General features: G+C 38.2%; 48 protein-coding genes and 1 pseudogene (2 of these 49 running past the window's edge). 21 read left to right on the top strand and 28 right to left on the bottom strand.

Going from position 1 to position 57,671, the window contains the following annotated elements; all coding sequences use genetic code 11:
• Nucleotides 1-531 (top strand): annotated as a pseudogene (locus AC1DG9_RS02595) (DUF6597 domain-containing transcriptional factor); its annotated part reaches 210 nt to the left of the window's first position; the annotation flags it as partial.
• Here AC1DG9_RS02595 and AC1DG9_RS02590 read toward each other — a convergent pair.
• Nucleotides 418-1,407: a LysR family transcriptional regulator gene (locus AC1DG9_RS02590; RefSeq protein ID WP_477634271.1), complete on the bottom strand. Its 990-nt coding sequence runs from the start codon at nucleotides 1,405-1,407 to the stop codon at nucleotides 418-420. The pseudogene AC1DG9_RS02595 and the gene AC1DG9_RS02590 sit on opposite strands and share 114 nt — an antisense overlap.
• Nucleotides 1,408-1,539: 132 nt before the next feature.
• Between AC1DG9_RS02590 and AC1DG9_RS02585 the strand changes: the two genes are divergently transcribed.
• Genes AC1DG9_RS02585 through AC1DG9_RS02575 form a run of 3 tightly spaced genes read left to right on the top strand, consistent with a single transcriptional unit; the run spans nucleotide 1,540 to nucleotide 3,940 of the window.
• Nucleotides 1,540-2,523, top strand: coding sequence for a c-type cytochrome (locus AC1DG9_RS02585; protein WP_337717323.1), 984 nt, complete (start codon nucleotides 1,540-1,542; stop codon nucleotides 2,521-2,523).
• Complete coding sequence (locus tag AC1DG9_RS02580) at nucleotides 2,524-2,985, top strand: DsrE family protein (RefSeq protein ID WP_172661683.1); 462 nt, start codon at nucleotides 2,524-2,526, stop codon at nucleotides 2,983-2,985.
• A 34-nt stretch (nucleotides 2,986-3,019) separates the two neighbouring features.
• Nucleotides 3,020-3,940 (top strand): molybdate ABC transporter substrate-binding protein, encoded by a 921-nt coding sequence (locus AC1DG9_RS02575; RefSeq protein ID WP_337717321.1) that lies wholly within the window; start codon nucleotides 3,020-3,022, stop codon nucleotides 3,938-3,940.
• Nucleotides 3,941-3,958: 18 nt separating this feature from the next.
• Here the strand turns inward: AC1DG9_RS02575 and AC1DG9_RS02570 are convergent, their stop codons facing one another.
• Genes AC1DG9_RS02570 through AC1DG9_RS02560 form a run of 3 tightly spaced genes read right to left on the bottom strand, consistent with a single transcriptional unit; the run spans nucleotide 3,959 to nucleotide 8,715 of the window.
• Nucleotides 3,959-5,440 carry a family 43 glycosylhydrolase gene (locus AC1DG9_RS02570; RefSeq protein WP_337717319.1) on the bottom strand — a complete coding sequence of 494 codons (1,482 nt, stop codon included), beginning with the start codon at nucleotides 5,438-5,440 and terminating at the stop codon, nucleotides 3,959-3,961.
• A 33-nt stretch (nucleotides 5,441-5,473) separates the two neighbouring features.
• Entirely contained in the window at nucleotides 5,474-7,018 is a 1,545-nt protein-coding gene (locus AC1DG9_RS02565; protein WP_172661686.1) for a glycoside hydrolase family 172 protein, read from the bottom strand.
• 14 nt (nucleotides 7,019-7,032) lie between these two features.
• Nucleotides 7,033-8,715 (bottom strand): hypothetical protein, encoded by a 1,683-nt coding sequence (locus AC1DG9_RS02560; RefSeq protein WP_216854413.1) that lies wholly within the window; start codon nucleotides 8,713-8,715, stop codon nucleotides 7,033-7,035.
• 151 nt (nucleotides 8,716-8,866) lie between these two features.
• Here AC1DG9_RS02560 and AC1DG9_RS02555 point away from each other — a divergent pair, with 151 nt between their 5' ends.
• From AC1DG9_RS02555 to AC1DG9_RS02525, 7 genes are all read left to right on the top strand, one after another.
• Complete coding sequence (locus AC1DG9_RS02555; protein WP_477634270.1) at nucleotides 8,867-11,359, top strand: glucosidase family protein; 2,493 nt, start codon at nucleotides 8,867-8,869, stop codon at nucleotides 11,357-11,359.
• Between the two features lie 158 nt (nucleotides 11,360-11,517).
• Nucleotides 11,518-13,461, top strand: coding sequence for a prenyltransferase/squalene oxidase repeat-containing protein (locus AC1DG9_RS02550; RefSeq protein WP_288883898.1), 1,944 nt, complete (start codon nucleotides 11,518-11,520; stop codon nucleotides 13,459-13,461).
• On the top strand, nucleotides 13,451-14,647 hold the full coding sequence (locus tag AC1DG9_RS02545) for a site-2 protease family protein (RefSeq protein WP_288883899.1): 1,197 nt from the start codon (nucleotides 13,451-13,453) through the stop codon (nucleotides 14,645-14,647). The genes AC1DG9_RS02550 and AC1DG9_RS02545 overlap by 11 nt, the downstream gene beginning before the upstream one ends.
• 45 nt (nucleotides 14,648-14,692) lie before the next feature.
• Nucleotides 14,693-14,851 (top strand): hypothetical protein, encoded by a 159-nt coding sequence (locus AC1DG9_RS02540; RefSeq protein WP_172661689.1) that lies wholly within the window; start codon nucleotides 14,693-14,695, stop codon nucleotides 14,849-14,851.
• 76 nt (nucleotides 14,852-14,927) lie between these two features.
• Nucleotides 14,928-16,136 carry a carboxypeptidase-like regulatory domain-containing protein gene (locus AC1DG9_RS02535; protein ID WP_288883900.1) on the top strand — a complete coding sequence of 403 codons (1,209 nt, stop codon included), beginning with the start codon at nucleotides 14,928-14,930 and terminating at the stop codon, nucleotides 16,134-16,136.
• A gap of 59 nt (nucleotides 16,137-16,195) precedes the next feature.
• Nucleotides 16,196-17,341, top strand: coding sequence for a radical SAM family heme chaperone HemW (gene hemW / locus AC1DG9_RS02530; RefSeq protein WP_288883901.1), 1,146 nt, complete (start codon nucleotides 16,196-16,198; stop codon nucleotides 17,339-17,341).
• Between the two features lie 3 nt (nucleotides 17,342-17,344).
• Complete coding sequence (locus AC1DG9_RS02525; protein ID WP_172661692.1) at nucleotides 17,345-18,130, top strand: SDR family oxidoreductase; 786 nt, start codon at nucleotides 17,345-17,347, stop codon at nucleotides 18,128-18,130.
• Between the two features lie 121 nt (nucleotides 18,131-18,251).
• Here the strand turns inward: AC1DG9_RS02525 and lacZ are convergent, their stop codons facing one another.
• Nucleotides 18,252-21,410 (bottom strand): beta-galactosidase, LacZ type, encoded by a 3,159-nt coding sequence (lacZ, locus tag AC1DG9_RS02520; RefSeq protein ID WP_477634269.1) that lies wholly within the window; start codon nucleotides 21,408-21,410, stop codon nucleotides 18,252-18,254.
• 148 nt (nucleotides 21,411-21,558) lie between these two features.
• Between lacZ and AC1DG9_RS02515 the strand changes: the two genes are divergently transcribed.
• A complete protein-coding gene (locus AC1DG9_RS02515; RefSeq protein ID WP_288883604.1) occupies nucleotides 21,559-22,872 on the top strand; it encodes a DUF3472 domain-containing protein in 1,314 nt (437 codons plus the stop codon).
• A 40-nt stretch (nucleotides 22,873-22,912) separates the two neighbouring features.
• On the opposite strand, the gene AC1DG9_RS02510 is transcribed toward AC1DG9_RS02515, so the two are convergent.
• Together AC1DG9_RS02510 and AC1DG9_RS02505 are read right to left on the bottom strand one after the other, a co-directional pair.
• A complete protein-coding gene (locus tag AC1DG9_RS02510) occupies nucleotides 22,913-24,178 on the bottom strand; it encodes a DUF1501 domain-containing protein (protein WP_288883605.1) in 1,266 nt (421 codons plus the stop codon).
• Between the two features lie 19 nt (nucleotides 24,179-24,197).
• Nucleotides 24,198-26,081 (bottom strand): DUF1800 domain-containing protein, encoded by a 1,884-nt coding sequence (locus AC1DG9_RS02505; protein WP_288883606.1) that lies wholly within the window; start codon nucleotides 26,079-26,081, stop codon nucleotides 24,198-24,200.
• Between the two features lie 288 nt (nucleotides 26,082-26,369).
• Between AC1DG9_RS02505 and AC1DG9_RS02500 the strand changes: the two genes are divergently transcribed.
• From AC1DG9_RS02500 to AC1DG9_RS02475, 6 genes are all read left to right on the top strand, one after another.
• Entirely contained in the window at nucleotides 26,370-27,251 is an 882-nt protein-coding gene (locus AC1DG9_RS02500; protein WP_288883608.1) for a cupin-like domain-containing protein, read from the top strand.
• Between the two features lie 152 nt (nucleotides 27,252-27,403).
• Entirely contained in the window at nucleotides 27,404-28,285 is an 882-nt protein-coding gene (locus AC1DG9_RS02495) for a cupin-like domain-containing protein (protein ID WP_172661698.1), read from the top strand.
• Nucleotides 28,286-28,381: 96 nt separating this feature from the next.
• Nucleotides 28,382-29,479 carry a vWA domain-containing protein gene (locus AC1DG9_RS02490; protein ID WP_048907737.1) on the top strand — a complete coding sequence of 366 codons (1,098 nt, stop codon included), beginning with the start codon at nucleotides 28,382-28,384 and terminating at the stop codon, nucleotides 29,477-29,479.
• A gap of 31 nt (nucleotides 29,480-29,510) precedes the next feature.
• Nucleotides 29,511-31,010, top strand: coding sequence for a sigma 54-interacting transcriptional regulator (locus AC1DG9_RS02485; protein ID WP_477634268.1), 1,500 nt, complete (start codon nucleotides 29,511-29,513; stop codon nucleotides 31,008-31,010).
• A 22-nt stretch (nucleotides 31,011-31,032) separates the two neighbouring features.
• Nucleotides 31,033-32,310, top strand: a complete 1,278-nt coding sequence (locus tag AC1DG9_RS02480) for a metallophosphoesterase (protein ID WP_288883610.1) — start codon at nucleotides 31,033-31,035, stop codon at nucleotides 32,308-32,310.
• Nucleotides 32,311-32,333: 23 nt separating this feature from the next.
• Complete coding sequence (locus AC1DG9_RS02475; protein WP_172661701.1) at nucleotides 32,334-33,221, top strand: UbiA prenyltransferase family protein; 888 nt, start codon at nucleotides 32,334-32,336, stop codon at nucleotides 33,219-33,221.
• A gap of 7 nt (nucleotides 33,222-33,228) precedes the next feature.
• On the opposite strand, the gene AC1DG9_RS02470 is transcribed toward AC1DG9_RS02475, so the two are convergent.
• From AC1DG9_RS02470 to AC1DG9_RS02460, 3 genes are read right to left on the bottom strand one after another with little or no spacing between them, the layout of a single operon-like run.
• Nucleotides 33,229-33,918, bottom strand: a complete 690-nt coding sequence (locus AC1DG9_RS02470; RefSeq protein ID WP_172661702.1) for a response regulator transcription factor — start codon at nucleotides 33,916-33,918, stop codon at nucleotides 33,229-33,231.
• A gap of 43 nt (nucleotides 33,919-33,961) precedes the next feature.
• A complete protein-coding gene (locus AC1DG9_RS02465; RefSeq protein ID WP_288883614.1) occupies nucleotides 33,962-35,629 on the bottom strand; it encodes a sensor histidine kinase in 1,668 nt (555 codons plus the stop codon).
• Nucleotides 35,630-35,639: 10 nt separating this feature from the next.
• Nucleotides 35,640-37,532 carry a S9 family peptidase gene (locus AC1DG9_RS02460; protein WP_477634267.1) on the bottom strand — a complete coding sequence of 631 codons (1,893 nt, stop codon included), beginning with the start codon at nucleotides 37,530-37,532 and terminating at the stop codon, nucleotides 35,640-35,642.
• Between the two features lie 315 nt (nucleotides 37,533-37,847).
• On the opposite strand from AC1DG9_RS02460, the gene AC1DG9_RS02455 reads away from it, so the two are divergent.
• The 3 genes from AC1DG9_RS02455 to rfbC are packed head-to-tail and all read left to right on the top strand — an operon-like array spanning nucleotide 37,848 to nucleotide 40,537.
• A complete protein-coding gene (locus AC1DG9_RS02455; protein WP_288883616.1) occupies nucleotides 37,848-39,656 on the top strand; it encodes a tetratricopeptide repeat protein in 1,809 nt (602 codons plus the stop codon).
• A gap of 15 nt (nucleotides 39,657-39,671) precedes the next feature.
• The gene (locus tag AC1DG9_RS02450) at nucleotides 39,672-39,974 is read left to right on the top strand and encodes a DUF4286 family protein (protein ID WP_172661706.1); all 303 of its coding nucleotides are present in this window, start codon (nucleotides 39,672-39,674) and stop codon (nucleotides 39,972-39,974) included.
• Nucleotides 39,975-39,982: 8 nt separating this feature from the next.
• Entirely contained in the window at nucleotides 39,983-40,537 is a 555-nt protein-coding gene (gene rfbC / locus AC1DG9_RS02445) for a dTDP-4-dehydrorhamnose 3,5-epimerase (RefSeq protein ID WP_172661707.1), read from the top strand.
• Between the two features lie 317 nt (nucleotides 40,538-40,854).
• On the opposite strand, the gene AC1DG9_RS02440 is transcribed toward rfbC, so the two are convergent.
• From AC1DG9_RS02440 to AC1DG9_RS02355, 18 genes are all read right to left on the bottom strand, one after another.
• Nucleotides 40,855-41,697 (bottom strand): OmpA/MotB family protein, encoded by an 843-nt coding sequence (locus tag AC1DG9_RS02440; RefSeq protein WP_477634266.1) that lies wholly within the window; start codon nucleotides 41,695-41,697, stop codon nucleotides 40,855-40,857.
• An 85-nt stretch (nucleotides 41,698-41,782) separates the two neighbouring features.
• Nucleotides 41,783-42,445, bottom strand: a complete 663-nt coding sequence (locus AC1DG9_RS02435; RefSeq protein ID WP_288883619.1) for a DUF2461 domain-containing protein — start codon at nucleotides 42,443-42,445, stop codon at nucleotides 41,783-41,785.
• On the bottom strand, nucleotides 42,442-42,840 hold the full coding sequence (locus AC1DG9_RS02430) for a DUF983 domain-containing protein (protein WP_172661710.1): 399 nt from the start codon (nucleotides 42,838-42,840) through the stop codon (nucleotides 42,442-42,444). The genes AC1DG9_RS02435 and AC1DG9_RS02430 overlap by 4 nt, the downstream gene beginning before the upstream one ends.
• Nucleotides 42,824-43,078, bottom strand: a complete 255-nt coding sequence (locus AC1DG9_RS02425) for a hypothetical protein (protein WP_172661711.1) — start codon at nucleotides 43,076-43,078, stop codon at nucleotides 42,824-42,826. Before AC1DG9_RS02425 ends, AC1DG9_RS02430 begins: the two co-directional genes overlap by 17 nt.
• Before the next feature lie 56 nt (nucleotides 43,079-43,134).
• A complete protein-coding gene (locus AC1DG9_RS02420; RefSeq protein ID WP_172661712.1) occupies nucleotides 43,135-43,707 on the bottom strand; it encodes a DUF420 domain-containing protein in 573 nt (190 codons plus the stop codon).
• Nucleotides 43,708-43,728: 21 nt separating this feature from the next.
• On the bottom strand, nucleotides 43,729-44,436 hold the full coding sequence (locus tag AC1DG9_RS02415) for an SCO family protein (RefSeq protein WP_477612050.1): 708 nt from the start codon (nucleotides 44,434-44,436) through the stop codon (nucleotides 43,729-43,731).
• Entirely contained in the window at nucleotides 44,436-44,795 is a 360-nt protein-coding gene (locus AC1DG9_RS02410) for a cytochrome C oxidase subunit IV family protein (protein WP_172661715.1), read from the bottom strand. Before AC1DG9_RS02410 ends, AC1DG9_RS02415 begins: the two co-directional genes overlap by 1 nt.
• A 20-nt stretch (nucleotides 44,796-44,815) precedes the next feature.
• Complete coding sequence (locus tag AC1DG9_RS02405) at nucleotides 44,816-45,523, bottom strand: cytochrome c oxidase subunit 3 (protein ID WP_099440523.1); 708 nt, start codon at nucleotides 45,521-45,523, stop codon at nucleotides 44,816-44,818.
• A 30-nt stretch (nucleotides 45,524-45,553) separates the two neighbouring features.
• On the bottom strand, nucleotides 45,554-46,144 hold the full coding sequence (locus tag AC1DG9_RS02400; protein ID WP_172661716.1) for a cytochrome c oxidase subunit 3: 591 nt from the start codon (nucleotides 46,142-46,144) through the stop codon (nucleotides 45,554-45,556).
• A gap of 6 nt (nucleotides 46,145-46,150) precedes the next feature.
• Nucleotides 46,151-47,029, bottom strand: coding sequence for a heme o synthase (gene cyoE, locus AC1DG9_RS02395; RefSeq protein ID WP_048907755.1), 879 nt, complete (start codon nucleotides 47,027-47,029; stop codon nucleotides 46,151-46,153).
• An 11-nt stretch (nucleotides 47,030-47,040) separates the two neighbouring features.
• Nucleotides 47,041-48,105, bottom strand: coding sequence for a COX15/CtaA family protein (locus AC1DG9_RS02390; protein WP_172661717.1), 1,065 nt, complete (start codon nucleotides 48,103-48,105; stop codon nucleotides 47,041-47,043).
• Between the two features lie 85 nt (nucleotides 48,106-48,190).
• Entirely contained in the window at nucleotides 48,191-50,080 is a 1,890-nt protein-coding gene (locus AC1DG9_RS02385; RefSeq protein ID WP_172661718.1) for a cytochrome c oxidase subunit I, read from the bottom strand.
• A 20-nt stretch (nucleotides 50,081-50,100) separates the two neighbouring features.
• On the bottom strand, nucleotides 50,101-51,342 hold the full coding sequence (locus AC1DG9_RS02380; protein ID WP_172661719.1) for a cytochrome c oxidase subunit II: 1,242 nt from the start codon (nucleotides 51,340-51,342) through the stop codon (nucleotides 50,101-50,103).
• 68 nt (nucleotides 51,343-51,410) lie between these two features.
• A complete protein-coding gene (locus AC1DG9_RS02375) occupies nucleotides 51,411-52,625 on the bottom strand; it encodes a quinol:cytochrome C oxidoreductase (RefSeq protein WP_172661720.1) in 1,215 nt (404 codons plus the stop codon).
• Complete coding sequence (locus tag AC1DG9_RS02370) at nucleotides 52,612-52,953, bottom strand: hypothetical protein (protein WP_477634265.1); 342 nt, start codon at nucleotides 52,951-52,953, stop codon at nucleotides 52,612-52,614. Before AC1DG9_RS02370 ends, AC1DG9_RS02375 begins: the two co-directional genes overlap by 14 nt.
• Nucleotides 52,946-53,482, bottom strand: coding sequence for a DUF3341 domain-containing protein (locus tag AC1DG9_RS02365; RefSeq protein ID WP_477634264.1), 537 nt, complete (start codon nucleotides 53,480-53,482; stop codon nucleotides 52,946-52,948). The genes AC1DG9_RS02370 and AC1DG9_RS02365 overlap by 8 nt, the downstream gene beginning before the upstream one ends.
• 2 nt (nucleotides 53,483-53,484) lie before the next feature.
• Nucleotides 53,485-54,957: an NrfD/PsrC family molybdoenzyme membrane anchor subunit gene (gene nrfD, locus AC1DG9_RS02360; protein WP_048907762.1), complete on the bottom strand. Its 1,473-nt coding sequence runs from the start codon at nucleotides 54,955-54,957 to the stop codon at nucleotides 53,485-53,487.
• Between the two features lie 23 nt (nucleotides 54,958-54,980).
• Nucleotides 54,981-57,671 carry the 3' portion of a TAT-variant-translocated molybdopterin oxidoreductase gene (locus tag AC1DG9_RS02355; protein WP_172661723.1) on the bottom strand. It continues 387 nt past the right edge of the window, so 2,691 of the gene's 3,078 nt are visible here — the last part of the coding sequence; its start codon lies off the right edge, out of view; the stop codon is at nucleotides 54,981-54,983.

The raw sequence follows: 57,671 nt of genomic DNA, 5'->3' as shown, positions 1-57,671 counted from the left end.
GCAAGATGTACCATTCGTGGTCCGCGTACACATAAAAAATATATCATTGCAATTAGTGGTCATTTTGTTTCGTTCACTATCAAATTTAAACCTGCCGGTTTGTACCGATTACTGGGTATTCCGGCAAATCTTTTTTGCAATCAGGCTATTGATGGACAGCTGTTATTTGCCAGTATATTTAAAGAAATAACCGAAAGACTGATGCCTTGTAGTGACATTAATGAGTGCATTGAAATTGTAGAGCCTTACTTGCTACAAATGGCATTAAAACACGCCAAAATTTACCCCTCTAAAGCGGTAAATCAAATGACAAGCCTGATTTTTAACAATAGAGCACCTGTATTTTTGCCTAAGGTATCGCTATCAGACAGGCAGCTGGAAAGGAATTTCGCAAAAGAAATTGGCACTACCCCCAAATTATATAGCAACATGGTTCGTTTTGAAAACCTGCTGCATTATAAAATTAATTTTCCTGATAAAAGCTGGACCGAAATAGCTTATGAGTTTAATTACTATGATCAGATGCATCTTATAAAATCCTTTAAAAAATTTCTTGATGTTACTCCAAGCGACTTTCGTGCTGGAAAACTGGAAAGTGCGAAACATCTCTATTCCTTTGATATCTACAATACTAAGTTCGTTCCTTTTTAGTTCACCAATAATAGTTTGCATGGATAAGAAAGCTGCAGCTTCTGAATGAAGAAGGTATTGTTTAATACTGACATTACTTTCTAGCTGCAGTTCAATTTTGAGGTCTTTTAGGTTTATGCCGACCTCGCTTAGTGCCTTTGATATAACATCCAGTGTACCAGAGCCATGCTCCCTAAGCACCAACGACAAGTCCAGTAGTTGCAGCGGAGTAATTTCGCCCTTGCGGGCTAGTGGGTTGTCAGACTTTGTGACCAAAACCAATTCATCGTCACTAAATTTTTCATAGTTTATCTGTGGATAATGCATCTGCCCTTCTACCATTGCCACATCTATTTTACCATCTATTACCAGTTGTGTAATAGATTCCGTATTCCCTCTGGTAAATGTAAATACGATTTCGGGATAAGCTGTTTTAAATAAAGCAAGGATTTTGGGCATGAAAGTTTGTGCCAATGTTGTGCTTGCCCCTATACGAAGGTTACCCCTTAGGCCATCACTTAACTGAGCCAGGTCGTTTTCGATAAGTAAATAAATTTCAAAGATTTTCGCGGTATGCTTTAATAAAACATTGCCCGCTGCTGTTAAGGAAATATGATTCCCGTTTCGAACAAACAAAGCAGTATTTAGCTGTTTTTCGAGCTCACGAATATGTCTGGTTACGGCAGGTTGCGTAATAAAGAGTTCGGCAGCTGCTTTGGTAAAGCTCAGTTTTAGTGCAACTGTTTGAAATACTTGTAACCTGAAATCGAATATCATAGGCACAATATATAAATATCCATAGAATTATGTAATGACCTTTAATAACTTTTTGTTATGACCTATAACTATAAACATCTTTTGCATTGGCTTCATTAATGCCATCTTTGGATAACACACAAATGAAACCTTATGTTAACTAACCAATTAAAACTCTTCGCTATTATTAGCACCACCGCCTTAATATGCAGTTGTAACGAACCGGGCAAGCACATACAACAGCATAATTTAAGCGAAACAAAACCCACTCCAGTTGTTAAAGATGTATGGCAGGCTCCTGAAGAGCACACTATACCAAAAAATTCCAAGGGCGAAATGATTCGCTATGGTAAAGATTTGATTGTAAATACCTCTGCCTACTTTGGCCCTAAAGGAAGATTGGGTAAATTTACCAATGGATTGAATTGCCAAAATTGTCATTTAGATGCAGGCACCAGGATATTCGGTAATAACTATGCTGCTGTGATGAGTAGTTACCCGAAGATTACTGCTCGCTCAGGGAAAATAATCAGCCCCGCAGCACGAATTAAAGGTTGTTTTGAGCGTAGCCTGAATGGCACAATGCCAGATTCTGCATCCAAAGAAATAAGAGCAATGCTGGCTTATATGGAATGGCTTAATCAGGGTGTTAAAGAACCTGAAGGCATGTATGGAAGGGGTACAGAAAAAATAGCCGTGCTGGATCGCCCTGCCGACCCTAAGAAAGGCGCATTGCTATATTCCTCAAAATGCAGAAGCTGTCATGGCGAAAATGGAGAAGGTATTGCTGCAGCTGGAGGCAAGACCTTTGTTTATCCACCATTGTGGGGTAAACTAAGTTATAATGATGGCGCCGGACTTTATCGCCTCTCTAACTTTGCGGGTTTTATTAAGAACAATATGCCTTTTGGTGCTTCTTACAAAAATCCGATATTAACAGACGAGGAATCATGGGACATAGCGGCTTTTGTTAACTCGCAGGCACGTCCTCACAAAGATCAACACAAAGACTACCCCGATTTAAAGAAGAAACCTGTAGATGCTCCATATGGGCCCTACGGAGATCAATTCTCGGAAAAACAACACAAATATGGCCCATATCAACCAATTAAAAATGCACACAAAACAAAAACATAAATGAAAAATCTAACCAAGTACATCTTTGCAATATTTGCAATCTTATTATTCACTGCCATCAAACCGGCCATGGCTCAAAACAGTCAGGAATTTCAACCGGCAAAAAGCAAGAACAAACAATATTATGCGCTTTATGCATTAAACAGCGGTGATGAGCAAAAGATAGCCGGAACATTAAGAAATATTAAAAACGCGTTGGAAGATCCGCGCTTAAAGGGAAAACTTCATATTGAGCTTATTGCCTTTAGCGGAGGCGTAGCAGTGTTCGATAAAAAAGGTCCCTTTAAAGAAACTTTACTCGATTTAAAATCTCGTGGAGTAGATCTTGTTCAATGTGAAAATACAATTAGGGAGCGCAAAATTGAGAAGAGCTCTTTGTATGATTTCATTAACTATGCGCCGAGTGGTAATGGTGAAATTATTTTGCGCCACTATGAAGGATGGGCAATTGTACATCCATAAATATTCTTTAAAATGAAGGTTTAACCCAACAATAATGAGCAAATTAAAACTAATCATATTTATACTAACAGTAGTATTTTTTAACAACACTACTGTAATGGCTCAGGATCATCGTTTCGATCCGCCATGGAATACACCTCCCGATTCAAAGGTGAAGTTTACAATTCCCGGGATTGATAATGTCCCTGATATTTATGGCGACATAAATGACCCTCAGCTGGTTGTATTTTTTGCCGGCAACCAGTTTATGGTTATTGATGATTTGATGAAATCATTTAAGCTTAAATACCCGCAGTATACCCGGGTGCTTGCAGAAACMCTTCCTCCTGGTATTTTAGCAAAGCAGATTGAAGCAGGTAGCATTGTTATTGGCAACATGCGGATAACATTAAAGCCAGATGTATACACTGCCGGCAAAAGCAGAATTGATGAAAGTAAGGACTGGTTTAGCAGAACTGGGCTTTATGCTAAAAATAAACTGGCTATAATGACCCGAAAAGGAAACCCAAAGCAAGTAAAAAAGCTGGCTGACCTGGGCCGCAGCGATGTGCGTGTGAGCATGCCTAATCCTGAATGGGAAGGAATTGGAAAACGCATTGAGGAAGCTTATAGAAAAGTAGGTGGAGATGCGCTTAGAAACACCATAATGGAAACTAAAGTGAAGGATTCGACAACATACCTTACTCAAATTCATCATAGGCAAACACCCATGCGCATTTTATATGAGCAAAGTGATGCAGGGCCTGTTTGGTATTCTGAAGTACATTATCAGAAAATGATTGGTCACCCGATTGAGTACATTGAGATTCCCGAAAACGAGAACATCAAGGCTCAGTACTATGCCGGTCAGCTTAAAAAAGCGCCGCATCCTAAAGCAGCTAGAGATTTTATGGATTTTCTTGTAAGTAAAGAGGCCCGTGCCATTTACAGCAAGTACGGATTTGAACTCCCTTAACCGGGAGTTCAAATTTTATTAATTTTCTTCTTTAAGCGGGCTCACTTTAATGGATTTGAATTTCACTTCACCATGCTTGGAGTAAAACCATAAAAACCCGCCTCTTTGTTCTGGAGTACGGTTTACAATGCATCTTTTGTTGTCAATTGAAACATCTATAATATCGTCTTTCACTATTATATCAAGCTTAATGGTTTTGTTTAAACCGCTAACAGCTCTGATCATTGTATTACCAAGGCTTACGGTTTGATTATTTGGTGAGAAGTTTAGTCGGTAACCAGCCTCTGCTTTTTCGCGTGATCTTAAGTACAGTCCATACTCATCAACCGAACCAGCTGTTTCTATTTCCATAGTAATCCGGCTATTTAATGGAATAGCCGCTGCATGGGCTGCTCCTACTCCATTAGGTGCTTTAATTGAAATACTGTTTTTGCTGACAATAGAAGCGTGCAGATCGGCAACCAGATCAGGTTGAATCTCTGTTCCAGTTTCAGGGATCATCTCGGTCGGGAACTTTGAACTTAGTGTCCCGTCTGCTTCCTGTATAATTTCGCGAAAGATGGCATTGCCGCCAAACCTTTCTCCACCATCATCCTTGTTTTGATCTCTAGAAGGAATCCATGCGGCTGCAATACGTCTGTTGTCTTTAAACTCAGCAGTCTTAACAACATTTGTCCACGACTCATTGATGGTTTGGTAACGGGGCTCTTCCCAAGGGCCATAAGGACTTTTAGATTTTACGTAATAGGTATCTCCATTGTCGCCATATACCAAATAATACCAGCCATTCCATAAGAAATAATCCGGGCACTCTGGTACTGATGATTGTCCGGTTAATACCGGGTCAAGTACAATCCAGTTCTTTAAATCTTTAGAAGTAAGGTGTACCAAAGCGCCTCCGGCATGCCTCAATACAGAATTCTCTTGCCAGCTGGATACAAATAAATGAAACTCTCCTGTTTTCTCATCAACAAACGCCTTTGGGTCCCGGAAATCTCTTTTGCTATAACCCGGAGCTGAGGTATAAAACGGGTTTGGTTTTTGCTTGTCGAAGTTAACACCATCAGGGCTTATTGCGTAACTCAGCTGTTCGTTTACCTGTCCTTCCTTGTTGACTAGCCGTGTTGCATAAAAAGCATAGTATTTATTTTTATAATACACGATGGAACCTGTACAGATGGATTTTTCCCACTCCTCATCAATTCCAAGCACTACTGGATGTTGCTTCCAGGTTTTTAGATCTGTTGTGGTACTTAAAACCCATTGATGGCCCCCTAATCCTTTAAGGCTTGCATGGTGCGCGGAGTCTAGAAGCCAATAAAACGAGTAAGTGCCGTTTCGCGAAAAAGGCATGCAATCACCAACAAACAAATCACCTTTAGGCCTCCAGTATTGAAGGTTCTTAGTGCTTTGAATTTTAGGATCGTACCGCACACCAAGCTGTGCCATAAGGCTATTGGTCGCAAAAACGATTAGCATTAATAGTAAACATCTTTTCATATGTGTTGTTTAAAGTAAGGTTCTTATTTAGTTTTACCTAAAGCCATACCAATAAGTTGTAGCAGCACAGTCGGCTTCGCCATGTGCCCAGCCCAACATTTCCAGATCATATTTAAAGTCTGTTTTAAAAGTTACGCCATCAAGATTCCTTGTTCTGGTAAAAGTATTGTGACCATAAGAATCTTCGGTATCGGCCCGAGGTGCATTGGCAAAAGGAGATTGATAAAGCACCACTGGAGCCCATGAAGTATTGTAATAATCTTCGGCTCCTGTGCCAAATTCTGAAGGGAAGGTTTCGCCGTCTACATATAGCTTCTGATCACCCTCACCATACCAGGTATGCATGTGATTGAATACTGCAAAACTATCTCCAAGGAAGATGCCTTTGCCTTTAATTTTGCTAAGCTGCCATTCAATAGCTCCGGATGTCTCATCCCATTTCTTTATCGGAACCTTTTCTGAAAACTTCCAATGTGCATGAAAATACATACTGTTACTATTCCATGAATAAGGCTGACTGATTGCTTTTAATGTGATGGAAACCGACTGATCGCTCTGGTTTTCTAATGATACAGTAGCAGATTTCTGATAAGGCATTGTCCACCTGGATATAATTTTTCCATCGCCAGTAACAGTTCTATACCAACTTTGCAAAGGCCTGCCACCTACTCCTGATCCTGAAAAATCACCTATCGGACATTCAACACTTTGCTCGCCATCAAACTTGATCTTAAGTATGGTTGATCTCAACAGCTTCTCTAGACTTTGATTATCCTGCGTTGAAACTTCAATGCTTAAGAATTTAACTGCATTTGTTCCCTTGGGCAGGTTTACAGATGCCGTTTGCTTTGGCAGAATAGTTTGATTTATTAATGACTGTTTTCCTTTACTAACATTAACAGGATTTAAAAGCTGCGTGTTAACTTTATCTAGTAAAGTGGTTAAACTCCTAGCCTCCTTTAAACTAAATGTTCTGACGGTTGTACTTGGGTCATATTTGCGGAAATTGATTTGATAATATCTGGGTTCCTTTATTTCGGGTTGTGCATCTTCCCAGGTAACCTTACAGTGTTTTGCGTAAGGCATGGGTAGATAAAGTGTACTGCCTCCTTTTTCTAATGGTTGATAACTGGAATGAGGGATTAATAAGGCTGGGCCCGGTTTTAGGTCGATCTTCATCAGATCGTAAGATGGTATAACAATTTCCGGTATGGGATTGTTATCAAAATAAATTCTCAGTTTGCCCGCTCTTTTAAAAGTGGTTAGCCAGAAACGCACCAGTGCACCGGGGCCTTCCTGATCGAGCATAACATATTCTTTATGCCCTTCATTCTGCTCTACCCTTATAAATTGTGAGTTATCGCCATTGGCAAACCATCCTGGTTTATCCGGCGAAATGGAATGACGATCGTAACTGCTGGCCTGCCCTGCACTGTAATAAGGCTTGGGCCAATAAGTAACAGCATTAAAATCTGTCATTTCTTTAAGCAGTGAGGCTGTGGATACCGTTTGTGCGTGTCCAATAAATCCGCCAGCTATCAATAATATTATTAAAAAACCTGTTGTAAATTTTTGCATATGATTAAATCGCTCTACTTTTTACCAGAAAAATCAACCTGCACAGTATTCTTAATTGGCTTTATCCTGAAAACTGTTTTATCATCTGGCTTACTAAAGGTACCTTTAATTGCTGTAATAGAATAGTCCATTCCTTCAAACTGGCAATCAATTTTATTGGCATTGATTGCTTTAAACGGAAGCACAGCATTTTCTGCAGCAGTCATATCCAAGAACCAGTTGATAGGCTTGCCACCTTTAACACTTAATGTCATTTGCCTTTCATCAATATCCATAACCAACGATGCACCCTTGTCTTTTAAAGGCCATATGATGTGTAATTTTCCTGTAGCCGGGCTTTCGATGACAGGATTCCCTCCTTCAAGCAATACTTCTTTGCCATTCTCCAGGGCTTTAAAACGCATACCCGCTATAGTGCCGGGCTTACTCCAGATATAACCGTCTACAAAAGGAAGTGTAAAAAAAGAGCACTCATTAGAGGTTGCTTTATCTTTGGTATAAACAGAAGGGAATTCCTCATTAAACAGGTGAATATCACGAAAGTTTAAAGATCCGTTTTCCCACAATAAGTTAACCCTATAGAACCTGCTGTTGAACCACACAGTTTTCCGGTTGCTTCCCGGAAGGTCTGTATTTACTGTAACAGAAGTTGCCGGGGTTACTTTATAATTATCTTTAAACCACTGTCCGGATTCTGCCAATGTTTCTACTTTTACTTTGTTCTCGTCTCTAAGTTTTGCAATTAACGGTAACTGAATCTGAAAACCTTTTGACATTGCATCCCAGGTAAACGAATTCTCCTGACCCGCCTGAGTGTAGGCAAATTCCATAGACTCTCCTTCAACAAATTCTTTAAAGAACCAGTTTACCCAGGTAGAATCTCCTCCGGCATCAGGATAAACAGGCTCAAGTGTAATTACCCCTTGTCTGTCGGTACCTAAACCATTGTCGTATTGACGGATCGGATCGCTTCCAAGCATTCTGAAAATGGGAACAGGTAATTGGTTCTTTTCATTTTGTGCCGGCATGTACGAATTTATTTTGCTTGGGTAATAAGCCTGATTCCAATAGCCACCCCATAAGGTATAGCCATCTGTACCTACCTGATCTTTACAATTGCTGGAGGCTATAATATGATATTTTTCGTACAGGTAATTTAAGGTATGAGAATCAATGAACCAAGAGCCTACGGATTTAGGATAATATCCAAATATGCTTTTAAAATCGGCCATGTACACATCGGCCAGTTTCTCACGCTCTTCTGGAGAATACCCTGTAGAAAAACCAATATCCGCATGCCAGTCCCAAGGATAACGTCCACGCCATTTCAGTCCGGCTTTCTCTACCATTGGTTGTGGAATTTCCCACCATGCACCAATTTCGAAAGCATCCTTAGGTAGGCTTTTTAGCAGCTTTTGATAACGGCTGTCCATCAGTGCATCATACTGTAATAGGAAAGTCCCACCTAAACGGTACTTCTTCATCATTTCTACTTGCTTAACTACCGTTTGATAAAGCACATCCTCAGTAATCTTTGGATCTCTGGGTTCTAGCAAACGGATAAAATTCACAATATTGATGATTTTTGGTTTTGGTTTTTCTTTGGTATGACCAGAAAATGGACTTGCAATACCTGCAAGGAAGCAAAGTAAAAAAAGGAATCTTGTTCTCATTGGAATATAAATGGTTTTCATCATTACCACAAATTTAACGCTATGAAATCCTTAGCCATCCTGTACTGTTCTGGCCTGATAAGCAAGTATCAAAAAGTATAAAGAAAATGTTCTTTACTATAAAAGCGCTATTTTGATTTACGGTTAGCTTTGATAGATATACCCAAAATTTATAATGATGAGATTTATCCTACTACTTTCCTTTTTTCTGTTCCTTTTTCAAGRCACCTGTTTTTCTATTGAAATAGAGAACCGTGATATTAAGCATAATGTTAGTGCCAAAACAATTACAATCACTGTTCCTGATAAAAAAACATCAATTACAATTGATTATTCAAATGGCTGTGTAATTAAACAATTGAGTTTAAATGGGAAAAATACGCTTTCTCCGTCAGGGGTTTATACAGGAATCAGAACAAGTAATGCAACCTTTTCTTCGGCCGATGATAATAAGCATATCACGCTTACTAAAAACGCGAATGGGATAACGTTAAGTGGCATTAGCTATGGAAATGGCACAATTTCAGTGAAAGAAGTGTGGGATTTCAAATTGAATGGCAACAAGATAATTTGGGATATCACACGTGATTACAATAATGCTGCTAGTCTGGAAGATATGGCATTTCCTAAATGGAATTTTACTGACCTATCTGTTTGGAAAGGGGGAATTATGGATAATGGTGGCATGGTTTGGTGTAAATACCTTAAACAGGTAAACGATACGTATGGCGTGCATACAGGCGGAGTAACTTTCTGGAATACCGAATCTGGAGATGCATTGCGTATTACAGCAAAAACTGATAAAGGCAAGGAGATTGCTTCAAAGTATTCGCATAGCGAGAAAAATGAGTTTACCTGTACGCAATTAGTAACAGATACACAACTGAAACAGCGATACGACTTAAGCAGGTTTGTGTCGGGCAAGGCCGATGTATTTGCTCCTTTTGAAGTTAAAAAAGGAAAACTTAAAGTAAGTTTTGAACTGCAATATGTGGATTATAACCGCGAATATTCAAGGGGAACCTTGGCGGGTATTGATGCCGTGGCAGTACGGGAACTGCTAAACACAACCGGGCGATATGGTGTAGTAGATAACAATATAATAGGTGCAAATGGCTGGTTAACGAATTGGAAATGTTTGCATGAGCCTTTCTTTGCACAGATCGGGATGGCGGTAAATGACCCGAACTATACCAACAACATGTCGGCAACACTAGATCAGGAGCGGGACCAGGCCATGCTTRGTGATGGCCGTGTTTTATCGCGCTGGCACAATGCTGCTGGTGATGAGATACCGGGAACATATAATTCTAAGACCGGATATTATGAAGCAATGTGGGGCTATACAATAGACTCTCAAACAGGCTACGTGATTAATACCAGCGAGCAATTTGATTTAAACGGAAATGTTGATTGGTTGCGGTCTCATCAATTGAGTGTAGAAAAAGCCTTGGATTGGCTGATCAAACGCGATTCGAATAATAATGGGATTTTTGAGATGATGAATGATGGCATTGCCGATAAAAAAGCAAGCGACTGGTTAGATATTGTGTGGGCAAGTTTTGAGAATTCTTTTGTAAATGCACAGATGTATGAAGCATTGACCCTATGGTCTAAATGCGAAAGGATATTGGGCAACCAGCAAAAATCAGATCACTATTTGGCCATAGCTTCGCGCCTAAAAACCGCTTTTAACAAGCCGGTTGAGGAAGGTGGATTTTGGTCGGCGGCTAAACAGCAGTATGTATATTGGCGAGACAAAGATGGCTCTGTACATGGCGATAATCTGGTTACACCAGTAAATTTTGCGGCTATAGCGTTTGGTATATGCGATGACCCAAAAAGAATAGCGTTGATCCTTGATCAGATAGAGTACAGATCTAAAGCTGAGAATCTTTTTCACTGGCCATTGTGCTTTGATTCTTTTAAAAGAGAAGAGGTTAGTGAGGGCAACTGGCCTTTCCCAAAATATGAAAATGGTGATATATTTCCAACCTGGGGATACCTTGGTATAAGGGCTTATGCTAAATACGATAAGGCTATTGCACTTAAATACATCAATAACTTGCTGGACCAGTATAAAAAGGATGGGCTCTCTTCTCAGCGGTATAGCAGAACTACTCAACTTGGATTGGGTGATGATATTTTGGCTGGCATAAGTACAAGTATTACAGCTTTATACAGGGATATTTATGGAGTCAGGCCAAAATGGAACAGGATGGGATTGGAACCGAATATGAGTAGCACGCTAAATGGAACCAAATTCTCTTATACAAACCGCAACACAGTTTATAACCTGGAACTGAGCGTTAACAACTATTTAATGCGCACCAATGGTTTTTCAATAAAAAGCAAAGAGAGCTTTGGTGCAAATAAGGCAGGTAATATACTTACTTATTATCCGCACAATGACGATGTGATGTTGCTTCAGATTAATTCCGCAAGCAATCGTAGCATAAACATGGAGATTAATTCATGGGATGCTAATGCATATTCATGGACCGTTACCTCGCCTGACAAATATCTATTTACAATCAAGGGGCTGGCTCCTGGCAAAAAGTATGAATTAGCTATAAATGGAGTTGCTAAGCATTTTACATCAAAAAATGACGGTAGCTTTTCAATAGAGCATACTTGCAAGTCGACCACTAAATTTGCGGTAAAATAACCTTACATATGTAACAGCATTAAAGTAAAAATACTGGTTTTCAGTGATTGACCAGACAGATCTCACTGATTAAATTTAATTTCTAAAACTTTAGAGCGTAAAAATCCAAATAAATATTACTGGTTTTTACAATTTTCGTTTAAGTCAAGAGTTAAATTATGAGTAAAACTACTGACCAGTTTAGTGAATATGTGAACACGCTTTTCCTAGAAAATGCGACGAAAGAAGCGCTTACTTCTCCGGATTTATATCATTCGCATAGCTTTTATCTTAACTTAATTCCCCTTCTTACAGAGAATGGGAAAAATGATATTAATATACCGGCAGCCAAACTTGAAAAATTAGGCATCGCCAGCTACCTTTATTTTAGGGCACTATTGGTTTATGACCATATGACTGATAGCCAGACGGAAACGACAGAGAAGAAAACAAATCTTTATCTTTTTTTTAGTTTTTTCGAGAGATCAGCAGCAGAGCTGGGGAGGCTGTACGAGAATAGCAATCCGTTCTGGCAGTACTTTGAAGCCTGCAAACTAGAGTACTTCAACACCACCTTGTTAGAAAAACAATGGTCACAAAAAAGACCCGCAATTACTGAAGCAGTATTTAAAAAAATTGCTTCCGGTAAGTCTGCAGTATGTAATGCCATTGTTTATGCATTGAATGGATTGATGCCTAAGGATTTTCAGCATACTCCTGATTGGTTAGAATGTCTGCAGCACTTGCATATCGGATTTCAATATCTTGATGATCTCGACGATTTTAAAAAAGACGGAATAGAACAACAATGGACATATACCCACAGCCAGGTTGAGGAAGCAATTAAAGATCAAGGGCATAATCTATCGGCGGTTTCAAGTGACGCTAAATACCGCTATCTCTTTCTTTCAGGCATAGCTGTAAGAAATTTAGAGAATGCCATTGATCATTTTCGGCTTGCAAAAACAATAGCTGCAAAAACACAGCTTCACAGGCTTGTGACATTTATCACAAGCAAAGAAGAAAGATGCCGTAATCAGATACGGGAGATAAGTCTGCTTATTGAGAAAACAAAGGACAAGGCCAAAAAAAGCACCGATCATTTACAGGCCAGAACAATACAGCACTCAACCACTGCAGGAATAGATTTTATGGCGGGCTCCTTACAGGAGGATGGTTACTGGCGCGATTTTCTGACCTCGGCCGGCTTTGGCAGAGATTGGATTACAGCTTATGTTGTTCTGCAGCTTTCGGATATACCCGGGAACGAAGCATTGATAGCAAAAGCATCAGAACAATTACTTTCCCGAACCGGAGCGGCGTATAATGAAAATATCATCGCTGACGCGGACTCTATTAATTTTTTTATATGGATGCAAAATAACAGGGGGGTAAATGTACCGGAGGCGACCGTGGTTAACTGGCGCTCGTTTATGCATAGTAATGGTGGGTGGGCGACTTATAACAATGAATTATCGCTGCGGGAAAAGCTCGGTTTAGACAAAGGTGTAAGCGTTGCAGGTTGGTTAATGCCTCATAACTGTGTGTCGGCTGTAGCTGCCTGTGTATTATCTTTTATGGAAATCAATGAGGCTTATGACGATACAATTGGTTATTTACTCAAACAACAACACGATGAAGGATATATTTCATCGTACTGGTGGACAAGTCCAATCTATGCCACCTCATTTAGCCTAATGGCACTTAGTAAGACAAAGAAATATGCAGATGCTGCGGCAAGGATGGCATGCTGGTTAAGTAATATACAAAACTCAGATGGTTGCTGGTATAATCCTGCCGTAAATGAGCCCAGTGCATTGTATACCGCGCTAGCCATGAAAGCACTACTACAATTCAACGATAAGCACTATACAGAAGAGATACAGAAAGGTGCAGAATGGCTTTTAAGAAACCAAACCGGCGACGGTAGCTGGCCCACCAACCGGGTATTGTTACTTCCGGCAACAAATGTTATCCAGTTAGAAACTGTTGAGCAATGGCGTAAAAGCTCATTTGGCGTGAATGTAATAATAGACGATCATAATCGTGTTTTCACTACGGCTACAGTATTAAATACGTTGCATTTGTACGAACAAAAATATTCCCTGATCCATGCTAGTTAAAGACCTCTCTCTTTCAGAAACAGACAATAGCCGATGGGTATTAAAAACCATGGATGGCCGCCATATGCTGCTTAATCAGGCAAGCGCGACGCTAGTGCAGCTACTTCAGAAACATCATGATTATGAAGCAGCTGTACAGGCCTTTAACCTGCATTTTAATACAGACCTGAGTACCGAAACATTTCGTCAGCTTACAAAGGAAAAGCTGTCCGGCTTTCAAATACTAACAGAAGAAGAAAATGGTAAAGTTCAGAAAAAGGGGAAATACCTGCATCTGCAAGTGCCATTTTTTTCACCTTCGGTAGCAGGAGCTTTGTCGGCCCCCTTTCGTTTCCTGTATTCACCACGTTTATTTTTCGTGTTGATCAGTATACTTGCGGGAGTAGTTGCCTGGATATTGATTAGTTATCCGTCGCAGCAGGCCTTCGAATGGACAAATGTCAACCTGTTACTTCTCGCCTGTTTGGTTTATCCTTCGGTGCTTATACACGAACTTGGGCACATCGCGGCCTCTCGTGCAGCGGGCGTGGAACACGGGGAGGTCGGTTTTGCCTTTTATCTTATTTTTCCTGTGTTGTATTCAGATGTAACCAACATTTGGCAGGTGCCTAAAAAGCGTCGTATTATAGTAAATCTGGCGGGTGCAACCAATGAACTCCTTTATGCTGTTTGTCTGTTTCTGATTTTTTATTTTACAGGCAACAAAACCCTGCTAACCGCCTTTTATCTCATCAATCTGAAAATATTGTTCGAACTGAATCCTTTTGTGCGTATGGATGGTTACTGGGTATTTTCAGATATTACCAATACACCAAATCTGCTGCCAAAGGCAAACAAACTGGTGAAGGACGTTTTCGGAGCAGTTTTCTCACGCAGCAAACATCTGCCGGCTGCGTTTAGCCGAACAGATAAATGGCTAATTATTTACGGTATGGCTAACACTGCTTTTATTCTGATTTATATGGGATTTATGCTTGTAAGCCACTTTGATAGTATAATTCATTTTCCGGCTATCCTGTTAGATCTGTTTATGAAAATGATAAGAATGGAACTTTCATTCAACAACTTGAAAAGTGAATATCTTTTTGTATTTATTTTTTATTGGTTAGTGGGGAGGATGTTATACCATTTTATTTTAAAAAACTCGCGGGTTACGTCAGCAAAGCTAGGCCGGGTGGCTTACTGATGTCTATTTAATTTCATCCGGTTTACCTATTAATTATTTACTATTATGAAAAATTCAACCGAAGAATTACAGAGCTATCAGCCAGAGTTGGTTAAAATGTTCGAAGTAGAAGAGCTTGAAGAGAGAATGGAGTTTGCAGCGTGGAGTCTTTCTGCTAAAGCGAGCAATGACGGCTGGGAAGCGAGTGCTACCGTTACCCTTTAGAGGTTAACAACCTACAATAGGAGCATGGTATTGCGCAATACCATTGCTCCTATTTTTATTTCTTATTTTTATCTCTATGCGATTTTATCAGATTCTTATTCTTTATTGCCTTAGTTTTATTTTTTGTACGCCAGCACTTTTTGCCCAGGCAAATCAAGGCATTAAACTGCATGGAACTGTTGCAGATTCAACTAATAAACAGCCCTTGCCCAATGCAAGCATTTACAATGAACAGGCTCAAAATGCTACCATAAGTAATGATGAAGGCGGTTTTGAGATTTATGCAGATGCCCTTCCTGTTACATTAAACATATCTTACGTTGGTTATCAAACACAAAAAATTACGGTGACAGATCCCACGCAACAGTTATCGATAGTGCTTAGTCCTGCATCCATCAGCCTTGACACGGTGTTGGTTGGCAGAGACAATGCAGTCCAGCTGATCAGGAAAGCATTTGAAAAGGTGTATGCCCATGCTACCAGGAAGTATTACGGCAAAGGATACATCAGACAGTTCACTAAGGAGGGTGATACCTACACCGGCATGCAGGAAGCTATATTTAACGGCCAATGGCAGAGTTTTGCCATGACTGGCTGGCAACCGTTACAAACAAGGTATGCTAATCTGGAGAAAAGTATGATCAGCTTTACAAACTTTAGCTTCTTTAGCTTTATGTCTACGGGATATTTACCAAGTAATGTGGTACGAAAACCAGTAACGAAAAGACCGGATTCTCTATATGATTGCCGTATCAGCCAATATATAACAGGAAGTAATATGCATGAAATTGCTGTGATTATGTGCACGCCTAAAACTAACAAGACAGATAATATGTTCGTTGGAAAGATATTCATTGATACTGAAAATTACGACGTATTGAAACTTGACGGGAAGATCGTTAACTTTTCATTTGACCTGAGTGGTCCACTAAAATTAAAAGACACAGAAGTAAATACTATAGTGAACTTTAAAAAGACTGCAGATGGTGCTACTGTTCTTGATTTTGCTGATATTAAATTCACCAGCAAAGCTGCATTTGGTTTTGTGACGGCTAAGAAATTGTTTTATGATGCAAAGATCTTAATGTACGATTATGATGATACGCTTTCGAAAGAGAAATACATGACTATCACACCAAAGACCGACGATGTGGGGTTGATGAAGAACATTCCATACAACAGTGAGAAATGGGATGGTAATACTATGATCTCACATACTCCACTGGAAAACGAGATTATAAGTTCTTTTGAACGTCGTAAACTAATTAGTAATTACCTTCGCTGATCGTGCCAGATTAATCTCTCTATTGTACACAAGTCATTTTTATACCTTATTTTTGCCAGATGTCCGGCATTTATATCCATATTCCTTTTTGTAAGAAAGCCTGTAGTTATTGCGACTTTCATTTCAGTACCTCTTTAAAATACATTGATGAGATGACTGATGCCATATGCGAGGAAATTATTCGAAAAAAATCCAGGATAACAGATCAGGTCGGTACTATTTATTTTGGGGGTGGAACACCATCAGTACTTCCATCAAAAGGTTTTGAAAAAATATTTAATACCATAACTAAACATTTCTCTGTTTCATCGGATGCTGAGATCACTATTGAGACTAACCCTGATGATCTTGATGCAAAAAAGATCAGCGAATTAAGGCAGTTACCCGTTAATAGATTTAGCATAGGAATACAATCTTTTTTTGATGAGGATCTGATATGGATGAACAGGGCCCATAATGCAGGCGAAGCTGAAACCTGCATAAAACGCAGTCAGGATGCAGGATTTGAAAACCTGAGCATCGACCTTATTTATGGCTATCCTTTACTAACAGACAACAAATGGCTAAGCAATATTAATAAAGCTATTGAATTCCAAACACCACATATTTCGGCATATTCATTAACTGTTGAGCCACGCACTGCACTTGCAAGTGCAATAAAAAAAGGCAAACAAACGCCTGTTAATGATGAACAGAGTGCTTCTCAATTTATTACACTTATTGACAAACTAAAAGAAGGTGGTTTTGAGCATTATGAGATTTCGAACTTCAGCAAACCAGACAAGTACGCCGTTCATAACACCAATTACTGGCGCGGGATTCCTTATTTGGGGATAGGCCCATCTGCTCATGGTTTTAGCGGTAAAACACGATATCTTAATATCGCAAATAATACAGCTTACTTAAGCGAATTGCAAGCTGGAAAACTCGCCGAAACGATTGAAGAGCTTAGTCTTTACGATAGGTTTAATGAATATATTATGACCTCATTAAGGACAATGTGGGGTACAAGTTTAACTAAAATTGAGTCTGATTTTGGCAAGGTGTTCTTAACGGACACTATTAAAAATATAAAGCCTTTTATAGAAAAGAAGTGGTTAGAAAATCAGAGTGACCAGCTTGTTTTAACGTTAGATGGGAAATTGTTTGCAGATCATATCGCATCTGAATTGTTTATAACAGAAGATGATCACCTTAAATATTAAGTAATGAATAGTAAAGTTGTTTGGATTACCGGCGCATCCTCTGGAATTGGCGAAGCTTTGGTTTATGAATATAATAAAGCAGGCGCAAGATTGATCATATCCTCACGCAATCGTGATGAGTTATTTCGGGTTAAAACGAACTGCAAGAATCCGGTAAACATTCATGTATTGTCCTTAGATCTTGAAAATACAGCCACCTTAAGCGGAAAAGCCGAAGAGGCTATTCGTATTTATGGTCATATCGACATTCTGATCAATAGCGGTGGAATTAGTCAGCGTGGATTGGCTCTGGAAACCGACCTCGAAACTGAACAACGTTTAATGAATGTTAACTTTTGGGGAACAACCATCCTAAGCAAAGCAGTGCTGCTTAATATGATTGCAAATGGAGGTGGTAATATTGTTTGCATAAGCAGCCTGGTTGGAAAGTTTGGCACAAAGATGCGCTCTGCTTATTCAGCATCGAAACACGCATTGCATGGATACTTTGATTCACTTCGGTCTGAAGTGTATGACAAAAAGATAAACATTACAATTATCTGTCCTGGTTTTATTAAAACGAATGTTACGCTTAATGCATTAACGGCAAATGGTACACCGCAGGGCACCATGGATGCTGCACAGGAAAATGGTATGTTAGCGGAAGATTGTGCCAGGAAGATCGTTCAGGCAGTAAAACTAAATAAGGAGGAAGTGTACATTGGGGGTAAAGAAGTGAAGGGAGTTTTGTTTAAAAGATTGTTCCCTTTAAGATTCTCTAAATACCTTAGAACTGCGAAAGTTACCTAACACTTCACCAGCAATCTGCAAGATGATAAAAATTGCAAACGTTTGCGCAATCATTTCAAAATCAGAACAAAGGGAATAGAAGCTAAAAAAGGGAGCGTAAATTTACGCTCCCTTTTTCTGGTTATTTTATTGGGTTTATCCAGTAAGAATATTCATGTTTTACAAAAGGAACTCTGTATTCCTGTAAAGGCATAGAACCCCAGCTATCGATTCCTTGTACACCACTTTGGATCAAATCCATGTGCATGTAAATTTTATCGCGCTTAACAAGTTCGCCTGAATGATACTGCTGTTTCTCTTCTTCCGGGTCAAGATCATCCAATGAATATGGAAGTGCTGAGAAGCTCAATAAGCTATCGGCCATACCAAAGCTTAACCCTTTTCCTTTTTTATCTGTAAAATTCACCCAGCGTACATCTGTTTTATTACCGCTTTCCTGTGGACGCGCATATGGGAAATACTGCTCATCAACAGTTTGACTATACAGGCCAATAGAGGACCCTGTTTTACGATCCCAATAGGTTTCTCCAGGGCCGCGGCCATAGAAATTTATTTTACTAAACTCTTTGCTTAATTGCAGATCATTACCGATACGCTGCATTAGCGGATACTTTCCTTTAATGGCTGTAAACTTGTTGTCTACTTTAACCACTCCATCTGCCCTTACTGTAAATGTCTGCGTTACAGAAGCATCACCATTTACCAGTTCTTTTGTAAATGTTACAGTCACATCACCCGCCCCATCTTGTTTAAGATCCGCCATACTTAGTTTACCTTCTGTATAAGCATTGCGCCACTTCCTTAAGCTACTGTTAAAACCTGCACCTATATCATTATCTGTAGGTGCACGCCAGAATGCCGGGATTGGTCCTTCGGCAAGCATTTGAACCCCTTTAATACTATAGCTGCTCATAGTACCCGCTGCCATATCAAAAGCTACAGAAAAGTCTTTGCCTTTTACAATAGCTTTACCTGATTCTTTTTCTATCAATAGCTTGCCATTAGCAGTTGCTATTTTAACAGGTTGGGCTGTACCGTTCCATGCAAATTGTTCTGCTGCGATGTTATATCCCGCCGGTAAAAACGGTTCTTCCTTTTTAAGGTTATAATAAATATTTAAAAAGTATTCTGCTCCTTCCTTAACCTTGGTTTTAATTGGTAAGCTGATCTCCTTTTCTGTTCTTGGATCAATATTTAAAGCACTTATATTACCTTTCTCTATAGCCTTACCATTTTCCAGAAGTTCCCATGCCAGCCCAACGTTATCAAGGTTTTTAAAGAAATAAGAATTATTGATGCTGATATTATTTGACCCGTTATAAGCTGTTTTAATATACTGATATACCTTTTTTACCTCAACAGCCATTGGTGTCATTCCTCTGTAATTGGTAACAACACCTTTTACACAAAAATCATTATCACTAAAATCCTGATTAACGGGACCGCTTAATGGAAAATCTCCACCATATGCATTAATGCGTTTACCATTTTTAACCGTATCAATTGCCTGATCTATCCACTCCCAAATAAAGCCTCCCTGTAAATTAGGCTGGCTTTCTATAACGTCCCAATATTCTTTAAAGTTACCCAAACTGTTGCCCATAATGTGCGCAAATTCACTCATAATAAGGGGTCTGTCTGGTTTGCTGTTAGCATATTCCTTAAGCCAATTCGGATCTGGATACTGAGGCACAATCATATCTGTATTGTAATCTTCTTCTGCGCGTTCGTATTGTACCGGCCTGATGTCATTTGACTTTAACCAGTCGTAACCCTCATAAAAATTAACCCCATTTCCCGCTTCGTTTCCAAGCGACCATGTGATTACCGACGAATGATTTTTATCGCGTTCATACATTCTTTTAATACGCTCCAAATGAGGAGCTCTCCATTGTTTATCATTACCCAGTGTATATGCCAGATCGTAATAGCGACCATGAGATTCTATATTCGCTTCGTCAACAACATAAAGACCGTATTCATCACATAACTCCATCCAATATGGATCAGGAGGATAATGAGAATGCCTAACTGAGTTTACATTCAGCTTTTTCATCATCTCCATATCTTTTCTCATATCGGCACGGGTAAGTGTATGCCCTTGGGTTGCATTATGCTCATGACGATTAACACCTTTAAAGAATACCCGCCTACCATTTACCAGAAAGTTATTATTTACCAGTTCTACAGTGCGGAAACCGATGCGCTGAGGAATAACCTCCAGCACTTCTCCTTTTTTATCTTTAAGTGTGATGAATAGTGTATACAGATTTGGTGTTTCTGCAGTCCATGCTGCAACATTTTCTACCTGTGTATTAAAGCTAACCGTACTTTTAAAATTTCCAAGAGCTGTTTTAACCCCTTTTGTTTCATCTTTGTAAACAGATTTACCTTTRGAATCTACCAAGTCTAATTCTATAGCGAAGCTATCAGGCTTGCTGTGCATGGTTTTATTGTCTATTCTGTAATTGTCTATTTCGGCAGTAAATGAAAGAACCCCATTTTTATATGATTTATCCAGTGTTGCAATTGCTTTAAAATCTCTTACATCTAATTTTGGTGTAGCATACAGATAAACATCTCGCTCAATTCCCGAAATACGCCACATATCCTGGCACTCCAAATAACTTCCATCACTCCAGYGGTACACTTGCAAAGCAACCAGGTTTTCTCCGGGCTTTATATACCTGGTAATATCAAATTCTGCTGCAAGTTTACTGTCTTCGCTATAGCCTACTTTTTTACCATTTACCCATATATAAAACGCGGATTTTACAGCCCCGAGATGAATAAATACCTGGCGGCCATCCCAATTTTGAGGCAGACTAAATTTTTTACGATAAGACCCTACCGGGTTATTATCTACTGGAATATCAAAAGGAGGATTCATTTTAGCGCCGGTATTTTTACGGCCGGCAAATTCGTATGGCTGATTTACATAGATAGGCAAGCCATATCCATTGGTTTCCCAATTGGCAGGCACTTTAAAATTATCCCATTTGCTATCGTCGAAATCTGTTTTAAAAAAATCATCCGGACGCTTATGCGGGTCCTGTACCCAATTAAATTTCCATTGGCCATTTAAGGTTAAAAAGTAATCGGATTTTTCTTTCTCTCTCTTAGAAGCCAGATTTTTGTTTTCAAAAGCAAAAGCTGATGCTCGCATTGGCATTCTATTAACTGAGACTACTTCGGGGGTTTGCAGTTCAGACGGCAATTGCTGTCCAATTACAGCCGAGGTAGCCAATAATAGAGATAGGGTTGTTAAAAAAGTTCTCATTTGTATTCTTAGATTGTATTATCCACCCTCGAACCTAATTATATTTTGGTTAAAACATTAGCGCAAACGTTTGACTTAAATTTAGTTCAACATTTTAATTATGGTTTTCATACATTTAATTTATAACACAAACCACACATAAATGAACATGAAAAGAACCACCCTGTTTCTGCTTGCATTTCAGTTTTTACTTAGCACAGTTTGCCTAGCAAAAGCCCAAAATAGCGCAGAACCTGAAACCATTACCATACCGCTTGGCGGGAATGGATGGGTAAACGAAAACTCGACAGCCAGCATTAAAAAGGAAGGTATAACCAATTGGTCTGCCGCTAGCGATGTAATTACCATCTATTTTAGAACAGAATCTTCCGGAGAAGCAGAGATTTCTTTAAAACTAAGTGTCCCGGAGGGGAAAAGTAAAATAAGTCTCACTGCCGAGGGCACGACTCTTGTGAAAGAAGTAGGTAATCTGGGCTCTGCTATAGTTAAAATAGGAAGCATTACCATTAAACAGCCTGGATATGTGAAGATAGAGCTAAAAGGACTTTCTAAAACAGGAGGTTTTTTTGCAGAGGTATCTGATTTAATTGTAAGTGGCAGCGAAGAGCTTTTAAAAGGTGCTGCTTACGTTAAAAACGATGAAGGCAATTACTTTTATTGGGGTCACAGAGGCCCATCTGTACATTTGGGTTACAAAATCCCTGCTGAAGCAGAAAACAATACGGAATGGTTTTACAATGAAATTCAGGTTCCGGTAGGTGAAGATAAATTAGGTACGTACTTTATGTCGAATGGCTTTAGCGGAGGATACTTCGGGATGCAGGTAAATTCACCAACTGAGCGTAGGGTTTTATTTTCTATTTGGAGCCCATTCTCCACTGACGATCCTAAATCCATTCCAGACAGCATGAAGGTTGTATTGCTTAAAAAAGGAAGCACAACAAAAACAGGCGAATTCGGCAATGAGGGTTCTGGCGGTCAGAGCTATATGTTTTATCCATGGAAAGCTGGAAAAAGTTATGCTTTTTTAATAAGAGCACAACCTAATAAAGACAAAAAAACGACGATATATACCGCCTATTTTAAGGATTTGGAAAAAGGAAACTGGCAACTTGTAGCCAGCTTTGAACGTCCAAAGTCCGGAGAGTATTTAAAAGGACTCCATTCCTTCTTAGAAAACTTCTCTCCATCAACAGGCGATCAATCCCGCAAAGCAAAATATAAAAATCAATGGGCCATTGATTCTGAAGGTAATTGGCATGAAGTTACCGCAGCAACATTTACAGCTGATGCCACTGCAAGAGAGAATTACAGGAAGGATTATGCAGGAGGAACAGAAGATTCGTCATTCTTTTTAAAGAATTGTGGCTTTTTTAATGATTTCACTCCAATAAAAACTCCTTTACAAAGAAAATCATCTGGAAAAGAACATCCTGAAATTGATTTTAAAAAACTGCCGTAAGGCCTATAAGGGTGTTTAAATCAAGTTTTGGACACCCTTATTAACTCATCACTCCTATTTTTGAGCCACTCCAGTCTGGGAACAGCACCTTATCATTATTAATTCTTAAATGCTTATCGGCAACCTCACTAAACACAGCTCTAAAATCTGTAGTAACTGCAAGGTCTCTTCCATCTTCAAGGTTTTCAATTGCAAGAGGATTCACTATACCATGTACTAATCCTCCCTTTACTCCATTTCCAAGAATAAAGTTGCAGGAAGCCCTGCCATGATCTGTCCCTCCGGTTCCGTTTTGTTTTACTGTTCGGCCAAACTCAGTCATGGTCATAACCGTTACGTCATCTTGCAGCGTATCTATGTCTGTCCAAAAGGCCATAATACTTTCACTGAGATCATTTACATTTCTTGCAAAAATTCCGGTTTCTCTTCCCTGATTAAAGTGAGTATCCCATCCTCCCGATTCAGCAAATGCCACTTCCATCCCTACATTCATTTTGATTAGCTGTGCAATCTGCTTCAAAGAATTTCCTAAGGCTGAATTAGGATAGATAACTCCATTGGTGGGTTTATAATTTTTCACATCTGTTTTTTGAAGCATTTTTATGGCTTCAAAACTCTCTTTCCCGGTTTCTTTTAATAGACCAGAGGAAGTTTGATCGTAAAGATCTTCAAAGCTTTTAGCAGCCATGTTGGCTCCATTAACATTACCCCTCATTTGAATGTTAAAATCTTGCAGGTTGCTAATGGCTACCGCGGGATTATCACCATAAAAAGATCTTGGTAAGGATGAAGTTAAGCTCACTCCTCTGAGGGGCGTTACTCCGTCGTGCCCAAGCAAGCCAACGGCTCTGTTTAGCCACCCACTTTCAGTACCTTTTTGAAAAGGCGTACCTGATTCCATATAATCCTGTGCGTCGAAATGAGAGCGTGTATTATTTGGAGAACCTATTCCGTGTACTATTCCCATTCTTTTTTCTCTAAATACCTGTTCAAAGGAGCCCATTGAAGGGTGTAACCCAAAACGGCCATCCAAATCTATCAAGGGTTTATTTGCAGAAGTTTTAGCAGCTGACATAAACAGAGACGGTCTCGCAGTCCTTAAATATTCGTCTGTAAAAGGAGTTACCGCCATAAGTCCATCCATAGCTCCCCGCTGAAAAATGCAAACTAGTATTTTCCTTCTTTCAAAAAGGCCTGGTTGCTTTATCCCGGCAACAGCATCGGCCAGAAAACCTGGTACTCCACCCATCCCTATTCCAAATAAGGCAAGTCCTCCTGCTTTTAAAAATCCCCTTCTTGATGTCATGATAGTTTTTTATTTAAATCTATTTACGTTGGAATTCAGGAGAACCAAGAATTACACCTACTACCTGAGCCAATTCTGAATTCTTCACATCTTCTTTTTTAGTTATTCTACCCTTTTTAACGCCTCCCATAACTTCGGTGTTGTCAATATTCGATGCTACGGGCGTGTTTTTCTCAGCAGCTATTTCTACTTTTTTATTTAAATCGGGATCCTTAAGCATAGGTTTCAATCTCTTTATGGTAGCGTCAAGATTACGTTCGGGCATAATGATCTTGCTGTATGTTGTTAAAGCTGCCTCAGCACTCTCGGGTTCATGATTATTGTTTAAAGCCGCCAGGTCAACCTTTATTCCTGGGATGCGCTGAGAAGCAAGTGCCAAACCAAAATTCATTCGGTTTAATAATGCTCCGGTATTAATCCAATATTGACCCCTATCTGGGAATCCTGTTGGAGCCTGATAATAGTACATCTTTTGTCCCATTTTGTTGATCCAGCTAAACAACTGATATGGTTGTGTAATTTGAGCATCTAAACTCCGTACTGCGCTAATGGCAAGTTCAAAAGGCGACTTTGTTTTTTCCCTTAAAGCATCAACCTTCCAGAATTCGGGAGAAGAAACCATGGTGATCATTACCTGTTTTATATCTCCGTCTGTTTTAATAAATGTTTTTGCCATTCTATCTATAAGCCGTGGAGACGGTTGATCGCTTACAAATCTTGTTGCAATCTTTTTTGAAATGAATTTTGCCGTAGAAGGATGATGGGCAAGCATGGTTAGTAAAGTTACACCTTCCTCATACCCACCATTGGCAGAGAATCGTTTGCCAAGCACKGTTTTCTCTCCATTATCATGCCAGGTGGGCACAAATAAGAAATCTCCCTGATGCACAAACCCTCTTTTTTCAAGATTAGTTTCCCCAACATTATCCATCAGCTTTTTCATTCCTGCACCATATCCATCTTCGCCCATTGGAGCGATAGTCCAGCCCGTTAATACCCTTGCCGCCTGCGTTACATCGTTCTGGTCATACCCCCCATCCACACCAAGTGTATGTAATTCCATTACCTCACGGGCATAATTTTCGTTTAATCCCCCTTGTTTCTTTTTAACCTGTGCTTTCCTATTCTTATTGCCACCTTTTGTTTGTACAGAATCATTTCTGACAGCTGCAGGTTGCCCGCTGCTACTAAAATTATCTAAATAGATAAGCATTGCAGGAGACTTAGCCGTAGCCAGCAGCAAATCGTTAAACTTACCAGTTACATTGGGTCTGATCACATCCCGTTCAAAAGCAGGAACAAAAGAAGCGCATTGGTTTTTGGTCAAAGAGACATTAAAGTGATTGAACCAGAAATCGGTAAGTAACTCCCGTAATTGATTATTCGTATAAGCAGCTCTTAAAATTTTCTGGTTAATAAACTGACGATATAGCTCTTGTTGGGGCTTTAGTCCATTCATTTCCATATACTCTTTAATCTGCTTTTTATACGCTGCCTGATTTCCTTTATTTACCGAATCTTTATCTATAGCTCCATCTTTAATGGCCATACGCAATACTCTTGCAGATCTGGGATATTTATTTTCTACATCAGTATTACTTAAATTGATATCATCAAATTGGGCCAACATTTTATCCAGCTCTTCATCTTGTAAGCTGCCTTCCAGCTGTTGTATAAACCATTTCTCTAAACCTATTTTCAGAACACGATCTACGTCTCCAGCCTTGGGGCCGTAAGTAAATCTGCTTAGCATGTGTTCGGCTGCCTGTCGCTCACTTAGTCCTGCTTGCTTGTAAGGGAATTTCAATTTTACAGTAACTGATTCCTTTTGAAAAAAAGAGCATAGGGTAATAAAAAACAAAACAAATACAAAAGAGAAGGGGATCTTAATGGCTGTTTTCATAGTTGTTTTGTTGGATTATGTTGGTATGACAATTAAAACGTCAAAAAGATTAATCAGCATATAACTTATTATGAATAGAGAAATCCGTCATTAAGATTTGAACGTATATATACTTATAAGCGTTGAAAATTTCATTGAAGTAAGACTTTCGGGTGGTGATCAATATGGCCGATGTAATTAAAAAGCATCGGCTTTTTTGTTTTGTCAGGGATTTTCAATTTTTGATATCTGCAATTCCCTTCACTATCGTTTTTCTATAATTTTGCTTTATCTTAATATTGAATTAACATGAAGTTTGACTTATCACCAATCGATATCGTTAATGATATTTCCAAAGAGGAATTCGAAAAGAACTACTTGAACGCCCGCAAACCGCTCATTATAAAAAACATGTCGAAGACATGGCCTGCATACGACAAGTGGAATTTAGACTACATGAAATCTGTTGTCGGCGATAGAACTGTTCCCTTATATGACAGCTCTAAAGCTGATCCTTCAAAACCGATTAATGCTTCAGCAGCTGAAATGAAGTTCGCAGATTATGTAGAATTAATTAGAAACACACCTACCGACCTCCGCATTTTTTTGTTTGACCCCATTAAACAAGCACCTAAACTACTGGATGACTATCGTGCACCGAAAGAATTGATGGGCGGTTTCCTGGACAGCTACCCAAACATGTTTTTTGGTGGAAAAGGTTCCGTTACTTTTTTGCATTATGATATAGACCTTGCTCATATTTTTCATACCCATTTTAACGGTCGCAAACATGTGATCCTTTTTGAAAACAAATGGAAAGAGCGCCTTTATCAAATTCCATATGCTACTTATGCATTAGAGGATTATGATGTTGAAAAGCCAGACTTTAATAAATTTCCGGCACTGCAAGGTGTTAAAGGAGTTGAAGCATTTCTGGAGCATGGCGACACTTTATTTATGCCTACGGGTTACTGGCATTGGATGAAATATCTTGATGGGTCTTTTTCTATTAGCCTAAGGGCCTGGGATAAATCATTAGCGGTAAAAGTAAAAAGTTTATATAATCTTACCCTTCAGCGTAAGTTTGATGATTTTATGAAAGCTAATTTCAAAGAAAAGTACATGACCTGGAAAGAGAAACTGGCTATCAAACGAGCAAACAGAGCGCTCGTCAGTCAGCAACCCTGTTAATAATGATCTAATCTTAATTTATTTGAAATAGTAGCTATGAAATAAATTAAGAATGACCTTATGAAGAGAAGGATTTTTTTATCTAAGTTTGTTTTAAATAAGGTCGGTAAACAGGCATTTCGCCGTTAACACGTATCTTATCATTAAAACTTATGAGTTTTATTTTAAAGCCGGTAGATACCGTTGAGAGCATCAGCCCCGCTGATTTTAAAAAAAATTATTTAGATGCCAGACGCCCTTTGATCATTAAAGGACTGACTAAAACATGGCCGGCAAGAGAAAAATGGACGACCGACTATTTAAAAGAAATAGGAGGAGATCTGAAAGTTAGCTTGATGGACAATTCTAAGGCTGATCCGTCGAAACCGATTAATGCATCTGTAGCAGAGATGAGATTTGGGGATTATCTTGATCTTATTAAATCTAAACCAACAGAACTGAGGATCTTTTTCTTTAATCTGTTTAAACATGTTCCTAACCTGGTAAATGATATTGTTATTCCTAAAGATTTAATGGGAGGCTTTATTGAAAGCATGCCCGCTATGTTTTTTGGAGGATCGAACTCGGTTACCTTTTTACATTACGATATAGATTTACCTCACCTTTTCCATACCCACTTCGGTGGAAGAAAGCACATTATCCTTTTTGATAATAAATGGAAGAAGCGCTTGTACTGTATCCCTAATGCAACCTACGCATTAGAAGATTATGACGTAGCCAATCCTGATTTTGAGAAATTCCCAGCACTTAAGGGGGTTGAAGGTTATGAAGTTTTTCTTGAACACGGTGATACCCTGTTTATGCCTACCGGTATGTGGCATTGGATGAAATATCTTGACGGCTCTTTTTCGTTAAGCCTAAGAGCGTGGGATGCGTCAATTACAAGAAAGGCCCAGAGTGTATTTAACCTTGCTATTAAAGGAGGTGTTGACAGTATTTTAAAAATGGCATTTAAAGCTCCTTACGCTAAGTGGAGAGAACGCCTGGCAATAAAAAGAGCTGAGAGAGCATTGGCAAACGGCAGCCCTAAATAGGCTGCCGAAACTTCTCTGCCTGAGGTATTTTTACAACTGGATAACATTATTAACACCTCAAACTTTTACCTTCGATAATTCGTTTATAATGAATATATGAGAGGTTTCCATTTTTCTAATTTCCAACCCGATGATTTACCGAAAGGTGGCTTTGATGAATTGCTTAAGCTTTTCACCCAGCTTTTGAATTATACTGCAGGCGATGCCGGGGAGGCATTGGCCTGGATGAACGAGCTGGACAAGAAATATAAGTTCACAAATAACGAATATGGGATGGGTGATTTTATTGATGACCTTAAGGAAAAAGGTTATTTGAAAGAGAACCCGGCAAATGGTGACTTAAGCATAACTGCCAAAACAGAGCAAACCATACGTAAATCTGCCCTTGAAGAGATATTCGGCCAGTTAAAAAAAGCCGGAAAGGGTAACCACAACACCAATATATCAGGCATTGGCGAAGAGAAAAATGCAGACAGAAGAGAATTTACTTTTGGTGACAGTTTAGATCAGATAGACATTACCGCGTCAATCCAGAATGCCCAAATAAACCACGGCATTGCTAACTTTACGTTAACAGAGCGAGATCTGGAGGTAGAGGAAAAAGACTATAAGACCCTTACATCGACCGTACTGATGATAGACATATCACATTCTATGATTCTATATGGCGAAGACAGGATAACGCCCGCTAAAAAAGTAGCTATGGCGTTGGCAGAGCTAATTAAAACCAGATATCCTAAAGACACGCTGGATATTGTTGTATTTGGCAATGATGCATGGCCTATATCAATTAAGGATTTGCCTTATTTACAAGTAGGGCCTTACCACACAAATACTTTTGCCGGATTGGAATTGGCAGCCGATTTACTACGCCGTCGTAAAACCCATAACAAACAGATTTTCATGATTACGGATGGTAAACCAACTTGTTTAAAAGAAAACGGCAGATATTACAAGAACAGTATGGGGCTTGACAGAAAGGTGGTTAATAAAACCTTAAATATGGCGGCTCAATGCAAACGACTAAATATCCCAATTACCACGTTTATGATAGCCCAGGATCCTTACCTGCAACAGTTTGTACGAGAATTTACCCAGATCAACGGAGGAAGAGCATTCTATAGTTCCTTAACCGGCCTTGGAGAATACATATTTGAAGATTATATAAAGAACAGACGGAAAACAGTCAGATAAGTTCTAAGCGCTCAATTCGAAAAGATAAGACATGGATTACAACAACATAAAAACACTTGGCCAACTAAAGGCCTCAAGCTATAAATCATTATCTGTAAAAGACGAGCTTCGTAAGAATCTGATTGTTCAGCTTAAAAATAAGGATGCTGGATTTGAAGGCATTTTAGGATATGATGAAACCGTGATTCCGGAATTGCAAACGGCTATTCTTTCGCGCCATAATATTTTATTGTTGGGTTTACGCGGTCAGGCAAAAACACGTATTGCCAGGCTGATGGTAAATCTTTTAGATGAGTATATTCCATACGTAAGCGGAAGTGAGATTTTTGATGACCCTTTGAACCCTATTTCATGGTACGCAAAGCATGAAATATTAATTCATGGCGACAATACCCCTGTTAGCTGGCAGCACCGTAGCGAAAGATATACTGAAAAACTGGCTACTCCCGATGTAACCGTAGCCGATTTGATTGGAGATGTTGATCCAATTAAAGCTGCTACCTTAAAATTAACGTACAACGACGAACGGGTAATTCATTTTGGTTTAATACCCAGAGCTCATAGAAGCATCTTTGTAATTAATGAGCTGCCCGATTTGCAAGCGCGCATACAGGTGGCATTATTTAATATGCTACAGGAAAAAGATATTCAGATAAGAGGTTTCAAGTTACGCTTGCCATTAGATGTACAATTTGTTTTTACTGCAAACCCGGAAGATTATACCAATAGAGGCTCTATTGTGACGCCGCTGAAAGACCGCATAGAAAGCCAAATCCTAACCCACTATCCTAAAACCATTGACATTTCCAGAAAGATAACCTTCCAGGAAGCAAAAATAACAGAAGAGCAAAAAGCGAACATCGAAGTAGATGGCCTGGTTAAAGATCTGATAGAACAAGTTGCATTTGAGGCCAGAAAAAGTGAGTTTATTGATCAAAAGTCGGGGGTTTCAGCAAGGTTAACCATTACCGCTTATGAGAACCTCATTAGTACTGCAGAACGAAGAATGTTGATTAATGGAGAGAAAAGCACATCCATAAGACTTTCTGACCTGGTAGGCATTATTCCAGCAGTAACCGGAAAAATTGAACTGGTTTACGAAGGTGAATTGGAAGGACCTGCAAAGGTTGCGAATACACTCATCGGCAAAGCAATTAAAAGTTTATTTGCTCGCTATTTCCCTGATCCGGAAAGAGCCAAAAAAAGTAAAACCGCTAACCCATACACTAACATAACCGAATGGTTCACAGATGGAAATACACTAGATATAGCCGACTCCCTTACACAGGCAAAGTACGAAAAGCAGCTTAGGGAGGTTAACGGCCTATATGATCTGGTTAAAAAATTCCATCCTAAACYAAGCGAAAACCAAACCTTATTGTTAATGGAATTTGTACTGCATGGTTTGGCGGAATATTCACAGTTAAACAAAAAATATCTTGAAGGGGGATTCGGATTCTCAGATATGTTTGAAAGCTTATTTAACACCGAACTTGGTGATGACGACGACGATGACATTAATTTCAGGTAATCTTATTAATAAAAATACTTAAATGGGACGACTACCCGCACTTATAATTTTATCTGTTTTACTTCTGGCTTTCGATTACTACTGTTATCGGGCAATATTATCCGTATTTAAAAAATGGAAGCCAACTACAAAAAAACTGTTTTCAATAATTTGGTGGACGTACACCGGTATTCTTGTAATAGGCGTGTTTGCAGCGATTTATGTTCCTTCTTACTTACCTTTATATTTAAGCCTTCGATCAGTTATTCTTGTGGCATTCTTTTTAACCTTGGTTTGTAAAATAGTAATGCTGCCGTTTTTATTGATTGATGACATAAGGAGATTAATTGTTAAAATAAACAGGTTCTTCAAAAGAAAAAACACAGCAGTTTTGACTGAGAAAGAGCCCCAAACTATGGTTGGAGAACCTATAAGCAGATCGTCGTTTATTATAAAAGCTGGATTAATCACAGCTGCTATTCCCTTGACCTCTCTTACCTGGGGCATTTCCTCTGGCGCCTACGACTATAAGATAAAAAGGAGGACTTTAGTGCTCCCGAACCTCCCAAAGGCTTTTGAAGGAATCAGATTTGGTCAGATCTCGGATATCCACTCTGGAAGTTTTTATAATAAGAAGGCGGTACAGGGCGGTGTAGAAATGCTCCTGGCAGAAAAACCTGACTTTATCTTTTTCACAGGAGATCTTGTTAATGATATGGCCACTGAGATGCGCGACTATCAGGATCTGTTCAGTAAAGTTAAAGCACCCCTTGGAGTGTATTCCGTACTCGGAAATCATGACTATGGCGATTATCATTTTGGTGGCGCACCATCAGCTGCTAAAGCTAAGAACCTGCAGGATGTAATTAAAACCCATAAAGTAATGGGTTGGGATTTACTGATGAATGAGCATCGCCGGTTAAAGATAGATGGCGAGGAGATTGGAATATTAGGGATTGAAAATTGGGGAATGGGCCGTTTTCCAAAGTATGGCCGGATGGACCTGGCAACTAAAGACACAGATGATCTACCTGTAAAGCTACTACTATCTCACGATCCTTCTCATTGGAGGCAAGAGGTTTTGAAAAAATATCAACAAATAGATGCTATGTTTAGTGGCCATACTCATGGCATGCAGTTTGGCGTAAGAACTGAACATTATCAGTGGAGCCCTATACAATACATATACAAAGAATGGGCTGGTCTTTACAAAGAACAAAATCAACAACTTTATGTAAATGTTGGTTATGGCTTTCTAGGTTATCCAGGAAGGGTTGGAATTTTACCGGAAATAACGATATTTGAATTGAAGCGGGCCTAATTAAATTAACCGCCTCTCTGCAAATGATTAAAAGAATACTTCTTTCTATTCTTGATTTCCTGCTATTCAGCAACCTGTTTATAGGTATTTGTGCGGTTGCCCAGGGCTTGGTAACCTATCATCTTTTACATGTTCCTGCAGATAAATATATACTTGCATTCTTATTCTTTGCTACAGTAGGTCTTTACAACTTTAGTATGTTATTGGCCAAGCCTAAAGACCCAGGAAATTCACCATACATTAGAGTTAGATGGATATTTTCACATCATCGCCTAATCATTTCAATTACACTGATTTGTATTTTGTGTTTAATTCCACTCGGCTTATGGTATTTAAGCTTGGAATCTAAACTGCTGATGGTATTTACCGGATTAATGGCTGTTGGCTACAATGTACCTTTCCTAACACTAAATAAGCAGCAAATCGGTTTAAGAAATATCCCGGGAATTAAGCTATTTCTGATCGCTCTTGTTTGGTCTATAAGCAGTGTATTGCTACCAATAGTTGAACTTGAACGCAGCTATCAGATCAATATCTCCTCGGCCGAAACCCTCTTACTTGTAGCCAAACGCTTTTTATTTATTGCGGCCATTACTGTTCCCTTTGACATCAGAGATTTGTTTCAAGATAAGCTGTATGCACTTAAAACAATCCCTGTAATGCTTGGAGAAAAAAAAGCTTACGTCTTCTGCCAATTTTTACTCGGCCTCTATGTCTTGCTGTTAATTCTATTCAGACAGGCAACAGTAGGAGACATCGTTGCCCTTACCCTAACCATAATCTTAACGGGCTGGCTGATCTTTAAATCCAATATCAAAAAGAATGAATACTACTATTTCTTCTATCTTGATGGAACCATGGTTCTACAATACCTCGCATTACTACTCGTTACCTGGATTACGCAGTTATAAAAATAAGTTACGCTGGGTTAAAGCGATATCCAACACCTCTTACCGTTTGCAGTAATTGCGGATTATCAGGATTAAGCTCTATTTTTTTACGTAAGCGTACAATGTGCATATCAAGAGTTCTGGTATTCACATCAGAATTGTACCCCCAAACAACCAACATAAGTTCATCTCGGTTAATTACCTTATTCGGATTCCTTAAAAAGTAAAGTAAAATCCTGTTTTCAAGAATTGTAAGCTCTATCTTTTTCCCGTTTCTGAATAGTGTATGGATATTAGGGTGATGTTCCATATTTCCGAAACGATGGATCTCTGAACGGTCATTATTAAGCAGATATTTAACCTTACTATCCAACATTGCAACCAGAACATCCATATTAAATGGTTTAGTTACATAATCTGAAACTCCAAAATTATAAGCATCTATCTTATCCACATCCTGAGCTTTAGCTGTCATCATGATGATCAAATTCTCGAACCCCTGTTTTCGTACTTCTTCACAAACTTCGGCACCCTGTTTACCAGGTAACATCCAATCTAAAAGAACAATATCAGGCTGCTCATCTATTATCATTTTTTCGGCAGTTAAACCATCACCAACCTCCAAAACATCATAGCCTTCGGCTTTTAAACGATGTACAACCAGAAAGCGTAAATTCTCGTCATCTTCAACTATCAGTATTTTAATTCCCTTAGACATAATTTTTTATTTATTTGAATATAAATGCAAACGTATAATGGTACTAGTCATTATATGGCAGTACAATTTTAAACTCTGTTCCTTTATCAACTTTACTTTTTACCGTAATCTCGCCACTCATAAAGTTAACGAGTTCCTTACAGAAAGCCAAACCCAGACCAACGCTCCCATTCTGGTTGTACTGGTTTTGTATGCGAAAAAATTTCTTAAATATATTATTAATTTCTGACGAAGGAATTCCTATTCCCTGATCCGCAAACCGGAATACTACTCTTCCCTTAATAAGTCTGGCAGAAATGTGAAGCCGTTTCCGCTCTTGTGGCGAATACTTATAGGCGTTTTCTGCCAGGTTATCAAAAAGACTTCCCAGTAATACCGGATCGGTAACAAATGTTTTGAATCCGCTTACATCAAAAGTAAAATCAAAATCGGGGTGTTTAAGTCTATGTGATTCAACCGTACTTTCAATAAAATCATTAATATTAATTTTCTCGGAGTTTAGCTGTATTGCCTTATTCTCAATCTGAGTAAAGGCAAGTAATTTGTTCATTAAACCATTCAGCTTATCAGCCTCTTCATCAAGAATTTTTCCATAAAGTTTTAATTCTCTTTCGGTTAAACTAGATGCACTTTTAATGTTGTTTCCTGCAATCTTAATTACACTTACCGGAGTTTTAAACTCATGAGTAAGGTTATTCATAAAATCGTACTGCAGTTTAAACATCTTCTGATTAATATTTAAGTTTCTATAGATAAGGAATGCCACCAATACCAAAATACTGTAAAACAACAATACACCTAAAGCAATCGGAAGGAAATAACTGAGGATTTCCTTATCAATAAAGGATTTAGAAGAGATAAAATAAAGCTTAAAATCTGAAAATGGTCCCGGCAAGGTTATCTCAGTAGTAACATATAATGAAGAGGTTTCAAGCGGATCATATGTTAACGGTTCAATTTTAATATATTGATATAATAGAGGTCTAGAGTTGATGATCTTGATTTTATATGGATCCAATTGAAAAGAAAGCATGTCCTGCTGATAAATCGGCTGTGGATTTAAAGATTTTCTCATCATTGTTTTGTACATCTTAAGATCCTCTATCCTCGGTATATTCAAATAGGTAATCTTGTTAGACCGTACATTACTAAAGTTACTAAACAGTTCATCCTGGCTAGGTACGCGAGTGGTATCCAAACTCTCAATATACGATACCAGCTTCAATGCTAAGGCATTAAAATCGTCCCCTGCAATGAAATTACGGGTATTATCACTTGAGAATAGCTTAACCGAATCCATTGGAACCAAGCTTCCAAACTGATAAATACTTTTAGGGCCAAAAGAGAACTTTCCGATATTTAAACCATCAGTTACCGGGGTATTTTTAACTTCAGAATCATAAAAGATTACCTTGGATACAAAGGGATATTCCAGCAACACGGTGTCAACAAAGTTAGATGCAGTGGCCGAATCCAGATAACCATTATAATAAGAAACCTCAGGTAGTTTTTTCTGAAAGAAATCATTATATGGCCTAATGCTTTGTTCAAGTACGTTTACCTTTTCAGAAACAAATTGGTTTTCTATATACTTTGTACTAAATCTATAGGCTAATAAAAGCGACAACATAAACAGCACCAACATCAAAATGATGAAAGTGAGTATTAATGGAAAATTCTTACGATAACCGCTTTTCTTCTCTGAAGACATGAGGTTGAATTTACTTCTTTTTTAGGTTAACTTCTAAAAACGATTCAAGAGCTGTATATAGTTTTTGTCGTCCCTCATCGTTTTTACTATAGAATGGATCACCATCATTTTCCAAATAAGTCACGCTTATATTTCTCTTTTGGAGATTTTTTACGAACTGTATGGTTTCACCAGCATTTATATTCGGATCCTTGGTGTTTTGAGCAATAAACAAAGGTTTCTCTATCCTATCTACCTGAAACAAGGGAGAAGACTGGCGCATTTTATCTACGTCAGTAAGTGGATTTCCTATAACCTCATAGTACATTTGTAATTTCGGTTTTAAAAATGGTGGTATTGATTTCAAATAAGTGAATAAATTAATCACCGCAGAATTTGAAGCACCACATGCATAAGTCTTATTTTCAGAATATAAACCATTAAGTGCAATGTATCCACCAAAACCAGTTCCATATATTCCAATCCTTTTAGGATCGGCAATTTTTTTACTGATCAGCCACTTAACGCCATCATTAATGTCATGTTGTATTTTACATCCCCACTCTTTAAAACCAGCAGCCATAAAAGCTTTACCATAACCAGTAGACCCTCTGTAGTTTACTTGAAAAACAGCATACCCTCTGTTTGCAAGAAACTGCACTTCTGGATTATAACCCCAAATATCTCTTGCCACTGGCCCATCGTGAGGCAGCACTACAACCGGCAAATTCTCGGCTTTCATTTTTAAAGGTAATGTTAGATATCCCTCTATTTTCATCCCATCTCTTGAAACATAACTGACAGGTTTCATCTCGCACATTTCGTCTTCATTAATAGCTGAATTGAAATCGCTCAATTTTCGAATTTTCCCTGTTTCAGAAAAATAAAGGTAGTAGGACCCTGGATTACGATCGGTAAACGTTCTTACAATAAAAACGGTCTCTGCTTTATCCCTATCAATTATCMTTGTTTCTGTTTTAGGGAGTAATTTATCCAGATTATTGTAAATTAATTTTACCGAATCATCCAGATAATGCTTCTCTTTTTTCCAGGTTTCATAAACAACAAAAGACATTTTCTGCTTTCTCCTTGAATACTGAGCGTCAGTAATATTTATAGTCTCGTCACCAAACAAAACCTTAATCTCTTTCCCGGTCTTACAATCAAGCTCAACCAAGGCCCCTTTATCACGGTTTACATTGGAAATAGCATAAATAACGTTTAGTTTATTTTTAGCAAAAGCAATTGGTCTTAACGTATTTTTAAAGTTATTTGTTACTATCGGCTTAAATGCGTCGTTTTCGCTTTCTCTGTATAACAATGTTTCATTTACACCATCACTGCTTGTTGCCAATCGGAGTTTACCTTCAGAATCTGTGGTCCAGTCTGTAATATTTCCCGGATTTTTTGCAGCCATTTGCATTTCCCCATTACGAACATTTAAACGATAAACATCAAAAACTGTTGAGTCTCTTTTGTTAGACGAGACAAGCAGGTATTTATCGTCCATCAATTGATCATCAAGAACCTTTATTCTGCTCTTTTCGTTATTCGTTAGCTGCCGCTCATTCTTACCATCCTTATTAATAATAAATATATCAGAGAGCCTAAGCGCAGGATCCGTTTCTTTATAATAAATGAGCTCATCCTTACTTACCCAAAAATAGAAGATAATGCTCTTTTCCTTTAATTGAGTTATCTTTTTCCCCTTACCTGTCTCAATATCCTCAACATATAAATTTTGATTCTTGCCCTCTAATTTCAGATAAGACAAGTTCCTGGCATCTGGTGAAACCCTATAGCCTATCCTATTTTGCGATTTAAAAAAATCGTCGATAGGCATAACTCTCACTCCCCCCTTTTGTGTACAGGCTAAAGCAAAAAGTGATAAGAAAAGAAAAAAATATTTTTTAAATACAACCATATCATTTTTCTGCTTACAAAGCTACGGAACCCTACCAGTGTAAATCAGTTTACACCAATATTGTTACCTTAAACCCCCATTTCAATATGCTCAAAATAAATTAAATATTTAACTAATATGAATTATCAGTTCCTTAGAAACAATCTTTAAAACCCGTCAAATCAATAATTGCCTCATAACCAAAGAAAATAAATATTAAATAATAGAAAACATTCCTTGAGTAACATTTAAAATACGCTTTTATGTTTTTACCAATAGAAGGGAAATTAGAATTCAAATCATTATTTTAGGGACTCTATTGATAGTCCATCCCTGATGAAAAAATTAATTCTGATTTTATTATTCTCTTATACAAGCTTTCTTTGCTCAGCTCAAAGCAGCGTTGATGAAGGATTGGCTTTTCAATATTACCAGCAAGGCCAGTATCAGGAAGCCTCTGTTTTACTGGAGAAATTGTTCAATGCGACTAAGAATGATACTTATTTTGACCTCTGGTATACCTCCCTTATTAAGCTCAAAAAACTAGATGAGGCCGAAAAGATTGCCAAAAAACTAATTAAACAAAATCCAAAAAACTTACATTATACAATGGCTCTTGCCCGTGTTTATCAGGAAAAGGGACAAATAGATGCGGCAAATAAGGCATACTCAGAAACGCTGAACAATTTGCCGGCAGATGAGTTTAAGATAAGAGAGGTTGCTAATATATTCTATAGCTTTCAGGCATATGATCTCGCTATATCAACCTTCTTACAAGGAAGAAAGATGCTTAACAATGAAAAGATTTTCACTTACGAACTTTTAAGTATATATCGTTTTAAAAAGGATAAGAACATGCTTGTGCAGGAGTACATTAATGCACTCGCTCAAATGCCTGAATTATTGCTCCAGGCAGAAAGTGTACTCTCTTCTATTTTTGAAGACAACGCCGATTACCTTATTTTACAAGCTGCCTTGTTAAAAAAAATACAGAAGGAACCGCAAACAGAGATTTATACCAAACTTTTAATATGGCAATATCTTCAGCAGCAAGAATACGAAATGGCATTAAGGCAGCTAATAGCACAGGATAAACGAGTTAAGGATGATGGAGCTATATTATTCAATACGGCCAATACTTTTATTGCTAATCAAGCCTATACTACTGCTATAAAGGCCTTTGAGTACATTGTAAGTAAAGGCAAGGAGAATCCATATTTTTTACCCGCAAAGGTAGAAATGATAGATGCAAAATATCAGCTGGTAATCACGGGTCAATTTGATAAAAAAGCAATTACAGATCTTGCTACAGAATACGGTTCTATAATTGATGAGTATGGAAAAACTGCTCAAACAGTTTTTGCAATGAAGAAACTGGCTAACTTACAAGCATATTATCTTAACGACTTACCTAAGGCTGAAAAAACGTTAGAAGACGCATTAACTATCACCGGCCTTTCTGCAGCCGAAACAGGCCAGATGAAACTCGATCTTGGAGATATTTATATATTGACACAACAACCCTGGGAGGCTTTTTTAATTTACGAACAGGTGGCTAAGCAGTTTGAAAACCAAGCTGTAGGAAACGAAGCTCATTTCCGCTCAGCAAAACTTTCTTTTTATCAGGGCAATTTCTCCTATGCAAAATCCCAGGCAGATGTTTTAAAGGCATCAACATCTCAATTAATTGCTAATGATGCATTAAACTTGAGTTTAATGATTTCCGATAATCTTCAATCTAAGGTAGACAGCAATGCACTTAAAATGTATGCTGATGCGGAGATGCTTCAGTTTCGAAATCTTCCTGCAAAGGCTCTCATAAAACTGGACAGCATTGCAATCGCCTTCCCAAACAATAGCTTGACTGATGACATATTAATGGCAAAATCCAGAATATATATCAAAACAAATGAAATAAATAGCGCCATAAAGGTCCTTAAAGAACTTATAGACCAACAAGGAACCAGTCTTTGGGCCGACGATGCGCTATTTACATTAGCAGACCTATATGAGAAAAACCTGAAGAATAATGAAGAAGCTAAAGCATTATATCAGAAACTGATTAGTGACTATCCAGGTAGTATGTTTACCACAGAGGCCCGTAAGCGTTTTAGGAAACTTCGTGGGGATAATATTGGTACATAGTTCTATCTTTGCACCATGTTATTATACAATGTAACCACAATTATCGAAGATAACTCAGCAGATCGCTGGCTTCAATGGATGCAGGAGATCCACATTCCACAAGTAATGCAAACAGGATTATTTGTATCCAATAGGCTTCTTAAAGTAGTTGACTCTCCAAATGAAGGTGTAACATACTGTGCGCAGTATATAGCCGAAAACATGGATAATTACTTAGCCTACCAGGATAACTTTGCACCTGCTTTACTAGCCGAAGTGAATGAAAATTTTAAAAATCAGCAGGTGTCCTTTACCTCTCTGATGGAATATATCGCTTAATCCTATTTATGAATATTATAGAGACTCCCATTGCTAACCTTCTGGTTATTGAGCCCAAGGTTTGGAAAGACAACCGGGGATATTTTTACGAAAGCTACAATTCAAAGTTGTTTTCAGACGCAGGTATTGATGCTACCTTTCTACAAGACAATCAATCTTTTTCTCAGAAAGGTGCTTTACGTGGACTTCATGCTCAAAAAGCTCCATTTGAGCAAGGTAAGTTAGTAAGGGTTCTACAAGGCAGCGTTTTAGATATAGCAGTAGATATCAGAAAACAGTCTGAAACTTTTGGCCAATATTTCAGTATAGAACTTAGTGGCGATAACCATAAACAATTATGGGTTCCACCAGGATTTTTACATGGTTTTTTAACTCTTGAGGATGATACTATTTTCACCTATAAAGTAACTAATTACTATGACAAGGCTTCCGAAATTGGTGTAATATGGAATGATGCTGATATCAACATCGATTGGAGTAGTAGCATTGCAAAAGAAGATCTGATCCTCTCTGACAAAGACCTGATATTGCCCACTTTCAAAGATTTCGACAGTCCTTTTTAAAGATTGGACTTACTATCAACCCTGTAATTGTTCTGTTCGGCTTGCTAAGCCCTTTCTTTGACATCTGGGTGGCGGAGATCCATTAGGTACCTTTCATAAGGGTACAGATCTCCGATACACCTATAATACAGGTAGGTAACCCGTGTGTAACACCTGTTATTACTTAACCTGAACCGAACCATTTGTAGGGTCAGGTACAAGGAGAGACTGACTAAAATTACCTGTATTAAAAAAATATGTGCCGTAATATGCGCTCTGTGCGTTTTATGCGCAATAATACGTTTTAGGCGTTCTGTGCGTTTTCAGAATAATTGACATTATTGTTTGATCAAATCATACAACTCGTCCAATTTAGGCGAAAGAACGATCTCAATTCTACGATTCTTGCTTCTGCCCTCCGCTGTGGTATTGGCATCCAACGGCTGAAATTCGCCTTTCCCTGTTGCTGTCATACGCACACTCTCAACCTTACTAACTTCTGTCAGGTAGCGCACCACCGATGTTGATCGCAAAACACTTAAATCCCAATTGTCTTTAATTTGTCCCAGGTTAGTTATTTTTTGAGAATCTGTATGACCTTCAACAGCGATGTTAATTTCGGGCTGTTGCTTTAATACATCTGCCAGTTGACTTAAAGCTTGTTTCCCCTTCTCGTCAATAATAATACTTCCAGAAGGGAATAGCAATTTATCAGTAAGAGAAACATATACTTTACMATTTCTAATCTCCACAGTCAAACCGTTTTTAGTAAATCCTAGAAGTGCCTGCTGCAGTTTTTCCTTTAATTGATTGGTAGCCTCATCACGTTTACGTAATATCTCTTCCACTTCTTTTAAGCGTTGCTCACGTGTTTTTAAATCATTCGAAAGCTTGTTGATCTCCGTAGAACTCTTATTCTTTAGTTTAGCATAATTGCTATCCATTTCGGAATACTTGTTCTTCAGATCGTTTAATGCACTGCTTAATCCGGTAGTATCTTTTTTTAACCTTGCAATCAGACCCTCCAGATTTTCATTCTTTAATTGCGATTCTCCCCATCCTGTTTTTAATGAATCTTGTGTTGCTAGTAATGATTTATACTTTTTAGGAGACAGAACTACGCACGAACTGAATGCACTGGCAAACAGCCCAACGAATAAGAATAAGCTAATTTTTTTCATTAATGTGTTATTAATTTAGTGATCAGGAAAATTCGCGCAAGCCCATCATTTAGAGCTCTAACCCTATACGCGTTTTTCAATAAGTTTATTGCGCTACTGCGTTTCTCAAAAATAGAATAAAAGGATAAACATTTTCAAAAGCAGTTTTCAACTTATCAACGATTCCTGGTTTTAGGAATTCATCATCCCTTAAAGGACACACTGCTATAAAGCTCTTAAGTTTTAGAAATTCTATTTGAGGATGATCAGTATCATAGCCTTTCGGGGCATTTTTTAACGTATCTTCCTGACTTAGCGTAAAAGTATTTTTAAAACTTTTGTTATCAATTATGCTCAGAAATTCGGAAGTATTATAATCTATCTCTTCTCTTATACTTTTTAAAACAGGAGCTTCAGGCATCCAAAATCCAGCGCCAAGGAAACATTCTCCCGGCTGTATATGAAGATAATATCCCGGACCATGTATATTGCTCCCATTTATACTAAAAGAAATCCCAAAGTTATTTTTATATGGATCTTTATTTTTACTAAAACGAACATCCCTATAAATACGTAATAGACATTTTTTTGCTGGTGTATCGATAGGAAATTCAGGGTCTACAGCTGCTAATTTGGGTATCAACTGATCAATAAATGCCAATACATTTGTTTTCGCAGTTTCATACCTACCCTTGTTTTCTGCGAACCATTCCCGGTTGTTGTTTTGAGCTACGTCTTTAATAAAAGCTAATGTTTCTGACTTAATCATGGCTTGTCGTAATAGGCGTTATACTTTATTTTTGGAGAAAGCCAATGTAATAAAATCACCCGGGAATAACGATAATTGAAAGGTGCCAAAATTAAACATCCTGTAAAGATTACAGTAAGATAAAGCCATAAAGATTCAAACTCAAGATTACCTCCTGAAAATACATAAGTAGCTATACCTAATGCAATCATCTCTGCACAATTCATAGCATAGCTCACATACATGGCCGCGTAAAAATAACCTGGCTCAATTTCAAAACGTTGACCGCAATGGCCACAAATGGTATTGGTGTGCTGTACGTTAAAGCCATAAAGACTTCCCGTAAAGATATCGCCTCTCCTGCATTGAGGGCATTTACCGTGTACGAGGGCGTATAACTTAGACGTTTTCTGCATAATTAACAGTTCTTTTGCGATATTTTATATACCACAACACGCCCATTCCTGATATTAGAAGATAAGGAATAGCCAAAAGGTACAAAATACCTGAGTTTAAACCTTTTCCCTGAGTATTACCGTTCTTTACACTTTGTTCAGCACTCACAGTACACATGGCACATTGCGCATTCACATTATTTGACGATGATACTGTGATCAGGATCATAAAGAGGAAGATAACTGCTACCTTTTTCATGTTGCAAATATAAGCAAAGAAACTGTAACACATTTTAAGAATAGTCAGAAACCAGTCTAAAAATTGTAATAAGGTGATATCATTAGGTATACTATTACCCCAGTTACAGCAACATACAGCCATACCGGATAAGCCCACCTAACAATTTTTTTGTGACGTTCCACCTGCATATTAAATCCTCTTAAAAAGCTCACAAGGATTAAGGGTAAAACAACAATAGCAAGAATAATGTGTGTAGCCAGTATAAAGAAATAGATATAACGGGTTGATCCAACTGCGGCCAATTCAATTGCCGACAATACCCCGTTATGATCAACATCTCCATACTTAGTATCTTTTTCATAGAGGTGAAAAACGATATAAAAAAGGAGGAAGATTGCCGAAAGGATAAATGTGATAACATTCGTTACTTTATGGGCCTGGATGTTTTTCTTTTTTATAAAAATTAAAGACACAATAAGGAGTATTGCACAAGTTGCATTAATGCCTCCTATTATATGTGGAAATAGATAGATGAAAGATGGTGTAGGCTCTGGAGGTGGTACTAACTTTAACGCGATAACCACAAGTAACACAACCGCTGTTACAATCCATATTAATCTTAAAAAAAACTTATCATTAAAATTCATATTCTATCTATTTGGAACTTCTTATCTTCCGTCTCTGGAGTTTCTCAACTCCTCTGCCAGCAACACTTTAATTTCATCATCCAGCTTTGTTAAGGCCTCCTGATTTGTGGCCTCATAATAGCCTCTAATGCGACGATGGCTATCAAGCAATACTAGCATATTGCTATGAATAAATTTGTTCTCAGTGCCAATCTTTTCCTGATGGGCATCTAAGGACAATCCTTTTTTTATCAATGTCGATAACTGTGTGCTATCTCCCGTTAGTAAATCCCACTTGCCTGCCTTTGCAGAAAGTGTCTTCGCATAACCTGCAAGTACATCTGGTTTATCAGTTTCAGGATCAATACTGATTCCTACAAAAGTAACTGCTTTATCATGCTGATAGGTTTCATTAAAACCTTTCATAGCCCTAGTTGTCGCTCCAGCACCATTCGCATCTCCTTTGGTATAAAACAGACTTAATATTAAAATGTTACTTCCATATTTACTCAAACTAACAGAATCTCCATTCTGGTTGATCAGCTTAAAATCATTTACTACATGGTAAATCGTATCGGGAATCTGTGTCCCTCTAACCGAGTGAAATGTAGCAGCAACTTCTTTATGTCCAAAAATAGGAAGCGGTCTGTATCTGTTTTTGCCTTTTTCCTGGAGTAAATAATACAAAAATCCTGGTACCGCTAATATGGTGACCAGGATTAATATTTTTTTTATTGGAGTACCCTTCATTAAACTAAAGGCATATGTAGGTGTAAGTAGCCGCCTTCAATTAACATCAAAACAATAAAGTAAAAGATAAAAACAAAAACGACGGTTAAAGAAACCTGAAGCCCTACCTTCTCATATTTAAGGTGCATAAAGTACGCAACGATATAGAATGCTTTTAATAAAGTTAAGGCAATGTAAACGAAGTTACCTATATGCTGAGGCATGTGGCCACCTGGTATAAGAACCAAAGCAATAATAAACTCAATTACCGTGATTGCAAGCAGGATACCAAATACCTGCCAAATTTTCTTTTTATCTAACCCAGCATGTTCACCATGTGCATGCTCGTCGTGAGAGTGGTCTGTATGTATTTCTGACATAATATTTTAATTGAGAAAGATTAAACTAAATAGAAGAATGTAAACACGAATACCCAGACAAGGTCTACAAAGTGCCAGTATAAACCAACTTTTTCAACCATTAAGTAATGTCCGCGTTTTTCAAAAGTACCATTAATAGTCATGCATAAGATGATGATGTTAATGATCACTCCGCTAAATACGTGGAATCCGTGGAATCCTGTTATTGTAAAGAATAGATTTGAGAACTGAAGTGCAGATACTGTAGATACCTCACCGGTAAACAAATGATGTAGCGTTTCCATGGTTGGAATCTTTCCCCAGCCAAACCCTTCATGGAACAAATGTGTCCATTCTGCAGCCTGACAACCCAGGAACATTAAACCACCTATAATAGTAGCAATCATCCACCACACTACTTCCTTCTTAGAGCGTCTGTGACCAGCCTCTACCGCAAGTACCATAGTTACCGAGCTCATGATCAAAATAAACGTCATAATACCCACAAATACAAGTGGAGCACCACTATCGGTTATGCCTGGAATAGATTGGAAAACCAAATCCGGATCTGGCCATGTAAATTTACTGAAGCGCTGCGCTCCGTAATAGATCAATAATGACGAAAATGTGAATGCATCAGAAACCAGAAAAAACCACATCATTATTTTGCCGTACTCTACTGACCACGGCGAGCGGCCCCCACTCCATGGAGTAGTTTTTACCTGATCTAATTGTGATAATGAACTCATTTTGTAAATAGTAATAGTTTGTTAAAAAATCTAACTGTTCAAAAGTAAAAAAACATACAGATATATCCATAATATATCTATAAAATGCCAAAATATAGAAGCAATTTCCATCCGGTACTTGCGTGTTTCTATCGGCATTTCTTTATAAGCCCCAATTAGGGCATTCAATACAATACATAAACCTGCAAAAATGTGCAGTAAGTGGAAACCAGAAACCACATAAATAACAGAAATAGCAGCATTATTATTTACCATTGCTGCTCCGCTATGGTATAAGCTCGACCATGCTTCTACCTGCAGGTAACCAAATACTAATCCAAGGGCAATAGTAAACCACAAGAACAATCTCTGCTTTTGAATCTGCCCGTTCCTTAGCGCTCTTGATGCCAGGAATAAACAGATACTGCTACCTACTAATGCAGCTGTACTATACATGAAAACATCAGGCAGTACCAAACCGTGGCCTTTACCTTTTGAGGCTGCAAAAACAATGTAATAACTTGTCCAACCTCCAAACATAATAGTTGAGGAAACCACAAACAACCAGATAACAAACTTCTTAGGTTTAGTATCTATAGGTGCTGCAGACTTCATATCCTCTTTATTTAATGTGTGTACCATCTTAAATTATTTAGCTATAAAATCAAAAAATAAAATCACCTGCACTAATGGAAGATAGAAGAAGGAACAAAACATTACCTTCCTTGCACTTGCCAAATCCATATTAACCCACATTTTAAATGCCAGCCATGCAAACACCAATCCCGCAATTAGTGACACTCCAGCTATATAATAGCCACCAAATCCATAGAATGTTGGCAACAAGCTAACCGGAATTAATATTAAGGTGCTGATAAATGTTATAAATGCACTTGCCTTATCTCTTTTAGTAGTAGGCAACAATCTAAATCCGGCCTTCTTGTAATCATCATCAAGTACCCATGCGATAGACCAGAAATGAGGAAACTGCCATACAAACTGTACAAGGAAAAGTATTACTGCAATTTCATCTATCTTTCCGTGAGCTGCCACGTAACCAATTAGTGGGGGCAAAGCTCCCGGAATGGCCCCAACAAATACTGCGATAGGTGATTTGCGCTTTAAAGGGGTGTAAGCAAAAGCATATAAAAATATCGAGAATACGGATAACAATCCTGTTTCGATATTTAATTTCCCTAATAACCACGTGCCAAGCATTCCCATTACTAACCCCGATACCAAACCCTGGCCAGTGGTCATATGTCCGGCAGGCATTGGACGGTCCTTGGTTCTGGTCATTAACTTGTCCAGATCAACCTCTATTACCTCATTGAAACAATTGGCTGCAGAGGTAACCAGGAAGCCCCCAGCTATTAAAATAAGCCATTTGGTCCAGTCTATTCCAGGAACCACTCCAGCGATTTCTACCTGCGACCCAATTAAAAAGGTAACTGATGCAGAAAACACTACCAGAAAGGTAAGTCTGAATTTAATGAGCTTAGAAAAATCTGTTAAAAACTGTTTCAAATTATATATTATTAATGCTCTTGATTGTAAGTATCTGTTTTGTAAACTAACAAGAACAGATAGTATTGCAGACTAAATAGTAAGGTTGAAAATAAAATGTGTAATGCCTGAGCGTAAGGAGGCAATGCAAAGTTCGACAATATTAATCCAGTTACTATCTGAATAATCAAAACTACTGCTATGGAATTGGCTACCATTAAAGCGGTAGCTTTACCATTAAACCTATCTTTAACAAGCTTGTATATAATGATGTTCAATATAAGCACAACCATAGCTGAGTCTCTATGATAAGAAAAAATCTTGCCTACTCTGGTTAACCAGCTTTCGCGGTCATTATACATTAAAGCTTTTGAAACAGCATCAACAGCCTCTCTTACTTCGGTTCCTAAAACAATTTGCAGCACACTTACCACTATAGCTAAAAAGATTAAAACCTTTAACCATACTACCTTAGCCATAACTATGGTTACTGCCTTATGCATCTGCTGTGCGTAGTTATAGGTATAAACCAATATGGCCAGAATTACTAAAGCCAATAACATGTGTACCGTAACAATCCATGGAACCAGATTGGTTGACACAACAATTGAACCTAACCATGCCTGAAAGGCGACCACTACCAGATTCACCCAGCTTAAAACTACTATACGTTTGGCTGTTTTACGATAGGTAAAAGAATAGATAACTAATCCAACTAATAAAAACCCGGTTGCAGCCCCCATCAAACGATTTAAATATTCCGTCCAGGTTTTTGCTACATTAAAAGTCTCTGGTTGTAAGATAGATTCATCATGTCTTATGCTATCTGCAAGATGTCCTTTACCTAACTTATCAAGTGTTTTAGCAAAACGTTCATTCTTTACAACACGTTCAGCTACATACTTTTCTTTGTAGTCTGCAGGTAGTTGCGAAGCCGAGGTTGGAGGAACATATTGATCAAAACACTTTGGCCAATCCGGACATCCCATACCAGAACCTGTACTACGTACTATCCCCCCTGCCAAGATTAGCAATAAGGTTACAACTATCGTTATAAGGTTTAGCCTGATAAATCTCTTCTCAGATTTAGGAACCATGGTGTGTATTAGATTTAAAAAAAATGAGGTATCTGTTGTAAGTATTTACCTACTGCAGATACCCCATCATATTATAAACTATATGCTAGTCTAATTTTGTTCTGCCTGCAGCTTCTTCTTTCTCTTCCCACTCTCTCTGTATACGCTCAGCTTCAGCGTTTCCTTCAAAATCATGTGGCATATTAGAGCTCATAGTTTGAGAGAAAGGCACAGTTTGAGGAATAAAGTCTTCCTCGGCACCTGGCTTGCTATAGTCATATGGCCAACGGTAAACAGTTGGAATCTCACCTGGCCAGTTACCATGTAAACGTTCTACAGGAGTAGTCCACTCTAATGTATTCGCACCCCAAGGGTTTTGAGATGATACTTTGCCTTTGAAAATAGAATAGAAGAAGTTAAATAAGAATGCAACTTGAGCCATTGCAGCAATAATTGCAGACCATGTAACCAAAATGTTTACAGTAACCCATTTCTGCATAAACTCAAACTCAGTAAATGCATAGTAACGACGAGGAACCCCATCAAGACCTAAGAAGTGTAGTGGGAAGAACACTAAATAAGCACAAATAAATGTGATCCAGAAGTGTAAATAACCAAGTTTACTGCTCATTAATCTTCCGAACATTTTAGGGAAGTAATGATAAACACCTGCAAGCATACCAAATATTGCAGCAGACCCCATTACAAGGTGGAAGTGAGCAATAACGAAGTAAGTATCATGCAAGTTAATATCTAAAGATGCATTACCTAAGAATATACCAGTTAAACCACCTGAGATAAAGAATGATACCATACCAATAGCAAACAGCATAGCTGGAGTAAATCTGATATTACCTCTCCATAGTGTAGCTAACCAGTTGAATGTTTTAACTGCCGAAGGAACAGCAATAATCAAAGTAGTGATCATAAACACACCACCCAATAATGGGTTCATACCCGTTACAAACATGTGGTGACCCCAAACGATGAATGATAAGATGGTAATACCGATTAGTGAATAAATCATTGCATGGTAACCGAAAATTGGCTTTCTTGAATTCACAGACATAATCTCTGAAGACAATCCCATTGCAGGCATGATTACAATATATACCTCAGGGTGACCCAGGAACCAGAATAAGTGTTGCCATAAGATTGGTGATCCACCTTCGTTTGGCAATACTTGAGTACCCATAACAATATCAGAAAGATAGAAACTTGTTCCAAAGCTACGGTCAAACACTAACAATACAACACCTGCAACTAATACAGGGAAAGATAAGATACCTAAAACAGCTGTTAAGAAAAATGCCCAGATTGTTAATGGCATTTTCCACAAATCCATTCCCTTAGTACGCATGTTTAAGATAGTACTTACATAGTTGATACCACCCATTAAAGATGATGCAACGAAAAGTACCATACTGATCAACCATAAAGTCATGCCTAAACCAGAACCACTAATTGCAGTTGGTAATGCAGATAGTGGCGGATAAACCGTCCATCCCGCACTTGCCGGTCCTGTTTGTATAAAGAATGAACTCATCATGATCACACACGCAGTAAAGAAGAACCAGTATGAAAGCATGTTAAGGAATGGCGATGCCATATCCCTTGCCCCAATTTGAAGAGGGATCAATAAGTTACTAAAAGTACCGCTCAAACCAGCTGTTAATACAAAGAATACCATGATGGTACCATGTATGGTAACTAATGCAAGATAAAAGTCGGGTTTTATCCTCCCACCTTCAGCCCATTTACCTAAAAATGTCTCTAAAAGAGGAAAACTTTTATCTGGCCATGCTAATTGTATACGGAACAATATAGATAAGCCCATTGCTATAACAGCCATGATAATACCAGTTATCAAAAACTGTTTAGCGATCATCTTGTGATCCTGACTAAAGACGTACTTCGTTAAAAAAGTCTCTTTGTGATGACCATGATCATCATGGCTATCGTGGTTATGTGTATCGTGTAATGATATAGTTGACATAATGTGCTATTCCAGTATTGTTATTTTTTTAAAGCTATTTGATTCGTTTTAACTGCAGAAGTATCTTTTGCAGCTGTATCAGCAGGAGCTGCAGCAGCTGGTTCACTTGCAGGAGCCGAAGCTACAGGCAAATTAAATTGCTTCCTTAAATCATCAGTTAGGTATGTTGGCAATTCAGCAACCCATGCGTCATACTCGGCTTGTGAAACAACTTTAACCTCTCTCTGCATTTTGTAGTGACCATCACCACAAATCTTATTACATAAGAACAAATATTTAAACTTAGGATCATTTGTTTTAGCTTTCATCTCCTCAGTAGTAATTGTAGGAGTGAATTCAAAATATGACGTCATACCTGGTACAGTATTCAACTGAACTCTAAAATGTGGCATATAAAAACTGTGGATCACATCTTTACTGGTAAGAATCAAACGAACCGGCTTATTAACTGGAATAACCATTACTTCTGCAAGTTGATCATCCAATGTCTTTTTATCTTTAAAATCAATACCCAAAGCGTTGTCTGAAGTAATTAATTTATAGTTTTTAAGTCCTACCACACCGTCGGCACCTGCGTAACGAATTGCCCAGGCAAACTGAGATGAAGTTATCTCAATACTGATAGGCTTGTTATTAGGATCTTCAACTTTATAGAATATAGATCTCCAGGTAAGGAATCCCATAAGTACAAGAACTGTTAGAACTAACGCCGGAATGATTGTCCAGATACGCTCAATGGTATTGTTATGAGGATAGTAATAAGCTTTTCTTTTTCCGCTGTGTTTGTAGAAATAAGCAAAAGCAAATAGAAGTATGTGTGTAACAATGAAAACGATGGTGGTAAGAATCAATGTAATATTAAACATCTGATCTATCTTTTTACCATGCTCAGAAGCAGCCTCAGGTAAGATCATGTTACCATGAACCGTATATTCCCAATATACACCATATAAACCTACTATAAGGAATAAGGCGAATAAACCTCCGTTTATTGCATCCCAGTTAATTCCTTTTGGTTTATCCTGTGCCTCACGGGTCAATTCATAAACCTTTAATGCCTTACCAACTATTGCTACAAATAAGCAAACCAGTAAAAATGCAAGAACATAGAACGTCGCGGTTTTATAAACCGGCCCCATATCAACAGGTTTCTCTGCTGTTGCAGCGGCAGCCTGCGCAAACGCGCTTGTATTTGCAAATGCAGTTACAATCACTGCTAGTGCCGCTATTGTTTTATTACTTATTAATTTTCTTAGACTCATTTTCTTAAAAGTAGTAACACTGTACTTCTATTATACTATTATTTATTATATCCTATCCAGATCACCTATTATAAATGGTGATTTAAACTTTCTTGTAAAAATGGATGGTTCTTTGCGATCAAAGGTTTTTTACTTAATCCATTTAAAACGGTAAAGGTAAACAAACCTACAAAACCTATCGCTGTACCAATTTCAATGATACCAAAACCATGGTGCTCTTCTACAGTTCCAGGCATGATCATTTGGTAATAATCAACCCAGTGACCACATAATACAATGATCGACACTGTAAGTAAAATATTTTCTTGTCTTTTATTATCTCTGTCCATCAACAGCAATAATGGCGCAAGGAAGTTTAAAATTAAATTCAGGTAGAACCAAAACTCATAGTTATCAAATCTTTTGTAAAAATATACAGTCTCCTCAGGCATGTTTGCATAGTAGATAAGCAAAAACTGAGCGAACCATACGTAAGTCCAGAAGATAGAGAAACCAAAGATAAACTGACCTAAGTTGTGTAAATGACTGTTGTTTACCCAAGCCATGTAACCTGATTTCCTTAACAAGATAAGGATAATGGCAATAGTAGCTAAACTGCTAACCCACATTGCTGCGAAGTTATACCAGCCAAACATAGTAGAGAACCAGTGTGCCTCAAGTGACATTACAGTATCAAAAGCAAATATTGGGGTAGTAAATCCATAGATTACAAGAAATACACAAGAATACTTAAAGCTCTTTCTGTAAGAATTTAAGCCCCCTTCTAAATCTTCATTATTAGATAATCTGGCAAGTAATAATGCAAAAAAACTATATACTCCCAGGAAGATTACCTGACGAGCCATAAAGAAAGGCACATTTAAAAATGCTGATTTACCTTGTATTAATTTATCAAAGTTTTCGCTGTTAGGATCTGTTAACCCCGGAGCGTTCCAGTGATGATATAAATTGTGAGTATATAAACCTGCAGCCATAACAGCAATTAAAATAACTACCGCAATTGGTAGTGCTTTAGCCATTGCCTCAGGTACACGTAGTATAGAAGCAGACCAACCTGCTTGTGCTACAAATTGAACAGCTAAAAAGAATGCGCCCGACATGCAGACACAAGCGAAGTAATAAGCCATTAATAACAGGTTAGCAAAAGTACGCTCGTGAAGCGCCTCAGCCGAAAAGCCATAGCCTATAGCCAATAATCCTATTACTATAGCGATTATGCTTAGGTTTTTTGCTTTACCTGTAAACTCAAACTGCTCAGTTAAATTATAATTATGAGTTCCCAGCATTAAATAAATGCTGACCTTGTAAAAGATTCTGTTCGGTTAATGGTAAACTGTTTATCAATTTAACACCAGCTTCTTCATAACCTTCTTTTGTATTTGGATAAACATCTTCCTCAACAAATCCAACCGGAGCGGTATGTTTCGGTGGAGTTTGTGCGGTTTGTCCATTTGCAAAGTTCTTATTTGCCTGATCCGGGTTATAAGCAATCGGATCATACATATTCCTTGCGTATTCTAAACCCGTACTACGTTTATCTCTGCATGCTGAAAAAATAACAGCAGTGGCAAGAATACAAAACGAGGTTAAAACTACTTTATTCCTATTCATAGCTAACATACTTCCTTTCATTATACTTTACTTCTAAAGCACCAGCTTCTTTTAATAAATCATCTATCTTACTGTGCTCAGCATTTTCTTTTGCATCAATAGCAATAATAAACCTGTCATTTGTTGCTCTTAAATCCATTACTCTTGGAGCTCTTCCCGGAAACAAATGGGTTGAAGCATAGTAAGAACCAACCAGACCAAAAGCACAAAATAAGATGGTAAGCTCAAACGTAATTGGAATAAAATCCGGTAATGCGAAATGCGGTTTACCACCAATGTTAATTGGCCAATCATACGCTGCAGCAAAGTACACAAATGACAACATGGTCATTGTACCAGTAATTCCAAAAAAGAAAGCTGCTATATCCAACCTTGAACGTTTAACACCAAGCTTTGCCTCAATACCGTGGATTGGCATAGGTGTATAAACATCATGTATCTTAATGTTATTATCCTGCAATTTTTGAATTCCATGCATCRTTTCATCAGGATCACCAAAACTGCCTAAAATATATTTGATATTATTCATTGTTATATTTTTGCGTAATCTTCTTGTTTAACACTATCAAATTTCTCTAAAGACTCAATGTATTCTGCTACATGTTCTTTTTCAAGATGTCCTTCTTTAATCTGCTCCAGTTTAGCTTGCTCACTTGCACTCTTAAGTAATAGTTTTACCTCTGCTATAGCAATAGAAGGCAATACTCTTAAGAACAATAAGAACAACGTAAAGAACACACCTATTGATCCTACGAACACACTTACGTCAACCCAAGATGGATAGAACATAGCCCAGCTCGATGGTAGGTAATCACGGTGTAATGAAGTTACAATGATTACGAAACGCTCAAACCACATACCTATATTTACTACAATAGATAAGATCCAGGTAGCTGCAATACTGGTACGGATCTTTTTGAACCATAACAACTGCGGAGAAATCACGTTACATGTCATCATCATCCAGTATGCCCACCAGTAAGGTCCTGTTGAACGGTTGATGAAAGCATATTGCTCATATTCAGAACCTGAATACCAGGCAATGAAGAATTCTGTTAAGTAAGCAACACCTACGATAGATCCGGTTAAGATAATGATTTTATTCATCGACTCAATGTGGAACATGGTGATGTAGTTCTCAAGACCTAATACTTTACGTGCAACCAATAATAAGGTTAACACCATTGCAAATCCTGAGAAGATCGCCCCTGCCACGAAATAAGGAGGGAAGATTGTAGTGTGCCATCCTGGAATTACCGAAGTTGCAAAGTCCATAGATACAATCGTGTGTACCGAAAGTACCAGAGGTGTAGAGATACCAGCTAAGATGATAGATACAGCCTCAAATCGTTGCCATGTCTTAACGTTTCCAGCCCATCCGAATGACATGATTGAATAAACTTTACGTCTTAATCCGGTTGCACGGTCACGAATAGTCGCGATATCAGGTAAAAGACCTGTATACCAGAATAAAAGCGATACCGAGAAATAAGTAGAGATCGCAAACATATCCCAAACTAGTGGAGAGTTAAAGTTAACCCAAAGTGATCCGAACTGATTTGGTAAAGGAAGTACCCAATATGCTAACCATGGTCTACCCATGTGAGATACAACATATGTAGCCGCACAAATAACGGCAAATATGGTCATCGCCTCAGCAGAGCGGTTAATAGAGTTACGCCAGTTCTGACGGAAAAGTAATAATACCGCCGAAATCAACGTTCCTGCGTGACCAATACCTACCCACCATACGAAACCGGTAATATCCCAGGCCCATCCTACTGTTTTATTTAAACCCCATGCTCCGATACCGAACCAAAAGGTATACCCCACAGCTACTACCCAAAGGGTAGCACCGCAAAGTGCAATTATAAATCCAATCCACCATGCCCTGTTAGGCTTATTCTCAACTGGCATTAAAATATCGTCCGTAATTTTTGCATACGTGATATTCTTGCCGGTGATTAATGGTTCTCTTAATATTGATTCGTTATGTCCTGACATAATTTATTTTCTTTAATATCAGCTTACGCTTGTACTGTTGTATCTGTATTTCTAATTTTTGTCATATAACCTATACCCGGTTGTACGTTTATCTCTTCTAAAACATAGTAAATACGTTCACTACGTAATGCTTTAGATACTTCCGAGTTAGGATCGTTGCCATCTCCAAAGATGATTGCATTGGCAGAACAAGCTTGCTGACAAGCCATTTTGATATCGCCATCTTTTAACGGGCGTTTTTCAATTTTAGCTTGTAATTTACCTGCTTGAATACGCTGAATACACATAGAGCATTTCTCCATAACACCTCTTGAACGCGTAGTTACATCAGGGTTAAGAACCAACTGAGTAAATTCATTATTCAAGTAGTTATCGAAGCGTGAATCATTCCAGTAGTTAAACCAGTTGAAACGACGCACTTTATATGGACAGTTGTTTGCACAATAACGTGTACCCACACAACGGTTATAAGCCATGTGGTTCAAGCCATCTGATGAGTGTACTGTTGCCAATACCGGACAAACAGTCTCACAAGGAGCATGATCACAATGCTGACAAAGCATTGGCTGATGAACTACAGAAACGTTATCAAGGTTATCTAAATGAGCAATTTCTTTCTCTTTAGTTACTGAATTGATGCCATTTCCATGTTCGCCATGAGCATGTGCCTCTTCTGCATGACCTTCACCTTCAACATTAAAGCTGTAATAACGGTCAATACGAATCCAGTGCATCTCTCTACGTCTGCGTACCTCTGTTTTACCTACAACCGGAATGTTATTTTCCACGTTACAAGCAACAATACAAGAACCACAACCAGTACAAGCATTCAAATCGATTGCCATAACCCAGTTGTTACCTGGCTTCTCATATTTATCCCACAGATCGTAAGTTTTATGCTTTGCGTGGTCATTACCTGAACCAGCAGCGGGATTCTTTTTATATTCTGTAAAAGTAGCTTCGCGAATAATATTTCTACCCTCAAAAGAGTGGTGAGTTTGCGTTTGAGCCAGCTCTTCAGTTTTTCCTGTTCCAGAAAGCTTAACGGTAGTTGCATACTTAGAAGTACCATTAGTAAAGCTTACAAATGGATAAGCATTTTTTCCAACGTTATCTCCAGCTTTACCAACCTTTGTACGTCCGTAACCTAAAGCAACAGAAGCTGTTCCCTGAGCTTGTCCTGGCTGAATAAGCACAGGTAACTCAATTTCATAACCTTTATCGTCTTTTATCGAAACAATATCAAACTCTTTAAAGCCTAATTCTTTAGCAAATTTAGGTGCTAAGGCAATGTAGTTATCCCAGGTTACTTTAGAAACAGGATCAGGTAATTCTTGTAAGAATGCATTGTTTGCATGTTTACCGTCTCTCATCGGAATACTTTCGTAAACCTGTAACTCGATATCTTTAGCTAAAGCCTTACTGTTATTTACAATCGAAGGTATTACAGCTGCAAGCGATAAGCTAAATGTATATGTGCCGGCAGGTTTCAATGCCGAAGCAAAAACCCCTGTTTGCAATACATCTTGCCATGTTTTACCTAAAGCAGGTAAAATGCTTTTTTCCCAGTTATTACGTACATACTGATAATATTCTTTAACCGGACCGTTAGACCAGATTAAAAGACTTTCCTCAGCCTGACGTGAGTTAAACACAGGGTTAATGGTTGGCTGTACAATTGAATAATATCCTTCATATGCGTTAGCATCACCCCACGACTCTAAATAGTTATGGTTAATGGCAATTACATTACACAATGTTGAAGTCTCATCTTTTCTGTCAGAGAAAGAAACTTTTAAACCAACTTTAGCTAATCCATCAGTAAATCCTTTAGCATTTGCAACGTCATAAGCAGGGTTGCTATCTAAGAAAAATACTGCAGCAACCTCACCTCTGTTCATTTCGTTGATAAACTCAGCAAATTCTGCGTCATTACCAGCGTAACGTTTACAAGGGTTATCAAGATCTATAGTAGTACCGTAGCTACCAATTGCCGAGTTAATTGCATTTACCAATATTTGGGTAGATACATCATTCGAACCTGAAACTACAAGTGACTTTCCTTTATTTTGTAATAATTCTTTAGCTATTAATTTAAGTGCTTTATCAGCAGTAACATTATTAGGTAAAGCAGCACCAGCTAAAGCGTTTCCGGTAATTGCATTATATAAGGCAATTAAAGCAGGTCCTTCTTCTGATAATTTAACCGGTACACGGGTATCTGCGTTTGTTCCTGTTAAGCTCATACCAGCTTCGAATTGGAAGTGGCGAGACATCTTACCAGCTTTCAAAGATTTGTGATCTCTGTTCGAAACGTACTGTGAAGTAAATTCTTCTCCGCTAATCCAGGTACCTAAAAAGTCTGCTCCGAAACTTACAATCAGATCAGCCTTATCAAAGTTATATTTAGGAATAACAGCTTTACCAAAGCTATTTTCATTTGCTTTAATAATACCTGTATAAGAAACAGCATCATACTGAACATGCTTAGTAGTTGGATAAGCAGTTGTAAAATCAGCAACAACCGCTTTAGTAGAGGGGCTGCTTACTGAAGATGAAACAATACGAATTTTCTTTCCTGAAGCCTGAGCCTTATTTAACTCTGCCTGTACAAACTTATCTATCTCAGCCCAGTTACTCTCTGCATCTTTTAATACAGGAGCTTTAAGTTTTGAAACATCATAAAGATCCAATACAGAAGCCTGAGCCTGAGC

The sequence above is a fragment of the Pedobacter sp. 05L430 genome (assembly GCF_056397585.1).
The sequence above is the reverse complement of the archived record's forward strand: the minus strand, read 5'-3'. Positions and strand labels throughout refer to the sequence as shown.

Coding starts and splice junctions, on each gene's coding strand:
- AC1DG9_RS02400 (WP_172661716.1), bottom strand. CDS start 46,144: ATGGTACACACATTAAATAAAGAGGATATGAAGTCTGCAGCACCTATA.
- AC1DG9_RS02560 (WP_216854413.1), bottom strand. CDS start 8,715: ATGATGAAAACCATTTATATTCCAATGAGAACAAGATTCCTTTTTTTA.
- AC1DG9_RS02430 (WP_172661710.1), bottom strand. CDS start 42,840: ATGCAGAAAACGTCTAAGTTATACGCCCTCGTACACGGTAAATGCCCT.
- AC1DG9_RS02425 (WP_172661711.1), bottom strand. CDS start 43,078: ATGAAAAAGGTAGCAGTTATCTTCCTCTTTATGATCCTGATCACAGTA.
- AC1DG9_RS02525 (WP_172661692.1), top strand. CDS start 17,345: ATGAATAGTAAAGTTGTTTGGATTACCGGCGCATCCTCTGGAATTGGC.
- AC1DG9_RS02500 (WP_288883608.1), top strand. CDS start 26,370: ATGAAGTTTGACTTATCACCAATCGATATCGTTAATGATATTTCCAAA.
- AC1DG9_RS02515 (WP_288883604.1), top strand. CDS start 21,559: ATGAAAAGAACCACCCTGTTTCTGCTTGCATTTCAGTTTTTACTTAGC.
- AC1DG9_RS02565 (WP_172661686.1), bottom strand. CDS start 7,018: ATGCAAAAATTTACAACAGGTTTTTTAATAATATTATTGATAGCTGGC.
- hemW (WP_288883901.1), top strand. CDS start 16,196: ATGTCCGGCATTTATATCCATATTCCTTTTTGTAAGAAAGCCTGTAGT.
- AC1DG9_RS02510 (WP_288883605.1), bottom strand. CDS start 24,178: ATGACATCAAGAAGGGGATTTTTAAAAGCAGGAGGACTTGCCTTATTT.
- rfbC (WP_172661707.1), top strand. CDS start 39,983: ATGAATATTATAGAGACTCCCATTGCTAACCTTCTGGTTATTGAGCCC.
- AC1DG9_RS02415 (WP_477612050.1), bottom strand. CDS start 44,436: ATGAAGGGTACTCCAATAAAAAAAATATTAATCCTGGTCACCATATTA.
- AC1DG9_RS02490 (WP_048907737.1), top strand. CDS start 28,382: ATGAGAGGTTTCCATTTTTCTAATTTCCAACCCGATGATTTACCGAAA.
- AC1DG9_RS02420 (WP_172661712.1), bottom strand. CDS start 43,707: ATGAATTTTAATGATAAGTTTTTTTTAAGATTAATATGGATTGTAACA.
- AC1DG9_RS02450 (WP_172661706.1), top strand. CDS start 39,672: ATGTTATTATACAATGTAACCACAATTATCGAAGATAACTCAGCAGAT.
- AC1DG9_RS02435 (WP_288883619.1), bottom strand. CDS start 42,445: ATGATTAAGTCAGAAACATTAGCTTTTATTAAAGACGTAGCTCAAAAC.
- AC1DG9_RS02465 (WP_288883614.1), bottom strand. CDS start 35,629: ATGTCTTCAGAGAAGAAAAGCGGTTATCGTAAGAATTTTCCATTAATA.
- AC1DG9_RS02570 (WP_337717319.1), bottom strand. CDS start 5,440: ATGAAAAGATGTTTACTATTAATGCTAATCGTTTTTGCGACCAATAGC.
- AC1DG9_RS02550 (WP_288883898.1), top strand. CDS start 11,518: ATGAGTAAAACTACTGACCAGTTTAGTGAATATGTGAACACGCTTTTC.
- AC1DG9_RS02475 (WP_172661701.1), top strand. CDS start 32,334: ATGATTAAAAGAATACTTCTTTCTATTCTTGATTTCCTGCTATTCAGC.
- nrfD (WP_048907762.1), bottom strand. CDS start 54,957: ATGTCAGGACATAACGAATCAATATTAAGAGAACCATTAATCACCGGC.
- AC1DG9_RS02405 (WP_099440523.1), bottom strand. CDS start 45,523: ATGAGTTCATTATCACAATTAGATCAGGTAAAAACTACTCCATGGAGT.
- AC1DG9_RS02535 (WP_288883900.1), top strand. CDS start 14,928: ATGCGATTTTATCAGATTCTTATTCTTTATTGCCTTAGTTTTATTTTT.
- AC1DG9_RS02540 (WP_172661689.1), top strand. CDS start 14,693: ATGAAAAATTCAACCGAAGAATTACAGAGCTATCAGCCAGAGTTGGTT.
- AC1DG9_RS02385 (WP_172661718.1), bottom strand. CDS start 50,080: ATGTCAACTATATCATTACACGATACACATAACCACGATAGCCATGAT.
- AC1DG9_RS02380 (WP_172661719.1), bottom strand. CDS start 51,342: ATGAGTCTAAGAAAATTAATAAGTAATAAAACAATAGCGGCACTAGCA.
- AC1DG9_RS02370 (WP_477634265.1), bottom strand. CDS start 52,953: ATGAATAGGAATAAAGTAGTTTTAACCTCGTTTTGTATTCTTGCCACT.
- AC1DG9_RS02495 (WP_172661698.1), top strand. CDS start 27,404: ATGAGTTTTATTTTAAAGCCGGTAGATACCGTTGAGAGCATCAGCCCC.
- AC1DG9_RS02410 (WP_172661715.1), bottom strand. CDS start 44,795: ATGTCAGAAATACATACAGACCACTCTCACGACGAGCATGCACATGGT.
- AC1DG9_RS02480 (WP_288883610.1), top strand. CDS start 31,033: ATGGGACGACTACCCGCACTTATAATTTTATCTGTTTTACTTCTGGCT.
- AC1DG9_RS02580 (WP_172661683.1), top strand. CDS start 2,524: ATGAAAAATCTAACCAAGTACATCTTTGCAATATTTGCAATCTTATTA.
- AC1DG9_RS02470 (WP_172661702.1), bottom strand. CDS start 33,918: ATGTCTAAGGGAATTAAAATACTGATAGTTGAAGATGACGAGAATTTA.
- AC1DG9_RS02585 (WP_337717323.1), top strand. CDS start 1,540: ATGTTAACTAACCAATTAAAACTCTTCGCTATTATTAGCACCACCGCC.
- AC1DG9_RS02590 (WP_477634271.1), bottom strand. CDS start 1,407: ATGATATTCGATTTCAGGTTACAAGTATTTCAAACAGTTGCACTAAAA.
- AC1DG9_RS02390 (WP_172661717.1), bottom strand. CDS start 48,105: ATGGTTCCTAAATCTGAGAAGAGATTTATCAGGCTAAACCTTATAACG.
- AC1DG9_RS02545 (WP_288883899.1), top strand. CDS start 13,451: ATGCTAGTTAAAGACCTCTCTCTTTCAGAAACAGACAATAGCCGATGG.
- AC1DG9_RS02455 (WP_288883616.1), top strand. CDS start 37,848: ATGAAAAAATTAATTCTGATTTTATTATTCTCTTATACAAGCTTTCTT.